51 protein-coding genes and 2 tRNA genes (2 of these 53 running past the window's edge) are annotated in these 57,671 nt (G+C 55.5%); 40 read left to right on the top strand and 13 right to left on the bottom strand.

The window, feature by feature from the left end; translation table 11 throughout:
- The 4 genes from METMA_RS0105060 to METMA_RS0105045 all read left to right on the top strand — a co-directional run.
- Positions 1 to 825: the 3' portion of an AEC family transporter gene (locus METMA_RS0105060; protein ID WP_040590381.1), read on the top strand. 99 nt of this gene lie to the left of the window's left edge; the window shows 825 of its 924 coding nt (coding positions 100-924); the start codon falls outside the window, past its left edge; the stop codon is at positions 823 to 825.
- A 43-nt stretch (positions 826 to 868) separates the two neighbouring features.
- Complete coding sequence (locus METMA_RS0105055) at positions 869 to 2,095, top strand: competence/damage-inducible protein A (RefSeq protein ID WP_020157983.1); 1,227 nt, start codon at positions 869 to 871, stop codon at positions 2,093 to 2,095.
- 1 nt (position 2,096) lies between these two features.
- The gene (locus METMA_RS0105050; protein ID WP_020157982.1) at positions 2,097 to 4,001 is read left to right on the top strand and encodes an ATP-binding cassette domain-containing protein; all 1,905 of its coding nucleotides are present in this window, start codon (positions 2,097 to 2,099) and stop codon (positions 3,999 to 4,001) included.
- Between the two features lie 71 nt (positions 4,002 to 4,072).
- Positions 4,073 to 4,160 (top strand) — tRNA-Ser (locus METMA_RS0105045).
- 328 nt (positions 4,161 to 4,488) lie between these two features.
- Here METMA_RS0105045 and METMA_RS0105040 read toward each other — a convergent pair.
- A complete protein-coding gene (locus METMA_RS0105040; RefSeq protein ID WP_027147053.1) occupies positions 4,489 to 5,064 on the bottom strand; it encodes a DUF2452 domain-containing protein in 576 nt (191 codons plus the stop codon).
- A gap of 112 nt (positions 5,065 to 5,176) precedes the next feature.
- Positions 5,177 to 7,141 carry a Clp1/GlmU family protein gene (locus METMA_RS25695; RefSeq protein WP_020157980.1) on the bottom strand — a complete coding sequence of 655 codons (1,965 nt, stop codon included), beginning with the start codon at positions 7,139 to 7,141 and terminating at the stop codon, positions 5,177 to 5,179.
- Between the two features lie 593 nt (positions 7,142 to 7,734).
- Here METMA_RS25695 and dnaB point away from each other — a divergent pair.
- The 13 genes from dnaB to METMA_RS23970 all read left to right on the top strand — a co-directional run bounded on the left by dnaB (position 7,735) and on the right by METMA_RS23970 (position 27,171).
- Entirely contained in the window at positions 7,735 to 9,129 is a 1,395-nt protein-coding gene (dnaB, locus tag METMA_RS0105030) for a replicative DNA helicase (protein ID WP_020157979.1), read from the top strand.
- 33 nt (positions 9,130 to 9,162) lie between these two features.
- Complete coding sequence (gene alr / locus METMA_RS0105025) at positions 9,163 to 10,269, top strand: alanine racemase (protein WP_020157978.1); 1,107 nt, start codon at positions 9,163 to 9,165, stop codon at positions 10,267 to 10,269.
- A 153-nt stretch (positions 10,270 to 10,422) separates the two neighbouring features.
- The gene (locus METMA_RS0105020) at positions 10,423 to 10,842 is read left to right on the top strand and encodes a response regulator (RefSeq protein WP_020157977.1); all 420 of its coding nucleotides are present in this window, start codon (positions 10,423 to 10,425) and stop codon (positions 10,840 to 10,842) included.
- Positions 10,823 to 11,146, top strand: a complete 324-nt coding sequence (locus METMA_RS0105015; RefSeq protein ID WP_020157976.1) for a hypothetical protein — start codon at positions 10,823 to 10,825, stop codon at positions 11,144 to 11,146. Before METMA_RS0105020 ends, METMA_RS0105015 begins: the two co-directional genes overlap by 20 nt.
- 193 nt (positions 11,147 to 11,339) lie before the next feature.
- Positions 11,340 to 17,276 (top strand): retention module-containing protein, encoded by a 5,937-nt coding sequence (locus METMA_RS25690; protein ID WP_020157975.1) that lies wholly within the window; start codon positions 11,340 to 11,342, stop codon positions 17,274 to 17,276.
- A gap of 88 nt (positions 17,277 to 17,364) precedes the next feature.
- Positions 17,365 to 18,783, top strand: a complete 1,419-nt coding sequence (locus METMA_RS0105005; RefSeq protein ID WP_027147052.1) for an MBL fold metallo-hydrolase RNA specificity domain-containing protein — start codon at positions 17,365 to 17,367, stop codon at positions 18,781 to 18,783.
- A 9-nt stretch (positions 18,784 to 18,792) separates the two neighbouring features.
- Entirely contained in the window at positions 18,793 to 20,466 is a 1,674-nt protein-coding gene (gene soxB / locus METMA_RS0105000) for a thiosulfohydrolase SoxB (protein WP_020157973.1), read from the top strand.
- A 282-nt stretch (positions 20,467 to 20,748) separates the two neighbouring features.
- Complete coding sequence (locus METMA_RS27990) at positions 20,749 to 22,263, top strand: flagellin N-terminal helical domain-containing protein (RefSeq protein WP_027147051.1); 1,515 nt, start codon at positions 20,749 to 20,751, stop codon at positions 22,261 to 22,263.
- Between the two features lie 179 nt (positions 22,264 to 22,442).
- The gene (locus tag METMA_RS27985) at positions 22,443 to 23,954 is read left to right on the top strand and encodes a flagellin (RefSeq protein WP_027147050.1); all 1,512 of its coding nucleotides are present in this window, start codon (positions 22,443 to 22,445) and stop codon (positions 23,952 to 23,954) included.
- A 69-nt stretch (positions 23,955 to 24,023) separates the two neighbouring features.
- Positions 24,024 to 24,422, top strand: coding sequence for a flagellar protein FlaG (locus METMA_RS25685; protein WP_152565182.1), 399 nt, complete (start codon positions 24,024 to 24,026; stop codon positions 24,420 to 24,422).
- A gap of 22 nt (positions 24,423 to 24,444) precedes the next feature.
- Positions 24,445 to 26,433, top strand: coding sequence for a flagellar filament capping protein FliD (gene fliD / locus METMA_RS0104975; protein WP_027147049.1), 1,989 nt, complete (start codon positions 24,445 to 24,447; stop codon positions 26,431 to 26,433).
- Positions 26,434 to 26,448: 15 nt separating this feature from the next.
- Positions 26,449 to 26,856, top strand: a complete 408-nt coding sequence (gene fliS / locus METMA_RS0104970) for a flagellar export chaperone FliS (protein WP_036297164.1) — start codon at positions 26,449 to 26,451, stop codon at positions 26,854 to 26,856.
- A 3-nt stretch (positions 26,857 to 26,859) separates the two neighbouring features.
- Positions 26,860 to 27,171, top strand: coding sequence for a flagellar protein FliT (locus tag METMA_RS23970; RefSeq protein WP_020157966.1), 312 nt, complete (start codon positions 26,860 to 26,862; stop codon positions 27,169 to 27,171).
- A 6-nt stretch (positions 27,172 to 27,177) separates the two neighbouring features.
- Here METMA_RS23970 and METMA_RS0104960 read toward each other — a convergent pair whose 3' ends face one another.
- On the bottom strand, positions 27,178 to 27,975 hold the full coding sequence (locus METMA_RS0104960; protein WP_020157965.1) for a cytochrome C assembly family protein: 798 nt from the start codon (positions 27,973 to 27,975) through the stop codon (positions 27,178 to 27,180).
- Positions 27,976 to 28,582: 607 nt separating this feature from the next.
- On the opposite strand from METMA_RS0104960, the gene ffh reads away from it, so the two are divergent.
- From ffh to dbpA, 9 genes are all read left to right on the top strand, one after another.
- Entirely contained in the window at positions 28,583 to 29,938 is a 1,356-nt protein-coding gene (gene ffh / locus METMA_RS0104955) for a signal recognition particle protein (RefSeq protein WP_020157964.1), read from the top strand.
- Between the two features lie 185 nt (positions 29,939 to 30,123).
- On the top strand, positions 30,124 to 30,375 hold the full coding sequence (gene rpsP, locus METMA_RS0104950; protein ID WP_020157963.1) for a 30S ribosomal protein S16: 252 nt from the start codon (positions 30,124 to 30,126) through the stop codon (positions 30,373 to 30,375).
- A gap of 7 nt (positions 30,376 to 30,382) precedes the next feature.
- Positions 30,383 to 30,889, top strand: a complete 507-nt coding sequence (gene rimM, locus METMA_RS0104945; protein ID WP_020157962.1) for a ribosome maturation factor RimM — start codon at positions 30,383 to 30,385, stop codon at positions 30,887 to 30,889.
- Between the two features lie 9 nt (positions 30,890 to 30,898).
- On the top strand, positions 30,899 to 31,642 hold the full coding sequence (trmD, locus tag METMA_RS0104940) for a tRNA (guanosine(37)-N1)-methyltransferase TrmD (RefSeq protein WP_020157961.1): 744 nt from the start codon (positions 30,899 to 30,901) through the stop codon (positions 31,640 to 31,642).
- A gap of 9 nt (positions 31,643 to 31,651) precedes the next feature.
- Positions 31,652 to 31,993: a 50S ribosomal protein L19 gene (gene rplS / locus METMA_RS0104935; RefSeq protein ID WP_020157960.1), complete on the top strand. Its 342-nt coding sequence runs from the start codon at positions 31,652 to 31,654 to the stop codon at positions 31,991 to 31,993.
- Between the two features lie 330 nt (positions 31,994 to 32,323).
- Positions 32,324 to 32,635, top strand: coding sequence for a methylated-DNA--[protein]-cysteine S-methyltransferase (locus tag METMA_RS27725; protein ID WP_020157958.1), 312 nt, complete (start codon positions 32,324 to 32,326; stop codon positions 32,633 to 32,635).
- Complete coding sequence (gene xerD / locus METMA_RS0104920) at positions 32,632 to 33,519, top strand: site-specific tyrosine recombinase XerD (RefSeq protein WP_020157957.1); 888 nt, start codon at positions 32,632 to 32,634, stop codon at positions 33,517 to 33,519. The genes METMA_RS27725 and xerD overlap by 4 nt, the downstream gene beginning before the upstream one ends.
- Positions 33,520 to 33,524: 5 nt before the next feature.
- Positions 33,525 to 34,298 (top strand): acyl-ACP--UDP-N-acetylglucosamine O-acyltransferase, encoded by a 774-nt coding sequence (lpxA, locus tag METMA_RS0104915; protein WP_020157956.1) that lies wholly within the window; start codon positions 33,525 to 33,527, stop codon positions 34,296 to 34,298.
- 421 nt (positions 34,299 to 34,719) lie between these two features.
- Entirely contained in the window at positions 34,720 to 36,102 is a 1,383-nt protein-coding gene (dbpA, locus tag METMA_RS0104910) for an ATP-dependent RNA helicase DbpA (protein WP_020157955.1), read from the top strand.
- Between the two features lie 152 nt (positions 36,103 to 36,254).
- Here dbpA and METMA_RS23960 read toward each other — a convergent pair whose 3' ends face one another.
- The 5 genes from METMA_RS23960 to flgA form a co-directional block, all read right to left on the bottom strand.
- Positions 36,255 to 37,517 (bottom strand): DEAD/DEAH box helicase, encoded by a 1,263-nt coding sequence (locus tag METMA_RS23960; RefSeq protein WP_020157954.1) that lies wholly within the window; start codon positions 37,515 to 37,517, stop codon positions 36,255 to 36,257.
- Positions 37,518 to 37,688: 171 nt separating this feature from the next.
- Positions 37,689 to 37,765, bottom strand: a tRNA-Arg gene (locus tag METMA_RS0104900).
- A gap of 137 nt (positions 37,766 to 37,902) precedes the next feature.
- Positions 37,903 to 38,403: a flagella synthesis protein FlgN gene (locus tag METMA_RS0104895; protein WP_020157953.1), complete on the bottom strand. Its 501-nt coding sequence runs from the start codon at positions 38,401 to 38,403 to the stop codon at positions 37,903 to 37,905.
- Positions 38,400 to 38,708 carry a flagellar biosynthesis anti-sigma factor FlgM gene (flgM, locus tag METMA_RS0104890; protein WP_020157952.1) on the bottom strand — a complete coding sequence of 103 codons (309 nt, stop codon included), beginning with the start codon at positions 38,706 to 38,708 and terminating at the stop codon, positions 38,400 to 38,402. Before flgM ends, METMA_RS0104895 begins: the two co-directional genes overlap by 4 nt.
- A 78-nt stretch (positions 38,709 to 38,786) precedes the next feature.
- Positions 38,787 to 39,485 (bottom strand): flagellar basal body P-ring formation chaperone FlgA, encoded by a 699-nt coding sequence (flgA, locus tag METMA_RS0104885; protein ID WP_020157951.1) that lies wholly within the window; start codon positions 39,483 to 39,485, stop codon positions 38,787 to 38,789.
- Between the two features lie 315 nt (positions 39,486 to 39,800).
- On the opposite strand from flgA, the gene flgB reads away from it, so the two are divergent.
- From flgB to flgL, 11 genes are read left to right on the top strand one after another with little or no spacing between them, the layout of a single operon-like run.
- The gene (gene flgB / locus METMA_RS0104875; protein ID WP_020157949.1) at positions 39,801 to 40,193 is read left to right on the top strand and encodes a flagellar basal body rod protein FlgB; all 393 of its coding nucleotides are present in this window, start codon (positions 39,801 to 39,803) and stop codon (positions 40,191 to 40,193) included.
- A gap of 2 nt (positions 40,194 to 40,195) precedes the next feature.
- Entirely contained in the window at positions 40,196 to 40,612 is a 417-nt protein-coding gene (gene flgC / locus METMA_RS0104870) for a flagellar basal body rod protein FlgC (protein WP_020157948.1), read from the top strand.
- Positions 40,613 to 40,625: 13 nt separating this feature from the next.
- Positions 40,626 to 41,297 (top strand): flagellar hook assembly protein FlgD, encoded by a 672-nt coding sequence (locus tag METMA_RS0104865; protein WP_020157947.1) that lies wholly within the window; start codon positions 40,626 to 40,628, stop codon positions 41,295 to 41,297.
- Between the two features lie 15 nt (positions 41,298 to 41,312).
- Complete coding sequence (flgE, locus tag METMA_RS0104860) at positions 41,313 to 42,611, top strand: flagellar hook protein FlgE (RefSeq protein WP_020157946.1); 1,299 nt, start codon at positions 41,313 to 41,315, stop codon at positions 42,609 to 42,611.
- A gap of 22 nt (positions 42,612 to 42,633) precedes the next feature.
- Positions 42,634 to 43,374 carry a flagellar basal-body rod protein FlgF gene (gene flgF / locus METMA_RS0104855; protein WP_020157945.1) on the top strand — a complete coding sequence of 247 codons (741 nt, stop codon included), beginning with the start codon at positions 42,634 to 42,636 and terminating at the stop codon, positions 43,372 to 43,374.
- 50 nt (positions 43,375 to 43,424) lie between these two features.
- A complete protein-coding gene (gene flgG, locus METMA_RS0104850) occupies positions 43,425 to 44,213 on the top strand; it encodes a flagellar basal-body rod protein FlgG (protein ID WP_020157944.1) in 789 nt (262 codons plus the stop codon).
- A 13-nt stretch (positions 44,214 to 44,226) separates the two neighbouring features.
- Complete coding sequence (gene flgH, locus METMA_RS0104845; RefSeq protein WP_020157943.1) at positions 44,227 to 44,898, top strand: flagellar basal body L-ring protein FlgH; 672 nt, start codon at positions 44,227 to 44,229, stop codon at positions 44,896 to 44,898.
- A gap of 14 nt (positions 44,899 to 44,912) precedes the next feature.
- Entirely contained in the window at positions 44,913 to 46,010 is a 1,098-nt protein-coding gene (locus METMA_RS0104840; protein ID WP_020157942.1) for a flagellar basal body P-ring protein FlgI, read from the top strand.
- Between the two features lie 10 nt (positions 46,011 to 46,020).
- Positions 46,021 to 47,010 (top strand): flagellar assembly peptidoglycan hydrolase FlgJ, encoded by a 990-nt coding sequence (flgJ, locus tag METMA_RS0104835; RefSeq protein WP_020157941.1) that lies wholly within the window; start codon positions 46,021 to 46,023, stop codon positions 47,008 to 47,010.
- Between the two features lie 42 nt (positions 47,011 to 47,052).
- Entirely contained in the window at positions 47,053 to 48,726 is a 1,674-nt protein-coding gene (flgK, locus tag METMA_RS0104830; RefSeq protein WP_020157940.1) for a flagellar hook-associated protein FlgK, read from the top strand.
- A gap of 9 nt (positions 48,727 to 48,735) precedes the next feature.
- Positions 48,736 to 50,010 (top strand): flagellar hook-associated protein FlgL, encoded by a 1,275-nt coding sequence (gene flgL / locus METMA_RS0104825; RefSeq protein WP_020157939.1) that lies wholly within the window; start codon positions 48,736 to 48,738, stop codon positions 50,008 to 50,010.
- A gap of 55 nt (positions 50,011 to 50,065) precedes the next feature.
- Here the strand turns inward: flgL and METMA_RS0104820 are convergent, their stop codons facing one another.
- The 4 genes from METMA_RS0104820 to METMA_RS0104805 form a co-directional block, all read right to left on the bottom strand.
- Positions 50,066 to 50,329, bottom strand: coding sequence for a hypothetical protein (locus METMA_RS0104820; RefSeq protein ID WP_020157938.1), 264 nt, complete (start codon positions 50,327 to 50,329; stop codon positions 50,066 to 50,068).
- 98 nt (positions 50,330 to 50,427) lie between these two features.
- Positions 50,428 to 51,168: an ABC transporter ATP-binding protein gene (locus METMA_RS0104815; RefSeq protein WP_020157937.1), complete on the bottom strand. Its 741-nt coding sequence runs from the start codon at positions 51,166 to 51,168 to the stop codon at positions 50,428 to 50,430.
- Positions 51,165 to 51,911, bottom strand: coding sequence for an ABC transporter permease (locus METMA_RS0104810; RefSeq protein ID WP_020157936.1), 747 nt, complete (start codon positions 51,909 to 51,911; stop codon positions 51,165 to 51,167). Before METMA_RS0104810 ends, METMA_RS0104815 begins: the two co-directional genes overlap by 4 nt.
- Before the next feature lie 13 nt (positions 51,912 to 51,924).
- Positions 51,925 to 52,893, bottom strand: a complete 969-nt coding sequence (locus METMA_RS0104805; protein ID WP_020157935.1) for an ABC transporter substrate-binding protein — start codon at positions 52,891 to 52,893, stop codon at positions 51,925 to 51,927.
- A gap of 179 nt (positions 52,894 to 53,072) precedes the next feature.
- On the opposite strand from METMA_RS0104805, the gene METMA_RS0104800 reads away from it, so the two are divergent.
- From METMA_RS0104800 to METMA_RS0104790, 3 genes are all read left to right on the top strand, one after another.
- Positions 53,073 to 54,407 (top strand): PepSY-associated TM helix domain-containing protein, encoded by a 1,335-nt coding sequence (locus METMA_RS0104800; RefSeq protein WP_232216325.1) that lies wholly within the window; start codon positions 53,073 to 53,075, stop codon positions 54,405 to 54,407.
- Between the two features lie 140 nt (positions 54,408 to 54,547).
- A complete protein-coding gene (gene moaA / locus METMA_RS0104795) occupies positions 54,548 to 55,555 on the top strand; it encodes a GTP 3',8-cyclase MoaA (RefSeq protein ID WP_027147046.1) in 1,008 nt (335 codons plus the stop codon).
- A gap of 62 nt (positions 55,556 to 55,617) precedes the next feature.
- A complete protein-coding gene (locus tag METMA_RS0104790; protein ID WP_020157932.1) occupies positions 55,618 to 56,901 on the top strand; it encodes a DEAD/DEAH box helicase in 1,284 nt (427 codons plus the stop codon).
- 102 nt (positions 56,902 to 57,003) lie between these two features.
- Here METMA_RS0104790 and METMA_RS0104785 read toward each other — a convergent pair whose 3' ends face one another.
- Positions 57,004 to 57,671 carry the 3' portion of a complement resistance protein TraT gene (locus METMA_RS0104785; protein WP_020157931.1) on the bottom strand. The gene runs 97 nt beyond the window's last position, so the window shows 668 of its 765 coding nt (coding positions 98-765); the start codon falls outside the window, past its right edge; the stop codon is at positions 57,004 to 57,006.

The raw sequence follows: 57,671 nt of genomic DNA, 5'->3' as shown, positions 1-57,671 counted from the left end.
CCGTTGACCACGGTTGTCTATTACTTATTGCTGCCGGCCATGGTTGTGGAAGTGTTGTGGTCGGCCGATATCGGCACGCATTCGTTGCAATATACGCTGCTCGGGACAGGCTGCATTGCTTTTGCCATGATCTGCATCTGGCTGGTCGGACGCCTGCTTAAATTCGAGGACAAGCGGTTGGGGGCGATGATATTGGCGGCTGCTTTTCCCAATGTAACTTATCTGGGCTTACCGGTGCTGGAGCAGACATTCGGCAGTTGGGCGCGGTCGGTCGCGATACAGGTCGATCTGTTCGCAACGGCGCCGCTGCTGTTTACCGTGGGGATCATGATCGTGCGCCATTATGGAGAAGATCATTCGGAAGGCCGAAGGCCGGTCTTGTCTTTCTTGAACGCGCCGCCGTTTTGGGCGGCCGCCGTCGCCGTCGGCTTGAATCTTAACGGCATGGTTGCACCGGTCTGGCTGGCCGGCGTGCTGCAAAAGCTGTCCGCCGCGGTCGTGCCGCTGATGCTGTTTTCATTGGGTCTGGCATTGAGCTGGAAAGCCGTGACGGTGCGTAATTTTCCTTACGTAGTGCCGGTGGTCCTGATAAAAATGCTGTTGATGCCGCTGTTTGCGGTTGTACTGCTCGGGTATTTGAATATGGAAGAGCATCACAAAGCGCCTGCGGTTCTGGAAATGGCCATGCCGAGCATGGTGCTGGGCATCGTGTTCTGCGACCGCTATCAGCTGGACAGCTCATTGTACGCCATGGCCGTCACGGTGACCACGGCCCTGAGCCTGGTAACGCTGCCATTCTGGCATGGCCTGCTGATGGCGGGCTAAGAGGCAGGCGCGTGAAAACAAATGCAGCAACAGAGTTTCTACTATGAATCCAACACTGGAAATCTTCTCGCAAGGCGAGGAAATCGTGACCGGGCAGACGGTCGATACCAATGCCGCCTGGCTGTCCCAACAGGCCGTGCAAATGGGCTTTACCGTAACGCGGCATACAGCCGTAGGCGATAATCTGGATGACCTGACCGCACTGCTGCGAGAAATCGCGGAGCGCGCGGACTGCTGCATTTGTACCGGCGGCCTCGGTCCCACCAGCGACGACCTGACTGCCGAAGCGGTAGCCCAGGCATTTGGCCTGGCGCTGGTGTTTGATGCGGTCGCCTTCGCTCAGATCAAGCGGTTTTTCGACCGGAGAAACCGGCCCATGCCCGAATCCAACCGAAAACAGGCCCTGCTGCCGGCGGGGTCCGAACGCATCGACAACGAATGGGGCACGGCGCCGGGGTTCTCGTTACGGCACGGACGCTGCTGGTTTGCATTCATACCCGGCGTGCCGTCTGAAATGCGTCATTTGTTTCTGGAAAAAATCAGGCCGGCACTGGCGAACCGGTTCGCTTTTCAGCCCCGCCGGCTCGTGACGATAAGAACGGTAGGCATCGGCGAATCGGATATTCAGCAGCGCATGGCGGCGGTCACCATCCCCGCCCTGGTCCAGCTGGGTTTTCGTGCCGGCATGGACGATGTCCAAACCAAGCTATTGTTTCCTTATGGTTATCCGGAAACTGCAATGGTCGCTTTAGTGTCCAAGATTGTTGAACAAATAGGCGATGCGGTTTTCGGCATTGACGGCCTGAGTGAAGCCGAAGGCGACCTGGTAGCGGTGATTGACCGCCTGATGGCCGGCAGGCATGCCACGTTGGCCGTGATAGAAACAGCCAGCCAAGGCTTGCTGGCGGCCAAGTGCATCGGCATGCCATGGCTGCTTGGCGCGTGCTTCGAGCGGTCGCTAAACACTCTGGGGCAACGCTTTGCCGTACCTGTCCGGCATGATGACCTGATGGCGACGGCAAAGACTCTCGCTGGCGCCGTGCAAAAGTCCGGCGCGGCCGATTTGGCGCTGGTGCAGCTTTATGCCGGTGATGACGGCATATTTCACGATAAGGATCAGCCCATTGTTCTATATAATGTGCTGTTGGCCCCGGACGGATTTCATCAATCAACACAGACGGTGGCCGGTCCCATCAAACGCAAGCAAAACCAGGCGGCGTTGCTGGCGCTGGATTTATTACGACGCTATTTACAACACAAAGAAATTTAACATGCCTTTATTACGATTAACCAATATCTCCATCGCCTACGGCACCCATGCTTTATTAGAAAATGCCGACTTCCAGCTGGATGCCGGAGAAAGAGTGGGTTTGTTAGGCCGGAACGGAGAAGGCAAATCCACGTTGATGAAAATCATCGCCGGCAATGTCCATGCCGATCACGGCGACATCTGGCGACAGCCGGAATTGAAACTGGCCTGGCTGGAACAGTCGCCGGACCTGCCCGACGGCGCGACGATCTATGATGCCGTGGCCGGCGGCCTGGGTGAACTGGGGGCGTGGATTACCCGCTATCATGCGCTGTCTCTGACGATGGATTATGAAGATGCCAAGGCATTGCAGGAACTGGGCGATCTGCAGCACAAGCTGGAAGCCCATAACGGCTGGCATTTTCAGCAGCGTGTCGAGACCACACTGAGTAAACTGGACCTGCCCGGCGAGCTGAAAATCAGCGGCCTGTCCGGCGGCTGGAAGCGGCGCGTCGCCTTGGCCCGGGCCCTGGTCATAGAGCCCGAAGTGTTGTTGCTGGATGAGCCGACCAACCATCTGGACTTCGAAAGCATCACTTGGCTGGAAGAGCAAATCCTGAATTTCCAGGGTGCCGTGCTGTTCGTCACGCACGACCGCTCGTTCCTGCAGAAGCTTGCGACCCGCATCATCGATCTGGACCGCGGCAAGCTGGTCTCCTGGCAGGGCAACTATGACGATTACCTGCGCCGCAAGGCGGCCGCTCTGGAAGATGAGGCCAACCAGAATGCCGAGTTCGATAAAAAACTGGCCGAGGAGGAAACCTGGATTCGGCAGGGCATCAAAGCCCGGCGCACGCGCAACGAAGGTCGGGTCAGAGCGCTGGAACGTCTGCGTCAAGAGCGCGCCCAGCGCCGTAATGTCCAGGGTACCAGCAAACTGGCATTGGGGCGGGGCGATGCGTCCGGCAAGAAAGTCATCGAGGTCAACGACATCAGCTTTGCTTACCAGGACAGACAAGTCATCTCGCATTTTTCCACGCTGATCCAGCGCGGCGACAAGATCGGCCTGATCGGCCCCAATGGCGCCGGTAAATCCACGTTGCTGAAATTGTTGTTGAAACAACTGGAGCCGGATAACGGCACTGTCGAGCAGGGCACCCGGCTTGAAATCGCCTATTTTGACCAGTTGCGCGATCAGCTCGACCCCGAGATGACCGTCGCCGATACTGTCGCCGACGGCAACGACTTCGTCGAAATTGCCGGCAACAAACGGCACGTCATGTCCTATCTGGCCGATTTTCTGTTTGCCCCGGCCAGAGCCCGATCGCCGGTCAAGAGCCTGTCGGGCGGAGAAAAAAACCGCCTGCTGCTGGCGCGCCTATTCACGAAACCGGCCAACCTGATCGTCATGGACGAGCCGACTAATGACCTGGATCTGGAAACGCTGGAATTGCTGGAAGAAAAGCTGGTCAATTACGACGGTACCCTGCTGCTGGTCAGCCATGACCGCGCCTTTCTCGATAACGTCGTAACCAACGTGCTGGTGCTCGACGGCACCGGCCGCGTCGATGAATTCGTCGGCGGCTATACCGACTGGATGAATCACTGCCAGCAGGCAAAACAGGCGGAGGCGGCCAAAAAGCCGCCGGCCGTCAAACAGGAAAAACCGGCCGCGAACACCGCCGAGCGTCCCGCGGCAAAGAAAAAGCTCAGCTTCAAAGAGCAGCAGGAACTGGACCGATTGCCGGATATGATCGATGAGCTGGAAGCAAGACAGGCGGAACTGACTCAGCAAATCAACGACGCCGATTTTTATAAAAACGATAAGGAGATCATTGCTAAGGTATTGGCTGAACTGGAAAAAACAACGCTAGAGCTGGAACAGGTTTACCAAAGATGGGATGAACTGGAAGCACTGGCCGGGTAAAAGTCATTGCAACAAAACGCAATCTCGATTATCCTTGCCGGCTTCCCGCGGTTCGTGGGTGAAAGATAGCAGGAGAGATGGCCGAGTGGTCGAAGGCGCACGCCTGGAAAGTGTGTATACGGCAACGTATCAAGGGTTCGAATCCCTTTCTCTCCGCCAACTATCGATTCAGACAGATTCAAAGAACCCGCCAAGTCAAATGATTTGGCGGGTTTTTTATTGTCCAGCGAAAAGTACCCAAAAGCATCAAATGAAATTCCCCAAGAACATTGGGCGAGAGGTTCAGAGCCAGTAGCGGAATTTATGACAGCGGAGCACTGTCGGATTCTTGACGTTTGGAATGACGAAAGCGATAGCGCGGGCGGCAATAGTGCAAGGAGGGGCAGCTCAATTGCATCGTTTGCGAAGCGTGATACGCTAGCGGTCACAGGCTATTACGCCTGAATAGTTACAAATTCCTGGCGTATTCAAAAACAGCCGGTCATCGTCAGGCCGATTGTGTTCCGGTCGGCAACATCTTGCTTCGCGCTTGATCAAAACTCAGCCCGCTGATCCCGCCTTTCTGCATGGACTGCCCCAGGGAATGGGCCAGTGCCGAAGCCAGTACGCGCGAATAAAAAGGCAGTGTCGCTATGTAAACCGGCAATAGGTCATCGATGTGTTCGGCCGTGTTCAGTTTTTCATCGAAGCGTTCCCATTGCTGCGTGATTTCTGCCATGAGTGCCAGGTCGCCCCGGCATTGCCCGGACAATTCCAGGGTCCAGGTCAGGTCCGGCTGCAATTCACAGGCGCCGATAAACTGCCCGTAGTGTGAGGGAGACCATTGTTCAGGCGCGATCAGGGAAAGCCCATAAATGCCGTCTTTCCGGTAAAGCCAGTAAGTCCGGCCGACAACCGGTTTGAATTTGATCTGGCTGTTCAGCACGAAAAGCGACGTGAACAGTTCATTGGCTATTTGCAGGATATCCTTAGCGGGCACGGCCAGGTTTTTTCTGGTCTGCATCAAGCTTTCCAGAACGGGGACGAGACCTTTGCCCTGGGGATTCGGGGATTTGGAAGTCATGGGTTTCGAATCAGTCTTACGCAATAAATTAAGACATTTTTTACCACGAAGATCACGAAGAGCACGAAGAAAAATGTGCTTCGTGGTTTTTTAATGATTCCCATCATGCCATTTAGGCTGGCTTTCGTCTGTTCTGCAGACTATCTTTCGGCGGCACGACGACGCGCGAACAGACGGCGTTTATTTCCAGGTAGACTGCTTCGGGATTGGTCTCGTAACGCCGGGAGAAATGGAACGGCACCAGTTGCCGGACATCGGCGGCGGTTGCGATCTCGCCGCAGGCCCGCGCCGTCAGATGGCCGGTTCGGCGCGACTGTTCGCTGTCGGCTTCGAGAAAAGCAGCTTCGCAGAACAGGAAATCGGCCTTCTGGGCCAGGGCGGTCAAGGCGCTCCGGTTGGCCGCCGTATTGGCCAGATCGGTCGCGTAGACGAGTTTTTCGCCGGGTGTGACGGTCACGAGTTGGGTGCCGAGCTCTGCCGCCCGGCGACGGGTCTTGTCGGGCAATTCGATTAACGCTTCCTGATCGCCTTCGGCCAGACATTGCTTGAGCCGGTTAAGCCAGGGGCCGGCGCTCAGGCCGAGCGCCCTGAGTTCTGTCTGATCCACATTAAGCCTGGCCTTGCTCTCAAAGGTATAGGCCTGCACCGGCGTGCCATGGTCGAGCGTGATCGTGCGGACGCTGAATAGCGGTTCATCCAAGAGCAGGCCGTCGGCTATACGGATTTCCGGCAAGTCTTCGCGGCCGCCGCCGGCCTGGATGCGTATCCGCCGCAGCCGGTCGCCATGCACTTCGGCGATTTCGAAACGCGGTCCAGTGTCGCCGATGCGGTCCCAGAGAAAACCGTTGATCAAGCCCTGAACATGACCGGTCAAGCCCGGCGGGCCGAACAGCCGGCAGGCGGCAAAGTCGCCGACCCGGGAACGCAACAACCAGAGGAAGCCGCCGATATGGTCGATATGAGCGTGACTGATGAAGACATCGCTGACTTGATGGGCAATGCGGGCGGGCAGCCTGCCGAAGTCGCCGAGGTCGAACAGCAGGCTCCGTTGCTGCTGGCGCAAGCGCAGATGCAGCAGCGGGTCGTCGAAAACGCCATTGACCAACACGGCGTACGCCCCGATCAGCTTGGCCACCGGACGCGGGCCGCCGCTGTAAGTAGTGGTCGGATAGGGCAGGGCATCGGTCGGCGGCAGGTATTGCAGGGCGTTGGAGGCAAATGGCTCGGCACTGCCGAGCAGGCCGTTTTGTTCGGTACGGGCGTCACGCAGCAGTAAAGCGTCGGTTGTCACTGATTCTTCCGGCAGCCGGACGCTAAGCCACCTGTCCCGCAGGCTGATAATTTCCCCGATGGCCATGGTACGGCCGGCGTCGATAACAGCGCATTGGCGGCCCGGCCAGGCATCGGGCACGTCGACTGGGGGTGGCGCGCCGGTCAGCCGGAGGCCGGACAGGTCCAGCGTTGCTTCATGGGTGGCCTCAAGGTAGGTTCGCCAGCGCTCGGTTCTTTTCCTGGCTCGGGCCTTTTTGCCGGGGCGGCGGGCTTCGGGATGGGCATGAACCGCCAGGACGCGGGCCGGCAGCGCCAATAGTTCGTTCTGCAACGGCACGGGTTTCGACTGGCGGGTCAGCATCAGCACGGTATCGATGTCCAGCAATGTCGCCATGCCGGTCAGCAGCTCCGAGCCGGCGATACCCCGGACCACGCCCGGCGTGTCAATCAGCAGCAAGCCGGTCGACGCTTGCCGGATCAACCTTGAGACTGCTGTTATCAGCGGCAGGCGGAATCGGCCCGCATCGAGCGTGCAGAGGGCCTCGAATGCCAGGATCTGCCAACCTGGCTCCCGCCACTGTCCCAGCGACACGGTGCCGGGCAGGCCGAAACCGGGGGAGCCGGGATCGGCGGCAATGCCGAAGCAGGCCAAGTCTTGCGCGGCCATGATCCGCGCCAGTGCGGCGGTCAGCGTAGATTTGCCAATGCCGGTCTCGCCGCACAGCAAAATTCGCGGCCCGCCGGACAATAGCCGGTCGGCGAGGTCGGAAGGACAATAGGGCAACAACGGCAATGAATGAGTCATGGCGATTACCTGTGCAGGATCGGTTCGAAGCTATTGACAATTGGCAATGCCACCCGTTCGGTCAGTAAGCGGTGCTGGCTGGTTTTGCTCCAGCCTTTCAATGGGTTAACCCGGATATTTCATGAAAACTACAGAGAACACAGAGAACACGAAGAAAATCATGGTATTACCAACTCTCACCGATAACTTCATGAACTCATTATGAAATATTTGCAAGTAATTGAATTGCTAAGCCTTCGTGTGCTTCGTGTCCTTCGTGGTGAAATATTCGGGTTAACACTATTTTAAGCAACAGTCTTTAGACTCGGCGGGTTTTCTGACGAACCGCCTGGAGGATAAGTTTCAGGGCAGGAAGCCGGGCGTCATCGGCAAAGAATTTGGTAAGTGCATGAGATTGAATTAGTCTATAATGCCCCCTCTTCTAAGAAAGGCAGGTCGGAGTTTAGCGATATGGAACAGGCTGTTGCAAGCAGTCAGCGTCTATCTCTTTATTTTTGCCATCCTTTATGTTTTTTCCGCAGTTTGTCTTGAGTTATGAGACTTGCCCGTCCTTGAGTAAGCCCATTTGATTAACATTTTTAGTGCCGTGTACTATGTCTGAAAACTATTCCTATGACCGTGATTATGCTCTCGATGCCCTGAAGGTCCCGCCTAACTCCATCCAGGCCGAACAATCGGTTCTGGGTGGCTTGATGCTGGACAATCAAACCTGGGATTCAGTCGCGGATAAAATAGTGGAGACGGATTTTTACCGGAAGGATCACCGGCTGATTTTTAGAGCGATTGCGCAGCTGGCCGAAAAACAGATTCCGTTTGATGTCGTCACCCTGTCGGAAGCGCTGGAAGCCACAGGCGAACTGGAAAATGCCGGCGGGCTCGCCTATCTGGGCATGCTGGCCAAGGACACGCCCAGCGCCGCCAATATTGTCGCTTATGCCAACATCGTCAGGGACCGCTCGGTCCTGCGGCAGTTGATTCATGTCGGCACCACCATTTCCGATTCGGCGTTTAATCCCGAGGGCCGGGATACCGCCGAACTGCTGGAAACAGCCGAGCGCCAGGTGTTTGAAATCGCCGAACAGAAGCAACGCGGGCAGGGCGGTTTTCAGTCGATTAAATCATTGCTGGCGACCGCGGTCGACAAGATCGAAACATTGTTCGAGCAGGAAGGCAACATCACCGGCGCCAGCACCGGATTTAACGATTTCGATGAGATGACCTCGGGTCTGCAGCCGTCCGACCTGATTATCGTGGCCGGCCGGCCGTCGATGGGCAAGACCACGATCGCCATGAACATGGCCGAAAATATTGCGATCAAGAACGACAAGCCGGTCGCCGTGTTCAGTATGGAGATGCCCGGCGACGCGCTGGCCATGCGTATGATGTCGTCCCTGGGACGCATCGACCAGCACAAGGTCCGGACCGGCAAGCTCGATGACGACGAATGGCCGCGCCTGACGTCCGCGATCAATCTGCTGGCCGAAACCAAATTATTCATTGACGATACGCCGGCCCTGACGCCGACCGAAGTGCGGTCCCGGGCCAGACGGCTCGTGCGCGAGCATGGGCCGTTGGGCTTGATCGTGCTCGATTACCTGCAGCTGATGCAATCGCCCGCCAGCGGCGATAACCGCGTTCAGCAGATTTCCGATATTTCCCGGGGGCTCAAGGCCCTGGCCAAGGAACTGAACGTGCCGGTCATCGCCTTGTCCCAGCTCAACCGGAACCTGGAGCAGCGCCCTAACAAGCGGCCGGTCATGTCGGACTTGCGCGAATCGGGCGGTATCGAGCAGGACGCCGACTTGATCGTGTTCGTTTACCGCGACGAGGTCTACAACCCGGACAGTCCCGAAAAAGGCATTGCCGAAATCATCATCGGCAAGCAGCGTAACGGGCCTATCGGCACGGTCAGGCTGACTTTCCTCGGCCAATACACGCGCTTTGAGAATTACGCCGGCAATCCGTATGGCGATGATGATTATGAATAACTACCAAGATGACTTGTGCCCGGGAGGGTGTGAATGATAGCGGCTGCCTACGCGGTACTCGATTTGGATGCGTTTCAACATAATCTGGCGAAAGTGCGGGGCTGCGCGCCCGGCGCCAAGGTCATGGCCGTGGTCAAGGCGAATGGCTATGGCCATGGCGTGCTGCGTATCGCCGAAGCCCTGCAAGACGCCGATGCCTTTGCCGTGGCGCGCGTGGATGAGGGCATCCGTTTGCGCCGGGCCGGATTAAAAAACCGGATTGCGGTCATGGAAGGCTTTACCTGTGCCGATGAAGTGGACGATTTGCTGGCGTTTCAGCTGGAACCGTTGCTGCATTCCTTCTCCCAGCTCGATATCCTCAAAACCAGAAAAGAGCAGCAGGCGCTGAGCGCGTGGCTGAAAATCGACACCGGCATGAACCGTTTGGGGTTTAAGGCCAAGGACTTCAGCGCCGTTTACGCACGCTTGAGCGATTGCAGCATCATCAGGCAGCCGGTCAACCTGATGACGCATCTGGCCAATGCCGACGATAAAAATGATGATAAGACGCTGAAACAGATCCGCCTGTTCAACGAAACAGTGGGTGCCTTCCCCGGCCAGCGCAGCATTGCCAACTCGGCCGGCATCCTGGGCTGGCGGGAATCCCTGGCCGACTGGGTGCGGCCGGGCGTCATGCTGTACGGTATTTCCCCGTTCCCGGACAGCACGGGCCAGGCGTTGGGGCTTAAACCGGTCATGAGCCTGCATTCGCGCCTGATCGCGGTCAAGCCTATCCTGGAAGGCGAGACTGTCGGTTATGGCGGCAATTGGCTGTGCAAGAAAAACACGACACTGGGCGTGGTGGCTATCGGTTATGGCGACGGCTATCCGCGCTATGCCAAAGCCGGAACGCCGGTGCTGGTGAACGGCAAGCGCGTGCCGCTGGTCGGCCGGGTGTCCATGGACATGATTACTGTCGATTTGACCACGCAACCCGACGCCAAACCCGGCGACGCGGCGACCTTGTGGGGCGATGGCCTGGCGGTCGAGGAAATCGCCCGCTACGCGGATACCATCGCTTATACGCTGGTATGCGGCATCACGCCGCGCGTACAGATTATCGAAGGCGTATCGACCCATAAAATTAATTCCGCGCGCTGAAACAGGCTTTCCGTGGAGGCGGACAAGCCGCCTCCAACCGGAAGCAATGGCAGCGATAAAGAGCATTTTTTCACCGGCTAGTACCTTTGTACGATTCCAAAGTTTTAAAGATTCATTAAACTAACGTCAATTTCCCATCCAGCCAACTGCCTAATGATAGACGTCCTGATAATCGATAAAGAAAACACGATAGCTCCCGCCATCGACGCGGGAGAGGCAAGCTTTCTCGTTTATGATGATGAAATCCGGGCATTACATGCGGCAGAGGCGATGCGGCCTGATATTGTCGTACTCAACTATACGGTCCGGGAACAGGATACGGCAGCGTTTATTGCCTTGCTGACACGCGCAAGCAAGCGCAGCAAGATTGTATTAATCGCGGAAAACTTGACTGATGAAGCGGTTATTGAATGCCTTATGGCCGGTGCCAAAGGCTATCTTCAGCTAAGCGAAGTGGACAAATTCATCAATAAACTCCTTCAGGCCGTTCAGGCCGGCGAAGCCTGGATCACCCGGCGCATGGTCGCAATGCTGCTGGATAAATTACGCAGCCATGCTGTTTGCTCAGGATGAGCAAGTCAGCGTGATGATGCGGTACGGCAGCATGATTGAAAATCCAATACCACAAGATGCAAACGATGATCAGGCGGGCATGCCGTTAAGTCTTGAAGACTTGCTGGCTGATGAACAAGCCAATATGCTCAGCGACTATCTTTCTCTTTCCATCATGCCTCTGGGTGAAGATACCCGGATAAGCGTCACGACGACAGATGCAGAGCCGACAACCTACTCATCGATACTCTACGGTGTGGCATCTCTCGACCTGCAAATGCTCGAGCTTGATGCGCAGACGATAATTAGCGATTCCGACTCGTAAACGGCCCTCCTTCCCTGTAACCTTGGTGTCCTTTGCGCTGATAAGGCGCGGAAAATCGGCATGTAGCACTTAAGTACAATAGGAATATGCATGGGCTTGTGGAAGAATTTCCATAAAAGTCGGCGAGAGCCTAAAAAATATCCCGCCAGACGGGACAATAAAAAAACAATAAATCCTTTAGTGGGGGTACATCATGGCAATCACGGGTATTGTAAAATCCGTATCGGGCGTCGTAACGGCGACAGACGTTAATGGGCGCGTCAGAACACTGCAGTTGGGCGACCGGGTTTCGGCGGACGACACGATTACGACCGGGGACGCTGCCGGGACCACCCTACTGATTGAATTTTCCAACGGCGCCAAAATGGATTTGGCTGGCGGCTCAGTCGTGGCTTTGAATGAAGACATGTTGACTCCTGAAGCCGGTGCGGCGCAACCGCTCCAAAGCCTGCAGGAAGCACAGGATGAAGTCGCCAGGATACAGGACGCGCTGGCCAAGGACGAGGATTTCGACCCGTCCAAACTGCCGGCGGCCGCGGCTGGCGCTCCGGGAGCGGGAGGCGAAAACGAAGGCCACACCTTCGTTCAGGTTGATTACCTCAAGCCCGCCATGACGCCGGACAGCGGCTTTGAGACCAGAGGCATCGGTGTCGAGTTTCCGCCCCCGCCCGAGGTCTTGATACTAAGCCCGACGTATGGAACGCCGGCAGCGCCGGAGCCTGCCGTAATTCTGCCGGTAGTGACGGTCAGCATTCAGCCCCTGCCGCCGACCGAGCCGGGCGGCAATGACGGCATTCTCGTTTCCGGCAACGACGCAACGCTGATTGAAGGCACCGCGGAAGATCAGGGCAACACCCGCGTCGTCAATTTCATCATCCAGCTCGATAAGGTTTTCGACAGCGACGTACAGGTATCCTATACCATCCAGCCCGGAACCGCGGCGGCCGGCGAGGATTATTTCGCCAGTCCTCTGCAAGGTACGATCACTATCCCGGCCGGTCAAACCAGCATCAACCTGTCGGTTAATGTCGTGCAGGATGCCTTTATCGAGGCGAATGAAACTTTCTCTATCCTGTTGACCGATCCCGTCAATGCCACGACTCAGCCTGACACCAGCACAGCGACCGTCACGGTGCTGAATGACGACCAGGCCGGGCATGATTTCAATGCCGTCCTGGAAGGCGGCAATACCATTACCGGCACCGTCCTCGCCAACGATGCGATCAGTTCCGGTGACACCGCCTCGGTAACGAATCCCGGCACTTATACCGGCAGCCTCGTCGGCGTACTGGTACTCAACGCTGACGGCAGCTACGCCTATACGGCGCCGGCTTCCGTCGATAACAGCGGCGGCGATCCGGTCGAGACTTTTACCTATACCATGGCGACCAGTGGCGGCGGTACTTCCAGCGCTACGCTCAATGTCACCATTCAGGACGATGTGCCCAGCATCAGCGTAACGGCGACGCCGGCAGCGGCCGGCGCCTTGACGGTAGACGAAAGCAACCTGGCCATGAATGCCAGCGCCGGTTTTGCAGGCAACTTTAATGTCACCAGCAATTATGGTGCGGACGGCGCAGGCGCGATCACTACGGTCTATGCGCTCAGCATCAGCGCCGACGGGGTAAATTCCGGACTGGTCGACGGCGCGACCGGCCAGAATGTGCGGCTGTATCTGGAAAATGGCCAGGCCGTCGGCCGCGTGGGAGGGGCGGAGGGCGCCGTGGCGTTCACGGTTAGCGTTAATAACACCGGCACCGTGACGCTGGATCAGGCGCGCGTGCTCACGCATCCGGATGGCGGCAACCCCGACGATGCAGTGACCTTGTCGAATGCCAACCTGATCAGCCTGACGCGGACCGATACCATTACCGATGGCGACGGCGACAGCGACGCCAGCAGTGCCGCTATCAATGTGGGTACGGTGCTGAGTTTCAGGGACGACGGCCCGGGCATCAGCGTAAGCGCAGCCGCCGATGCGCTGGTGGTTGACGAAACCGTGCTGGCGACCGACGCCAGCGCCAGTTTCGCCGACAACTTCAGCGCGGCCTTTGGCGCGGACGGCACCGGTACCGTGACCTACACGCTGGGCATCAATGCCGGCGGCACCGGGCTGGTCGATACGGCCACTCAGCAAGCGGTCGTGTTATCGGTCAACGGCGGCGTCATCGAAGGTCGCACCGAGAGCGGCAATGCCCTGGTATTCACGGTCAGCGTCGACAGCGCCGGCACCGTCACCCTGGATCAGCAGCGGGCCGTCATGCACAGTCCGGACAGCGGGCCGGATCAGGCCACCAGCCTGCCGGCGGCCAATCTGATCACCCTGACCGGCACCGTAACCGACAAGGACGGCGACAGCGCCAGCGCCACGCTTAACCTGGGCAATGCCATCAGTTTCAGGGACGACGGTCCGAGCGTAAGTCTTGCCGTCAATGCCGCCGGCGCTTTAATGACCGACGAAACCGACCAGTTGGGCGTCACTGTCACCGGCACGGCTTCCGTTTTCAATGCCATGGTCAACACCGGCGCCGACGGTGGCACAGTCGACGTCTCGCTGCGTATTGACCAGGCAGAAACCGGCCTGACCACGACGACGGGAGGTCATGCGGTCACGCTGGTGGCCGGCAGCGAGAATAATACCGTGCATGGCCAATACACCGATGCCCAGGGCACTCATAACGCCTTCACGATCACCATCAGCGATGGCGGCGTGTTGTCGGTGACCCAGCATGTCGCTCTGGCGCATCCGATTGCGCCGGACAGCTATGACGAAGCCGTGAACCTGGCGGGCGGCTTGTCTGCCGTGGTCACCGTCACCGATAATGACGGCGATATGGCCAGCGATGCGGTAGCGATCGGCAATCTAATCAGCTTTGAAGACGACGGCCCCGCGTTAGCCATCAGCGCCGGCCCCGGCGTCGGCGCGCTGGAGGTCACCGAAGCCAGCCTCGCGGCCGGGCAGGACAGCATCACGATTGCGGCGCCGACCTATACTGTCGATGCCGTTGACGGCTACACCGCCAACACGACCTATGCCCTGGATCTGGCTGGCCCGACCGGAACCGGTCTGCAAACGACGCTCGGCAACCATGCCATCACGCTGGAACAGGTGGACGCCAATACCATCAACGGCGCCTACGACGGCGGTCAGGTCGCGTTCACGATCGCGTTGAACGGCAACCAGGTCAGCCTGACGTCCTACGTGGCGCTGGAGCATGACAACAACCAGGGCGCGGGCGAAGACAATACCCTGGACCTGAACGGCCTGGTCAATATCGTCGCCACCGTGACCGTGACCGACGGCGATGGCGACATCGTCTCTGAGCAAGCCAGCACCGCATCGCCGCTGGCATTGACTTTCACGGATACCGACCCGACCTTGACCATTACTTCCGGCCCGAGCATCGGCCGGCTGGACGTCAAGGAAGCCAGTCAGGTAATTGGCCAGGACCGCGCTACAATAGCGGCACCGACTTATACGGTCAGTGCCGCCGATGGCGAGACAACACATATCACTTACGCCTTGGACCTGGCCGGTACGACCGGAACCGGTCTGCAAACGACGCTCGGCAACCATGCCATCACGCTGGAACAGGTGGACGCCAATACCATCAACGGCGTCTACGACGGCGGTCAGGTCGCGTTCACGATCGCGTTGAACGGCAACCAGGTCAGTCTGACCTCCTACGTGGCGCTGGAGCATGACAGCAACCAGGGCGCGGGCGAGGACAATACCCTGGACCTGAACGGCCTGGTCAAGGTCGTCGCCACCGTGACCGTGACCGACGGCGATGGCGATGTCATCTCCGAGCAAACCGGCACCGCATCGCCGCTGTCGCTGATCTTCTATGACACTAACCCGACGCTGGCCATTACCTCGGCGCCGACGGTCGGCGCGCTGGAGGTCACCGAAGCCAGCCTCGTGGCTGGCCAGGACAGCGTCACGATCGGCGCGCCTGGCTACACGGCCGGAGCGCTGGACGGCCAAACCGCCAACACGACCTATGCCTTGGCCCTGGCCGGCGCCACCGGAACGGGTCTGCAAACGACGCTCGGCAACCATGCCATCACGCTGGAGCAGGTGGACGCCAATACCATCAACGGCGTCTACGACGGCGGTCAGGTCGCGTTCACGATCGCGCTGAGCGGCAACCAGGTCAGCCTGACGTCCTACGTGGCGCTGGAGCATGACAACAACCAGGGCGCGGACGAGGACAATACCCTGGACCTGAACGGCCTGGTCAAGGTCGTGGCCACCGTGACCGTGACCGACGGCGATGGCGATGTCATCAGCCGGCAAGCCAGCACGGCTTCATCACTGTCGCTGACGTTCACGGACACCGATCCGTCCATAGACGCCCAAGACCTGTCCGTGTATCGCTCCGAGGGCGTTACCCAAGGCACGTATACTTTCGATGGCGGTGCCGACGCTATTGATTTTGCCGGCTCTTTTGCTTCCAACGCACTCCAGTGGACCAATGCCGGCGACTACGGCAGTTACGCGTTCGGTCTCAAGAACGGCACCACTTATGCCGCCACCTATGACGAAGATGGGATTACCAAGACCTTTTTTGAAATCACCATCAAGCCCGACGGCACCTATGACTTTAATTTGCTGAATCCGATGCCTTCGTCTGTGGTTAAGACGAACGACCTGTTCAGTGCGCTGACCCCCGTTGATCTTGACGGCAACGGTTCGACCGAAGCGGCAGTAATTGATTACGCGAGTTTTGGCGGCGCCTTTAAGCTGGTTCTGACCGGTTCGGCGGATGATGGCGTTACCTATGGCGGCGATACCTTACTGCAAAAATCCAGCACCGATATCGGTGTGAACGGAAACTCTATTCAGGAAAATCAGGATGAAAGAATCAAGCTGGAAGTGGTCCGCAATGCCGGCCATGCCAATGTCACGCTGGATTCCCTGACCATTCTGGTCTCAGCTTCCGGCAACATTAGCGACGGCGATCGTGTCGATCTTAAAGTGGTCTACGAAGACGGCGGCACAAGCACTGTCCCTGTCCTATACGATAATAGCGGCAAGCTGGAATTTGCTATCGATGCCTCGAAAACAGTGGATTATGTGGAACTGATCCCCGTCTCGAAAAATGTAAACCTGAAAATCACAGGGATCGAGGTGGGCTACACTAACGTCATCGATCCTGCCGATAATCCTTTAAACTTTAACTTGAACGGTGTTGACGGCGATGGAGATGTGGCAACGGCCCATTTTACCGTTAACCTTATGTCCGGCACGGCCGGCGACGACATCATCACGACGGGAGCTGGCGATGACGCAGTATCCGGCGGGGCCGGCGATGACGTGATCACGACCGGGAGCGGGAACGATACGGTATGGGGCGGCGCCGGCGATGACACCATCAATACCGGCGACGGCGACGATATCCTGGTCGGCGGCGAGGGCAATGACCTGCTGGACGGCGGTGCCGGTATCGACTTGATCAGTTTCGAGGATGCCTCGGCGGGTATCAACTTTACGCTGTATCAGGATGAAAACACCGATCCGGATTCCGGCGGCTTCTGGAGCGCCGGCGCTCAACCCGGCGTCGGCACCGATGCCTATAAAAACATGGAAGGGGTGATCGGTTCCGACTACGACGATACGCTGACAGGTTCTGGCGGAAACGACCTGTTAATCGGCGGCGCCGGCAATGACACGCTGGATGGCGGAGCCGGGCAGGACACATTGATCGGTGGCGAGGGCAATGACGTGCTGGTTTATGACGCCAATGATCTGTTGGGCGGCGGCGTCGTTTACCAGGGAAGCGCCGGCGATGATACTTTGCGATTCGATGGCGCCGGCCAATCGCTCGATTTAACCTCAGTGGATAATGCCAAAATTCAGGGCATTGAAAATATAGACCTGACCGGTGCCGGCGATAATGCGCTCACACTCAATGTGCAGGATGTGCTTGATCTGTCAGACAGCAGCAATACCTTGATGATCCAGGGCAACGCGGGCGATACGGTTACCGCGGTCGGGGACTGGACGGCGGGCGGCGCCCAGGACATCGGCGGACAAACCTATGAGACTTATACGCATGTCAACGGCGTGGATACCGCAACATTGCTGATCAATGCGGATGTCGACACGACCATCGTCACCGGTTGATCGGCGGGGCCTGATGCGGATGGTTGTCCAGCGGCCCTCCGCATCTTCATAATGGGACTTTTTTAACATCAAGGGCGTGAAGGCCGGCATGAACCGTTTATCTTACCCGGGCATCCTGCATCATGGCGGCGTCTCCGGCGTGACGGGGTCGTGCCACGAACTGCGGATCGATCAAACCAATTCCGTCCTGATCGACTGCGGTTTGTTTCAGGGACTGGACGCTTCACCGGGCGGCTCCGGCTTCAACCGACTGGCCATCGATTTTCCAATAGCGTCCGTGCAGGCGTTGCTGGTCACGCATTGCCATGTCGATCATGTCGGGCGCATACCTTATTTAATGGCGGCGGGATTCAAAGGCCCGATTTATTGCACCGAACCGACGGCGCAATTATTGCCGCTGGTGCTGGAAGATGCCGTGGCGATCGGATTAGCGCTTGATAAAGCGCTGGTGCGCCGGTTTATGGCCTTGTTGAAGTCCAGAATCGTTACGGTCCCGTATGCCAGCTGGCAGAAGGTGCCGTTATCGGGAAAGGGCGATGCCAGACTCTCGGTCAAATTCAGGCAGGCCGGGCATATTCTGGGGTCGGCTTTTATTGAATGCAAGGTGGCGGCGGCTTCAGCCACGCAACGTATTGTCTTTTCCGGCGATCTGGGCAGCCCCTACACGCCTCTATTGCCGGCGCCGAAGTCGCCTTATCAGGCTGATGTGCTGGTGCTGGAAAGCACTTATGGCGATAGAAAACACGTGAACCGGCGCCAGCGGAAAAGCCAGCTGAAACAGTTGGTCAAACGCTGCCTGAAAAATTGCGGCGTGATCCTGATTCCGGCCTTTAGCATCGGGCGCACCCAGGAACTGCTCTATGAGATTGAGGAGATTATTCATCAAAGTCGGACTGAGCCGGTGGCGGACGGCCTGGTCTGGGACGAGCTGGAAATCATTGTCGATTCACCGCTGGCCAACCGGTTCACCCAGGCCTATAAAAAACTGAAGCCCTACTGGGATGCCGAAGCCCGTGCCAGGATCCAGGCCGGTCGCCGGCCCCTGTCGTTTGAACAGTTAACCCTGGTCAATAGTCATCGGGACCATCTGAATGCGCTGGGTTATCTAACGCGCACGGCCAAGCCTTGCGTGGTGCTGGCGGCCAGCGGCATGTGCAGCGGCGGGCGCATCGTCAATTATCTGAAGGCCCTGATTGAAGACCCGCGAACCGACATTCTGTTCGTCGGTTATCAGGCCGAGGGCACGCCCGGCAGCGTGATTCAGCAGAACGGCGCGGTGCATGGACAGGTTGAGCTGGATGGCCGGCTTTATGTCATCCATGCCGGCGTTTATACTCTGGATGGCTATTCCGCGCATGCGGATCAGGATTCGTTGGTCCGCTTTGTCACGCGCATGCGCAAAAAGCCTCGGGAAATCAGGCTCGTCCATGGCGAGCAGGAAGCCAAGCGGACGTTGAGACGCCTGTTGCAGCAGAAAATACCTGACTGCCATGTGTTAATTCCTTAACATGAAGACATGAACCGTCGCCATTTTCTTCAATGCCTGGCCCTGCTCGGGCTGTCAGCCAGAACGCTGTCGGGCTGTGCTTCGCGAGCGCCTACGGATTTATATGAGCTGCCTGAATTCGGCAATGCCACGCTGCTGCACTTTACCGATTGCCATGCCCAGTTGCTGCCGGTGTATTTTCGGGAACCTTCGGTCAATATCGGCGTCGGCGAAAACAAGGGCAAGCCGCCGCACCTGACCGGCCGGCAATTTCTCGACTTTTACGGCATCAAGCCCGGCACTGCCGAGGCTCATGCCTTTACGCATCTGGATTTCGTCGAGGCGGCCGCCGTGTACGGCAAAATGGGCGGCTTTGCGCATCTGGCGACGCTAATCAAACAGATCCGGCAGGCGCGCGGCCACGAAAATACATTATTGCTGGATGGCGGCGACAGCTGGCAGGGATCGGCGACGGCGCTCTGGACCCAGGGGCAGGATATGGTTGATGCCGCCAATCTGCTCGGCGTCGATATTATGACGGGGCATTGGGAATTCACGTACGGCAGCCGGCAGGTGCTGGATAATATTGCCCGCTTCCGGGGCGAGTTTATCGCGCAGAATATCGCCTTGACCGAGGAGGCGCAGTTTGCCGGCGATGCCGAAACGGATGCCGTATTCAAGCCGTATGTCGTCAAGGCTTTCAAGCAGGGCCGGGTGGCCGTCATCGGCCAGGCATTTCCCTATACGCCGATTGCCAATCCGAAGCGGTTTATGCCGGACTGGCAGTTCGGCATTCAGGAACAAAAACTGCAACAGACCATTGAGCGCATCAAGACCGGCCATGAGGCCGATGTGATCGTGCTATTGTCCCATAACGGCACGCCCGTTGATCTGAAACTGGCCGAGCGCGTATCGGGCCTGGACGTGATTCTCGGCGGCCATACTCATGACCCATTGCCAAAGCCCATGCCGGTCAACAATGCCGGCGGCACAACCTGGGTCACCAATGCCGGCAGCCACGGCAAATTCCTGGCGGTGCTGGATCTGGACATTCAGCCGGGCCGGCTCAAGGAGCTGCGTTATCGCCTGCTGCCGGTGTTCTCGAACCTGCTGGCGCCGGACAAGGACATGCAGGCGCTGATCGACGGTGTCAGGGGGCCTTATCAGGAGCGATTACGGCAGCCGCTGGCGGTCACCGATGAGCTGCTGTATCGGCGCGACACATTTCAAGGCACCTTTGACCAATTGATTCTAAATGCCCTGCTGGCCGTCAATGATGCGCAAATCGCCTTGTCGCCGGGTTTTCGCTGGGGCGCATCGCTGCTGCCGGGGCAAACCGTCACTTTCGAGGATGTCATGAGGCAGACTGCGATCACCTATCCCGAAACCTACGTCAGAACCCTGACGGGACGAGAGTTGAAAGCGATTTTGGAGGATGTCGCCGACAATCTGTTCAACAAGGATCCTTATTATCAGCAAGGCGGCGATATGGTCAGGGTGGGAGGCATGACGTTCGCCTGCGATCCCGAGGCGGCATTCGGCCGTCGGATCAGCCATATGCGATTGGCTAATGGGGAGACGTGCGCGGCGGACCGACCTTACAAAGTTGCCGGCTGGGCCGGCGTAGGGGAAGTGGATCAAGGACGGCCGGTCTGGGATGTGGTTGTCGACTATTTGCTTGATAGAAAAACCGTCAGTTTTTGATGGGGCAGGCAAGCCCTGTCGACCATGTCCCGGATAAATGGCCGCCTTGAGGCTGCAAGAAATTGCCTGTCAAAATCTTGCCGCTTTTTAAAAATTTTGCCGCTCAAGTCAAAAACCTTGGTGTCGATAGTCTGCGTCCCAATGCCGTCGTTATGGCTGAAAGCGTTGTTATAGCTGACTTGGCTCTCTTTATCTCTACTTCGTGCTCTTGGTTGGCACAAAATTAGCTTATGTCCCTGTGATTGTAAATTTTTAGCCTAAACTACGCTAAGGGGAAAGACCATGCCACAAGTTATTAATACAAACGTCAGTTCGCTAAATTCACAGCGGCAATTAAACCGTACTCAAACAGTCCAGACTACAGCGATGGAACGGCTATCATCGGGATTGCGGATCAACAGCGCCAAGGATGACGCGGCCGGCTTAGGCATCACAGACCGCATGACTTCGCAAATCAGAGGCTTGGATCAGGCCGTTCGAAACGCTAACGACGGCATCTCATTGTCACAAGTGGCGGAAGGCGCGCTGCAGGAATCGACTAATATTTTGCAAAGGATGCGTGAGCTGGCCGTGCAGTCGGCAAATGATTCCAACAGCGCCTCAGACCGCTCGAATCTGCAAAAAGAGGTGGCGCAGCTGCAAAGCGAATTGGACAGGATTGCCAACTCAACCACTTTTAATGGTAAAAAATTATTGGACGGCAGCTTTTCGGGGCAGCAATTTCATGTCGGTTCCCAGGCCAATCAAACTATTGATGTGACGATTGGTGGCGCTACGACCGAGATTTTAGGCAATCACCGCCTGACTAACGAAGATGCGGCGACCACGGCTATGAACGATGCGGTCGGTGCAAGTTTGATCAATAATGTGAAAGCTCAAACATTGACGGTCTCGGGCAATTTGGGCTCGAAAGATATCAGTGTTGGCGCTAATGATTCAGCCAAAAGCATCGCCGATGCCGTAAATGCCAATTCAGAAAGCACCGGCGTTACCGCGACGGCGATTACCTATGCAAAACTGGATGCCGTTGGCGCGACCGGCACGCTTAGCTTTACGCTGAACGGCAAAAATGAGGCGGCCGGCGATGCGGTGACTGTGTCAGCCAATGTCACCGACGTGAATGATTTAACCACGCTGGCGAATGCGGTCAACGATCAGGCCGGTAAAACCGGCATTACTGCCACGCTGACCGATGATAAAAAAGGCGTGATCCTGAAGAACACCGAAGGCTATGATATCGTCATCGATAAACTGACGCATTCGACAGCAGCGACAACGGTCGATATCACCGGTTTGCAAGAAGATGGCAGCACGGTGGCGGGCGTCAAGGCGACTGTCGCTGGCGGCGGCGTATCAGGCACCGATGCCGCGACCATCGGCGGCAGTCTGATTATGGATTCAGATAAAGCCTTTACCGCGACAAGTTCAGATGCCACAGGCGGCATATTCGCAGCCACAACGCCGCAATCGTCTACTTTGCAGAAAGTCTCCAGTATCGATATCGGCACACAAGCCGGCTCTAACAATGCCTTATCGGTTATCGATGGCGCCTTGGCGGCCATTTCCAATTCACGGGCGGATCTGGGTGCTGTACAGAACCGGTTCAGTTCAACGATTGCCAACCTGGAGAACGTCTCGCAGAACGTGTCGGCGGCACGTTCACGGGTTCAGGATGCCGATTTCGCCAAGGAATCAGCCAACCTGGCCAGAGGGCAGATATTGCAGCAGGCGGGTACCGCCATGCTGGCGCAGGCCAATGCCTCAACCCAAAATGTGATGCAGCTTTTACAAGGCTAAATGCAATGAAATTCAACAGGGGCGATCGACAAGTCGCTCCTGCGATTGAACAGAATTTCGTAGCTGATCTGTTTTTTAGATTAATGAAAATATTGTTGAAAAAATTTTAAAGTTTCTTGAGGCGATGACGATAACACTTATGAAATAAAAATTTCATTATCTAGTTTAGGAGATGGGTCATGGCTCAAGTTATTAATACAAATGTATCTTCATTAAATGCCCAACGCCAGTTAAACAGGTCCTCAGCGGCTCAATCAACGGCGATGGAAAGGTTGTCTTCCGGTTTAAGAATCAACAGCGCCAAGGATGACGCGGCCGGCCTAGGCATTGCGGATCGGATGACTTCGCAAATCAGAGGTTTGGATCAATCAGTCAGAAATGCCAATGACGGCATCTCATTGTCGCAGGTGGCGGAAGGCGCGCTGCAAGAATCGACTAATATTTTGCAAAGGATGCGTGAGCTGGCCGTGCAGTCGGCGAATGATTCCAACAGCGCCTCAGACCGCGCGAATCTGCAAAAAGAGGTGGGGCAGCTGCAAAGCGAGTTGGATCGTATTGCTAACACCACGACTTTTAACGGTAAAAAATTATTGGATGGCAGCTTTTCGGGGCAGCAATTTCATGTCGGCTCCCAGGCCAATCAAACTATTGATGTGACTATCAGCGGGGCTACTACAGAAATACTGGGTAACCACCGCCTGACTAACGAAGATGCGGCGACCACGGCTATGAATGATGCGGTCGGTGCAAGCTTAGTTAATAACGTGTTGGCTCAAACATTGACAGTTTCAGGAAGCCTGGGCTCGAAAGATATCAGTGTTGGCGCTAATGATTCAGCCAAAAGCATCGCCGATGCCGTAAATGCCAATTCAGAAAGCACCGGCGTTACCGCGACGGCGATTACCTATGCAAAACTGGATGCCGTTGGCGCGACCGGCACGCTTAGCTTTACGCTGAACGGCAAAAATGAGGCGGCCGGCGATGCGGTGACTGTGTCAGCCAATGTCACCGACGTGAATGATTTAACCACGCTGGCGAATGCGGTCAACGATCAGGCCGGTAAAACCGGCATTACTGCCACGCTGACCGATGATAAAAAAGGCGTGATCCTGAAGAATTCCGAAGGCTATGATATCGTCATCGATAAACTGACGCATTCGACAGCAGCGACAACGGTCGATATCACCGGTTTGCAAGAAGATGGCAGCACGGTGGCGGGCGTCAAGGCGACTGTCGCTGGCGGCGGCGTATCAGGCACCGATGCCGCGACCATCGGCGGCAGTCTGATTATGGATTCAGATAAAGCTTTTACGGCAACATCTGATAGTGCTACGGGCGGCATATTCGCAGCCACAACGGCACAATCGTCTACTTTGCAGAAAGTCTCCAATGTTGATATCGGCACACAAGCCGGTTCAAACGATGCGTTATCGGTTATCGATGGCGCCTTGGCAGCCATTTCCAATTCACGGGCGGATCTGGGCGCGATTCAAAACCGGTTCAATTCAACGATTGCCAACCTGGAAAACGTCTCGCAGAACGTCTCGGCGGCACGTTCACGGGTTCAGGACGCCGATTTCGCCAAGGAATCAGCCAACCTGGCCAGAGGGCAGGTATTGCAGCAGGCGGGCACGGCCATGCTGGCGCAGGCCAATGCCTCTTCGCAAAACGTGCTGTCTTTGTTGCGGTAACGATAGGTAGAAAAAAGCGGCAGATTATTGCCGCTTTTTTTATTGGGTTTAATAAAACACGAGGACGTGATGATGGATATCAGTAATGTTTCATCCCCGGTTGCAAATGTTGCCAAGCTCGTAGCTGTCCAAAATACCGAAAATCAGGATCAGGCATTATCGACTGAAGCGCAAAAAGATAATTTGAAAGCCGATAGCGAAAATAAGGGTTCAATACCAGGAATCGATGAGGAAAAAATAGATAGAGCGGTTGCCGATGTTAATGAGTTTTTCCAAAGCGAGCAGCGGAAGTTGTCGTTCTCTGTCAACAAGGATATAGGCAGTGTCGTGGTTGAGGTAAGGGATGTCGAGACCGATGAGGTTATCCGGCAAATACCGTCGGAGTCCGTTATAAAGCTGGCGGCACAGTTGAATGAATTAATCTCTGATACGGGCTCTGTTGGCGTACTGTTAAAAGAGAAGGTATGATTTTTTGCGGGGGAATTAAGAAATGGCTGTATCTTCACTGGGGTTAGGTTCTGGACTTGATATACGGAGTATAGTCAATGGCTTGGTGGAGGCTGAACGCCAGCCGAAGACATTCCAGCTGGCTCGACAGGAAGCCAGCCTTCAAGCCAAAATTTCTTCCTTCGGCAGTTTTAAAAGCGCGCTGTCCGAATTCAGATCCTCGCTGGCGGGATTAAGGCAAAGCAGCCAGTTCAATTCGTTAAAGGCATCTTCCAGTGACAGCTCGGTCGTAACGGCTTCCGTCGCCAGCAATGCCGATGTCGGTAAGTTCAGCATTGAGTCTAAACAGCTGGCGCAAGCCAACAGCCTGGCTTCGGCCGGATTTGCCGATGTCAATACAGCCATAGGCACCGGCACTATCACTATCAAATTCGGCACTACCGATTACGATGCGGAAACCGATACTTATAACGGCTTCACGCAAAACGCGGCCAAGGGCACGTTAACGCTGGTGATAGATTCAAGCAATAACACCTTAACCGGTATCAGGGATGCCATCAATAAGGCCAATTCGGATGTCAGCGCCTCCATTGTGTTCGATGGCAGTGCCAATCATTTGGTACTGACATCCAAGGAGACGGGGGCTGCCAATAGCCTTCAGATCAGTGTTGATGATCCGAGCCTGTCGGCCTTCGAGTTTAATGACGCGGCCACGAATTTAACCCAGACGCAAGCGGCCAAGGATGCCATCATGAGCGTCAATGGACTGGATGTTCACAGTGCCACGAATACATTTTCAGATACGATCAAAGGCGTGACTTTTGATCTCCAGCAGGCAAGCCCGGGCAAGACAATAACGATTGATGTGGCCCGCTCCCAGGCTGATATTGTCGGCGCGCTGCAAGGTTTTGTGGACGGTTATAATGCGCTGGCCCAAAACGTTAAGGATTTGACGCGATACAATGCCGACACCAAATCAGCCAGCGTCTTGCTGGGCGATGCCACGGTGCGTTCGGGCATGGCGCAGATACGTTCCGTCTTGGGTGATGTTGTGGGAGGGCTGGAAGGCAGTTCAATCAGAACCTTGAACGATCTGGGATTGTCGACGGCCGCTGACGGTACGCTGTCTTTCGACAAAAACAAGTTTACAGCCGCTCTGAATAAGGACCCTGAGGGCGTTGAAGCGGTTTTTTTGGCGATAGGCCGGTCGGATAACGCGGGCATGAAGTATGTCGCCAGTTCCGATACGACAACTGCCGGCAAATATGTGGTTAATGTGACTCAACCGGCTACGCAAGGGAGTTTAAGCAACGCCGCGATTTCCGATCTGACCGTGACGGCAGGCGTCAATGACAGCTTCAGCATCCGGGTTGATGGCGTATTATCGGGACAAATCAGTTTAACGGCCGGCGTTTATGCGACCGGTGCGGATCTGGCGGCTGAAATTCAATCCCGAATCAATGGCGATGCGGCTTTAAAAACCGGCGGCGTCAAGGCGCAGGTAACTTATGATACCGTTAATAATCGCTTCGATATCACGTCCAATGCCTATGGCTCGACATCCAGTGTCGATATCGTGACTTCAACGGCCGGAAGCTTGGGGTTGAATCCCGCTACCGGCATAGCCGGCACTGATGTCGCCGGTACGATTGGCGGACAGGTCGCCACGGGCAAAGGTCAGACGCTGACGGGAGCTAATGGTCTGACGTTGTTTATTGACAGTGAAGCGAACGGCGATTTGGGCACGATTAATTTTTCTAGGGGCTTAATGGAGCGGCTCGATTCCATTTTAGGCGGATTGTTAAACAGTGACGGCGCATTAAACGCAAAAACGGCGGGCCTGCAAAAAAGCCTCGACTTGATCGGCAAGGAAAGGGACAGCCTGAATGCTAAAATGGCTAATCTCGAGGCTCGCTTGTTAAAACAGTTTAATGCCATGGATAGCTTGCTGGGGCGCTTTCAAAGCATAGGTTCGGCTTTAGGGCAGCAGTTGGCCGCGCTCCCGACCTATAATTCTTCAGATAAAAAATAATAGACAGGTAATAAAATGAACGCAGTGACTCATCGCGCAATGAATCAATACAAGCAGGTTGGAACTCAGATCAATGCCGACTCCGCCGATCCGCATCAACTGATCGTCATGTTGTTTGACGGCGCTCTGGAGCGGATTGCAATCGCTAAAGGCGCTATTTTTAGACAGGATATTGCCGAAAAAGGCCAAAAAATTGGTAGAGCCATTGCCATCATCGATGGACTAAGGGCGTCCCTGGATAAGGATAATGGCGGGGAAATTGCTGAAAACCTGGATGATTTATACGATTACATGCAGCGTCGATTGTTGGATGCCAATATCAACAGCGATGTTGAAATCCTGGATGAAGTCACCGGCCTGATCAAGGACGTCCGGGAAGCCTGGGTGGCCATTCCCCTTCAGGACAGATACGTGGGAAATTGATCAATGTCTCTGTCAATTCAGCAGAATAAACTGGCTGAAATCATTGATTTTACAGATAAAATGCTCGGTTATGCCAATGCGGGAGACTGGGAGTCGGTGGATGCCTTGCAACGCATCAGGGACGGCGTGATCACGGACTTTTTCTCCGATAGCGTAATAGTCGAGGCGGATTTTCTTGCCGAACAGATTCGCCATATTTTGAAGGTCGATAAGGAGATTATGGCCTTAGGTTGGTTGTATAGAAACGATCTGCAGGAGCAGCTAAGGAAAATCCAGCAAGGAAAAAGCGCCGTTAAAGCCTATTCGGCGCTGTAAACAATCTCAGGTCCTGTTCAGGATCAGTTCCAAAACCAGCTTACTGCCGAAATAAGCCAGAAGCAGCGATACAAAGCCGAGCAATGTCCACTTTATCGCTGTCTGGCCTCGCCAGCCGTGACGGCTGCGACCGATAAGCAGACCCGAAAAAATAAACCACGCCAGTATCGACAGCACGGTTTTATGAACCAAATGCTGGGCAAATAAATCCTCTATGAATATAAAGCCGCTGATCAACGAAATGGTCAGGAAGCTAACGCCGGCGCCGAGCATTTGAAACAGCAATGATTCCATTGTTTGCAACGGCGGCAATGACAGGATAAAACGTTTGGGCGGATGGCTTTTGAGCTGCTGGTCTTGAATGGCCAGCAATATCGCTTGCAAGGCGGCGATATTCAGCAGGCTGAAGGCGATGATGGACGTCAACACGTGGATGCCCATTTGCCAGCTGTGGGTTTGAAGAGGCCGCAGTTGCTCCTGAAAGCCCAGGTTCAGTCCGAGCATGATGGCGGCGAGTGGGAATATCGCGATGCCCAGTTTTTCGACCGGCTTGCTGAGCGTTGCTGTTAATAACAGCAGGGTAACAATCAGTGACACCATTGCGGCGGTGCTGATAAAACTGAAATTAAAGCCATGCTCATTGCGGAAGTCGATAAGGGTGTAAGCCAGATGGGCGAATGCGGCCCCCCAGGCCAGATAAAGCGGAGTCCGACTGATATCACCCCGGTGAAATTTTTGGACAATAAGCAGTGTGCTGCCCAAATAGGCACAGATAGAAAGGACGGCGAGGACAGTAGCGTTCATTTGGCTGTGTTTTCTTGTGTTTAATGGGCCTTGCTGTCATTATCGCGACTAAAGCGCCCCGCCCAATCAAAATTCACTGAGCTTGATCGGGAGCGGCCGGTTAAATTTGCGCTTAGGAATGGGAATGAAACAAGACCCGCGATTGGGGCAGGATTTCTGTTCCTGTTCAACGACTGCATGGATGCAGGAGGTAGAGCAACGCATGGAGCAGTTGCCGAGGCGCGCAAACAGCCGCATGGCCAGCTATGTAGCTGTTTGCGCAACGCCGGTGATGAACGGAATGCCAAGCCAGTAGCGGGAGTTATAAAATTCACGTTCCTTAAGGGCTAATGTTTAATTTAATCAATATATTAAAAGCCGATACTTGTAGGGGTAATGTCATTACCCAGGACATAACAGCGAGTGGTGCAAAGGTCTCAATGGGTATGTTAATATAACCCGCTAAATAGTCCTAGCCCATTTGTGCTAGGCGGCGGTTTCCATGTAAATATTCAGCCCCGGCATATTTTGATCTGACTGGATGGGCTTCGGTGAGGATTGAAGCGCCTTCCGCCCATAGAGAATCTGAATAATTACGTTCCCTTGATTACAGAATAAAGACACAGATATGTTTGATAATTTAACCGATCGATTAAGTAATACTCTTAAGAAAGTTAAGGGCCAAGGGCGGCTGACGGAAAGCAATATCAAGGAAACATTGCGCGAAGTGCGCATGGCGTTGCTTGAGGCTGATGTGGCCCTCCCGGTAGTGACGGATTTTATTGAACGTGTCAAGCAGGGCGCACTGGGCCAGGAAGTTCAGACCAGCCTTTCGCCGGGACAATCGCTGGTCAAGCTGGTTCAGGCTGAACTGGTCAAGGTGATGGGTGAGGCGAATGAGGGGCTTGACCTGAAAGCGGTTCCGCCGGCCGTCATTTTAATGGCGGGTCTGCAGGGTGCCGGTAAAACCACGACAGTTGCCAAACTGGGCCGTTGGCTGAAAGAAAATCAAAAGAAAAAAGTCGGCGTCGTCAGTGCCGACGTTTATCGACCTGCCGCTATCAAACAGCTACAGACGCTGGCCGATGACCTTTCCCTGGATTTCTTTGAAAGCGATATTTCCCAAAAACCGGTGGATATCGCAAAAAATGCAATCGAGGCGGCGAAGAAAAAATTCCTCGATGTCATTATTATCGATACCGCCGGCCGTCTGCATATCGATGACGAGATGATGGGCGAGATCAAGGAATTGCACGCGGCAATCGATCCGGTCGAAACCTTGTTTGTCGTCGACAGCATGACCGGCCAGGACGCGGCCAATACAGCCAAGGCCTTTAACGATGCGTTAACATTGACCGGCGTGATTCTGACTAAAGCCGACGGCGATGCGCGCGGCGGTGCGGCATTGTCCATCCGCCAAATTACCGGCAAGCCTATCAAGTTCATCGGTGTGGGCGAGAAAACCAGCGCTTTGGAGCCGTTTTATCCTGATCGTCTGGCTTCCCGTATTTTGGGTATGGGCGATATGCTGGGTCTGATTGAAGAGATCGAGCAGAAAGTTGATAAGCAAAAAGCCGAAAAGCTGGTCAAGAAGATACAGAAAGGCAAGAGCTTTGATCTTGAGGATTTTCGTGAGCAGCTGCAACAGATGCATAGCATGGGCGGAGTCGGCTCCATGCTGGACAAATTGCCCGGTATGAGCAGTATTCCGCAGGAAATGAAGGACAAGGTTAACGATAAGGAACTGGGGCGCCAGATCGCCGTGATAAATTCCATGACCATGCAAGAACGTCGTTTTCCTGATTTGATTAAAGGCAATCGTAAGAAACGTATTGCGGACGGCTGCGGGCAGCAATTGCATGACGTTAATCGAATTCTGAAACAATTCAAAATGATGGAAAAAATGATGAAGCGTTTCAAAAAAGGCAATATAACCAATATGATGCGCGGTATGAAAAGCAATCTTCGCGGTATGAGAATGTAGTTTTTATCGGCCATCGGCGCTTCAGTTGACAGCTTTTTTTGCATAGATGCGGATGGCCGCTTAACGTTTTTTACAGCCTCTTAAGCGATGTCATGAACTCATGAATGAATTTATTCTTCACTTATGTCGAAAATCGCGTAAAATAGGCGGATTAAATTTTGACTAAATGTTTTTGAGGAACTTAAATGGTAACCATTCGTCTTGCTAGAAGCGGCGCAAAAAACCGTCCTTTTTATCATGTGATTGTGACTGACAGCAGAAACAGCCGTGATGGCCGTTATATTGAACGGCTTGGTTTTTTTAATCCTGTGGCTCGCGGCAATGAAGAAAGATTGCGTCTGGATTGCGCCCGTGTCGAATATTGGAAAGCTCATGGCGCGCAACCTTCTGACCGTGTTGCAAAGTTGATTAAAGACGCACAGAAAGCGGCTGCATAATCTGAATTTGTCAGCGCGGGAAGATATAAACGTTGGCAAGGTTTCCGGCGTTTTCGGGATAAAAGGATGGGTTAAGGTCTTTTCTTTTACCGATCCGAGAGAAAATATTTTAAATTATTCTCCGTGGTTGCTGAAAAAAGGTAGCGAGACAAGGCAGCTTGCCGTTACTGACGGTAGTTTGCACGGCAAGGCGGTAGTCGCTCAACTTGACGGTGTCAATGATAGGGATCAGGCTGCTGGTCTTATCGGATGGGATATTTTTATAACCCATGAGCAATTGCCGGCGGCGACGGAAGGCGAATATTACTGGTCCGATTTGATCGGATTGAAGGTTGAAACCGTCGAGGGCGTCCAGTTGGGCGAGGTCGGCAGTCTGCTGGAAACCGGTGCGAATGACGTAATGATCGTTCAGGGTGAGCGCGAGCGGGCAATTCCCTTTTTACAGGGGCAGACCATAATTAATATTGACTTGGATGCCGGCATGATAATTGTCGATTGGGATCCGGAATTTTAATTATGCAGTATGCGCTTTGATGTCGTAACACTATTCCCGGACATGGTGACCGCAGCGGCCGGTTACGGTGTCACAGGACGGGCTATTGAGCGTGGCATCGTGCACCTGTCAGTCTGGAACCCGCGTGATTATACGCACGACCGGCATAGAACGGTCGATGACCGGCCTTACGGGGGCGGTCCTGGTATGGTCATGAAATACCAGCCGTTGCATGATGCGGTTTGTGATGCTAAACAGGCTGGCACCGGAGCCGCCAAAGTCGTTTATTTGAGCCCGCAGGGCAAACCGATAACGCAGGCTTTGCTGTCGGAAGCTTGTGATGTTTCTCAATTGATTTTAGTGGCAGGGCGTTACGAGGGAATCGATGAGCGCTTTGTTGAGTTGGTTTGTGATGATGAATGGTCGATCGGCGACTATGTCATCAGCGGCGGTGAGCTGGCGGCACTGATAGTGGTCGATGCGGTAACCCGTTTATTGCCCGGAGTGCTCGGGGACGAGGATTCCGCGCAGCAGGACTCTCATATGAATGGCCTGCTGGATTATCCGCATTATACGCGGCCGGAACAGCTGGAAGGACATGCGGTGCCGGCGGTTCTACTGGGCGGCAACCATGCGGATATAGACCGCTGGCGTATGAAGCAGGCCTTGGGAAGAACGTGGCGGAGACGGCCGGATTTATTGAAAAAAAAGAATTTAAACGCAGAGCAGGAAAAACTGCTTAACGAATTTAAAATTGAAGTTGATGTTAAATAGGGTGTGGCAATGAGCAATATTATTGATGTATTGGAAGCAGAACAGCTGAAACAGATTCCGGACTTTGGTCCAGGCGACACAGTTGTTGTACAGGTTAGGGTAAAAGAAGGCGAGCGTGAAAGAATTCAGGCTTTTGAAGGCGTCGTGATTGCGAAACGCAATCGCGGATTAAACTCCGCTTTCACAGTAAGAAAAATTTCTCACGGTACAGGCGTCGAACGTGTTTTTCAAACTCATAGCCCTATGATCAGCGAGATCACTGTTAAACGTCGCGGTGATGTGCGGCGCGCTAAATTGTACTACTTGCGTGATCTGACCGGTAAAGCGGCTCGTATCAAAGAAAAACTTTGATCGGTTTTTTGATGCACATGTAAAAAAGGCAGCTATGAGCTGCCTTTTTTATGTCTGGGATATCGCGCTTATGGCTATTGTAGGGCCGAATTCATTCGGCCTGGGCAGAGGATCATTTAACCAATCCGGAATTATTACCATGCCATTCGTCATTCATTGGGTTGAAAATTGTTCGGGGCCTGAGTCGGTGTTCAAGATTCAAACACCCGCCGGCAATCTGGTCTTATTCGCTCGAGGCGATGTTTTGTTCAAGACGGACTGGGAGTTTGCCGGAGATCCGTTCCAAATTGTTACTGGTGAGCATGATATACAGCGGAAATTAAACCAGTATTGGCTGACTCCGGAAAACCCATCCACCTGAAGCTGTTAAAGCAGGGCAGCGATTTTAGAAACAAGGTCTGGGCGGAGCTCTGCCGCATACCATTCGGCGCAACGATCACTTATTCGGCGCTGGCCCGCAGAATAGGATCGGCTGCGCGAGCTGTCGGCAATGCCTGTCGGGATAATCCTTTTCCGTTGATTATTCCCTGTCACAGGGTGGTGTCCGTATCCGGGATGGGCGGTTATGCCGGGAAAACAGACGGGGATTTCATGACCATAAAAGCCAGGTTACTGGATTTTGAAGCGGCCTACAAAAAATGAACGCGGCAGCAGGCTTTATCGATCAGTTTCTGGATGCGGTCTGGGTAGAGCAAGGCCTGAGCGAAAATACGTTGTCGGCCTATGGCAGTGATTTGAAAATTTTTGCTCAATGGCTGGCGGGGAAGTCCATACTGGATGTCGACGGCAGCGATATATCAAGGTTTTTGGCAAGCCGCTATAAAGATGGCATAGGCAACCGGTCGTCGGCGCGTATTCTGTCCAGTCTGAGGCGGTTTTATGGTTATTATCTCAGGGAAAACCGTATCACAGTCGATCCGACCGCGCTGATAGAATCGCCGCATATCGGCCAGCCATTGCCGACATCGCTGTCCGAAAACGACGTCGAATTGTTGCTGAATGCACCTGAAGTAACAAATGCGCTCGGGTTCAGGGATAAAGCCATGCTGGAAATGCTTTATGCCACGGGACTTAGGGTATCGGAGCTGGTCAATTTGAAGTTTGAGCAGGTCAGCTTCAGGCAGGGCGTGGTCAGAATTACCGGCAAAGGCAATAAGGAGCGGCTGGTGCCGGTCGGCGAAGAGGCAATGAGCTGGCTGGAAGACTATATGAGCCAGGCGCGGAAAACCCTGCTGGGAGAGCGTCAGTGCGATTATCTGTTCGTGACCAATCGCGCCGCCGGCATGACGCGGCAGGCCTTCTGGCACATCATCAAGCGCCATGCCAAAAAAGCCGGCATTAATAAAGAGCTGTCACCGCATACGCTCAGGCATGCCTTCGCGACGCATCTATTGAACCATGGCGCGGATTTACGTGTCGTGCAACTCTTGCTGGGGCATTCCGATTTATCCACTACACAGATCTACACGCATATCGCCCGCGAAAGATTAAAAGATTTACATTCAAAATTTCATCCAAGAGGATAGTTAACATGGCACAAAATATTCACCCGACTGCCTATATTGCACCGGATGTATCATTACCGGAAGATATAACGGTAGGCCCGTTCGCCGTTATTGAATCGGGTGTGGAGTTGGGGCGGGCTTGTCAGATCGGCGCGCATGCCGTTGTGCACCAATATGTGAAAATGGGCGAGGGCAATATCCTGCACCCGCATGCCGTTCTGGGCGGGCTGCCGCAGGATGTCAGCTTTAAACCCGAAACGGTTTCCTGGCTGATAATCGGCGACAACAATCATTTTAGAGAAGGGTTTACAGCGCACCGCGCTTCCAAGGAAAACGGCGAGACGCGCATAGGCTCGGGCTGTTTCTTTATGAATAACAGCCATGTTGCGCACGATTGCAAAATCGGCGATTATACTATCTTCGCCAATAATGTCGCCATCGGTGGCCATGTTGAAGTCGGCGACAGGGTTTTCATGGGCGGGGGCGTTGTCGTGCACCAGTTCTGCCGGGTCGGTTCGTATGCGATTGTGCAGGGCACGACAGGTCTTAATATGGATGTTATCCCTTTTATGCTGGTCGGCGGACGTCCTGCCCGGCATTATAAGCTGAATTCGGTCGGCTTAAGGCGGGCCGGCATTACCGGCGACCGCTATAACGTGCTTTCAGCGGCATTCCGCTTGTTGAAAAACAAACAAAGTCTGGACTCGCTGGAAGAAACCGAAGAGTTGAAGCAATTGAAGGACTGGCTGGCTGTTAAATCCAAACGCGGCTTGCATGGGTTTATCGATATTTCCGCTTAGGATTCGGCTAAAAATGACCTCCGATATCCCTTCAGGTTAAGGCCATTTCCGGCCAATGGCCGTCCCCGTGGAAGCGATGCCCGCATCGCTTCCACCATTGTTACCCACATTTAAAACCAGGCCATTATTCAATGCCTAATCCTAAGGAACGTGAATTTTATAATTCCCGCAAATGACTTGTCTTTCTGTCCCTCTTCGGCGTTGCGCAAACAGTTACATAGCTGGCTATGCGCCTGTTTGCGCGCCTTGAACAGGAACAGAAATCCTGCCTCATTTGCGGGTCATATTTCATTCCCGTTCCTTAGTTTCATTATGCCAGCGCGCATAACCAACCTTGTCGGGTCTGGCGCATTCGGATCTGTTATCATAACCGGTTCAATGGCGGCATTCCCGCGGCCATTCGCGTTAATAAAGAGCCTTTGTGAACACTGTTGAATTCTCAGCTTTACCGTTAAACCCCGCCCTGCTTGATAATATTGAATCCCTCGGTTACAGCCAATTAACCCCGATCCAGGCAGCAAGCCTGCCGCTTATTCTTGAAGGCAAGGATGTCATCGCGCAGGCCAAGACGGGTAGCGGCAAGACGGCTGCTTTCGGTATTGGCCTGCTGTCGCGATTGGATCCGAGCAGTTTCAGAGTGCAGGCGTTGGTGATTTGCCCAACCCGGGAACTGGCCGACCAGGTATGCAAGGAAATCCGCAGGCTGGCCCGCTTTACTCAGAATATCAAGGTACAGGCCTTGTGCGGCGGCGTGCCGTTTGGGCCGCAGGTCGGTTCGCTGGAGCATGGCGTGCATATTGTTGTCGGTACGCCCGGGCGATTGCAGGAGCATCTGCGCAAAGGCAGTCTGCGCTTAAGCAATCTCAAGATGCTGGTGCTGGATGAGGCGGACCGGATGCTGGATATGGGCTTTGCAGAGGCCATTGCCGATGTCATTTCCTATACGCCGAATCACAAACAAACCATGCTGTTTTCCGCCACTTATTCCGACCCGATACGGGAAATGAGCCGGCATTATCAGTATAAGCCTGTGACGGTCAGTGTCGAGGCTCATCATCTTGACAGCGATATTGAGCAGCGCTTTTACCAGACAGCGAAAGCGCGCAGAGCCCATGCGCTGGGCTATCTTCTGGCCTACCATCGGCCTGAATCGACAGTGGTTTTCTGCAATACCAAAAAAGACTGCCAGAACCTGGCTAGTGAGCTTCAGGCAAGCGGCTTTTCCGTTCAGTGTCTGCATGGCGACCTGGAGCAAAAGGACCGGGACAAGGTCTTAGTGCGCTTTGCCAATAAAAGCTGTTCCATCCTGGTGGCCACCGACGTGGCCGCCCGCGGCCTGGATATCAAGGATCTGCAAGCGGTAATCAATTATGAACTGCCTTGGGACCCTGAAGTGTATGTGCACCGGATCGGACGTACCGGGCGTGCCGGGAAAAAAGGTCTGGCGCTCAGTTTATGCACGGAACAGGAAGCCATGCGGGTAAAAGCCATTGAGGATTACCAGAATGCGCCGGCGATTTGGGATGAAGTGGCGCCTTTTCAGATGCGGCACGAACATCGGTTCGAGCCGCCCATGGTGACATTGCATATAGACGGAGGGCGCAAGAATAAAGTGCGTCCGGGCGATATTCTGGGGGCATTAACCGGCGAGGCAGGCCTGGCGGGCAGCGAGGTCGGCAAGATTGACATTTTTGATCTGCAATCGTTTGTCGCTGTCAAACGAGGCAGCGTTGACAAGGCGCTGGCGCGATTAAAGGCAGGAAAGATAAAAGGGCGCGGTTTTAAGGTGCGTAAAGCCAGTTGAGAGGCCCGCGGATTGGGACGGCAGGCCGGGGTTTCGCTAAAGCGTCAGCCCGGCCGGCATAAATCCTGATTTCACCCGAAAGTCAGGCGGCTGTTTAACCCAATCCCAAGCGTATGGACGCGACTGCCAAAAGTCACGCCGCCCGTTGAAAGTCAGGCGCGGCTTCTGGCTTGGAATTGTCCTTTACTCTGTGTGCTTGACGGTCGGCGCGGCGGATTTGAATTTCTGCCGGGGCGCGCTCCGCGCGGTTTTGCAGGCGGTTCGGGGGGCGCGACTTCGGACGCTTCAAAGCCGGCAATCTGTTCGCGTTTGATAGGCTTGCCGATCAGTTTCTCAATAAGCCGCAGGGCGCTGTACTCGTCATGCGAGACTAATGAGACCGCTTGGCCTTCCTCGCCGGCCCGCCCGGTACGTCCGATTCTGTGCACATAATCGGCCGGCGCGCGGGGCAGTTCAAAATTGACTACGTGCGGCAGCAGCGCAATATCGATGCCGCGTGCCGCCACATCGGTCGCTACCAGCACGCGCAGTTCACCGGCTTTAAAGCCCGCCAGTGCGCTGGTTCTGGCGCCCTGACTCTTGTTGCCATGAATGGCGGCGGCTTTGATATCGGTTTTGTTGAGCTTTTCGGTCAATCTATTGGCGCCATGTTTGGTGCTGGTAAACACGAGCACTTGCCGCCAGTCGTTTTCTTTTATCAAACGGCAGAGCAGTTCCGCTTTCTGGGGTTTGTTGACGGTGTAGACGATTTGTTCAACCAGTTCGGCGGCAGTATTGCGCGGCGCCACTTCGATTTTTACGGGATTGACCAGAAGTCCGGTCGTGAGCTTGCGGATATCGTCGGAAAAAGTTGCCGAAAACAGCAGGTTTTGCCGTTTTTTCGGCAGCAGTGCAATGATCTTGCGGATATCGCGAATAAAGCCCATGTCCAGCATGCGGTCGGCTTCATCGAGCACCAGCGTTTCGACTTTATCCAGTTTGACCGCATTCTGGTTGACCAGGTCCAGCAGTCGGCCCGGCGTCGCCACCAGCACATCCACGCCGCCCCTTAAGCGCATCATTTGCGGATTAATTTTAACGCCGCCGAAAACGACTTCCGACTTCAGGCGCGGATGCAAGTGCGCGCCGTACTTGGCGACAGACTCGCCGACCTGGGCGGCAAGTTCCCGGGTCGGGGTCAATATCAACACTCTTATCGGCCGGTTGGCGCCATAAGACTTTTCTGATAAGCGGTGCAGGATGGGTAACGTAAATCCTGCGGTTTTTCCGGTGCCGGTTTGCGCGGCGGCCAGAAGATCGTGGCCTTTCAGTACCGCAGGAATGGCCTGTGACTGAATCGGCGAGGGTCGGGTATAGCCGGCCTCGGCAATGGCGCGCAATAGTGGATCGGATAAGCCGAGAGTGGAAAATGACATAGTAAAAAGTCTCAATAAAGGGCTGATAGTGACAAGAGTCTTGCAGCCTGGGTAAAGGGGATAATTCTAATAAAAACGCGTCAAGATAATGATGATTGCAGTCAACTTGTTCTCGACGTTTCGAGTGATGGGGTTAATGACGTATCGTTACGGTGATACTCGTGGTGTTAATGGCGCCCCGAGGCGGATTTGAACCACCGGCCTGTCCCTTAGGAGGGGACCGCTCTATCCAACTGAGCTATCGGGGCAAAATAAAAACGATTTTACCATAAGCGGAGGATTTAATGCTTTTTTGTTCTCGTTCCAGGATAAAAAGGTAATGCTCGAAGCCTTCCTGTGACGGATTAGCAGATTTCCACACCCGTTTATTGTCAAGGGTGAAGGATTATACCGAAATCAAAGGGCGGGTAAAATTATCACTTCGGGTTGAGCCGTCCGGGCCATAGGTCATGGTGGTCTGGGACTTGCCTTTGAGAATATGCAGCGAGCGGTTGGTATGGCGGGCCAGGAGTTCGATGCTGGCGCCGTTCTGTTCGTTCAGAGCCCGGCATTCGGCGCAAAGGGACATCAGTTTCGCCCAATTGCCGGTTAATTCGACGTTTGAGAGTCCCGCTGCCTCGGTGCGTTGAAAATAAGCCTGGACGCCGTCCTGATGATTGGGCAGTTGTTCGGTAGCCAGTACCTGGCCCAGTTGTTGGCTGAATTGCTCCAGTTGGGCGACCAGTTGTCTCTTGTTGGCGGCTATCGTGTCGATCAGTTCAGCGTCCTGGATATGCTTTAACGCTTCGGTTTCCTGGGTCAGTTGCTGATGCAGTTGTTCGGCCAACTGCAGGGCATTTAGGATCAGTTTTTCCATGATGGGAAAAGTTTGTTCTATCAGGCTCATGTGCTGTTCTCGGGCGGCAGTAATTTTTCAAACTGAATTAGTTTTTCGGCAATTTTCTCGGCATCGATCGAGTAGCTGCCGTCGGCAAGCGCTTTCTTTACCGCCGCGACGCGCTCCATGTCCACGGCTGAAGTTGATGATGCAAAGGCCTTTTTTATTTCCTGCGTGGCGGCCGTGATCGCAATACTATCAACTTTTCCGGGCGCCTGGGCGCTTGCTTGCTTGGGCGCCCCGGCTTCGGTTTTAGATGCTGTTTTGGGCGAGGACGGGGGATGCGCTCTGCCCGTGATTGATTCGATAGCCATGTCAAGTTTCTCCGGATTCTGTATCTGCAACTGTTATCGGCGCAATAGTATAAAACTTTAATATTTAATGGGCCGGATTTAATGATTGACGGAGACCCGTCCCGGCTCGATAACGGTAGCACGGATAATGCGTCCGGAATTCTGGTTCTTGACCCGGATCAGCTGGCCCTTGATGCCGTCCATCATGGCCTGGCCGTTCATGCGTATGTCAAAAGACGGCTGTGTGGCGCTGATGATGACTTTGTCGCCTCTCTTGATGAGTTTGGGTTCAGCAAAATTTTTCGCGTTGAGCACGGCACCGGCCGGCATATGACGTAATGCCTGTTTGTTTTCAATCTGTTCCGGTTGCGTGACAAAATTCTCGTTGAGCCGGGAAACGTCTCTTTTCTCGAACGACAAGTGCCCGCGGGTAATGATCTCATCCCGTTGCACCGGCTGGGTCAAGACCAGGATGCGCTGATAAACCTTGATCACGGCCGCGACGAAAATAGACCATTTTTTATCGGCATTGCAGCGCACGCCGATTGAATTCCGGCCCGGCTTTATGACGTCGGCCGTGGTGAAAGTCTCCAGCGGCTCGGTACAGGCCGGCAATTGCAACAGGTTGTCGAGCGGTAACAATTCGACCTCGTATTCGGCCTCGGTGTTTATATGCCGGGCAATATGATCGTTGACGAGCCCATAAATGGATTCGTGCGACTGAAACGACTCGGCCGCATGGCCGGATGTCACTAGTGCAAGGGCCAGGGTCAACGTGGTCGGTATATTTTTAAACATAATTAAGCGTCGGATTCATGACTTAAACAGGTATTAAGCAGGATTGATGCCAAGTAATAACCTGTATTTTCCCAGCTTCGCTGGCCGGGCGCGGCAATTTATTGACGCCGTCTCTTTTCGGTTCGATTCCTTATATATATGGCTGCTGCAGGGCGGCCATTTTTTGCCGGGTAGCCTGTTTTTTTAATGCCCAGACCGTCCGGAGATGAATATAGTCGCCGAAAGCCAATTGTTATCTTTATGATTTGATTGAATTAATTGTGTCTTGGTATGCGCTGTGCTTTGGTATTAAGGCAAGCAATTGGAGGTAACGATATGGCTATAAATTTTGATAAGGCGCTCGGCATTCATCCTCAGGCATTGGCTTTGCGGGAAAGGCGTGCCGAAATACTGGCCGCCAATCTGGTTAATGCCGATACACCGGGATACAAAGCCCGCGATCTGGACTTTCAGTCGATTTTGAACCAAAGCATGCCGTCACATCCGGTGATGGAGCGTACCCAGCCGGGACATTTCGCCCCCGGGCAGCAATTGTTGGGCGCGCAGTTGCTGTATCGCAATCCCAATCAGGTTGCCCTGGACGGCAATACCGTCGAGGCTCATGTCGAGCAGGCCAAATACGCCGAAAATGCGGTGCAGTATCAGGCCAGCCTGGAGTTCATCAACAAGAAATTCTCGGGCTTGATGTTGGCCCTGAAAGGAGAATAAACATGTCGTCTTTTCGCATATTCGATATCGCCGGCAGCGGCATGAACGCGCAGTCGTTAAGGCTGAATCTGGTCGCCAGCAATATATCGAACGCCAATAGCGTCAGCAGCAGTACCGATCAGGTTTACAAATCCAGGCAGCCGGTGTTCGCGGCCGAGCTGAAAAATGCCCTGGACCAGAACGATGGCGCCAGCAAGGTCAACGTGCTGGGCGTGGTCGAGAGCCAGGCGCCGGCGGTCATGGAATACGCGCCGCATCATCCCATGGCGGATCAAAATGGTTACATCTACAAGCCCAACGTCAATACGGTCGAGGAAATGGCCAATATGATGTCGGCTTCGCGTTCCTACCAGAACAACGTGGAAGTCTTGAATACGGCCAAGCAGTTGATGTTGCAGACATTGAGAATGGGACAGTAAAGGAGAATAGCACATGGGTATCGGAATAGACACGATCAAGGCCTTGGGCCTGTCCGGTGCGGAACCGGCGCCGGCAAAAAAACAGGCGCTGGGCCAGGAGGAGTTTCTGAAGCTGATGACCACCCAGTTGACGCATCAGGACCCGTCAAAACCGATGGAAAATGGCGACTTTCTGGCGCAAATGGCACAGTTCGGGACGGTCTCGGGGATTCAGGATCTCCAGAGCTCGTTTAAAAGCTTCGCCGAATCGATCAGCTCGGACCAGGCATTGCAGGCCTCCAGCCTGGTCGGCCGATGGGTTTCGGCGCCGTCCAGCCAGGGCTTGCTGTCCGCGGGCGGCGACATCAAAGGCCAGCTGGAACTGACCGGCAGTTCAGCGAATGTGGCGGTAAAGATCGTCGATGCCAGCACCGGCGAAACCATCAGAAACCTGTCGCTGGGCAGCCATTCGCAAGGTACGGTGCCATTTGTCTGGGATGGCATGGCCGAGGACGGCCTGCCGGCGAATCCGGGCGTTTATAAAATCGAGGCGACCGGGACGATTGACGGCAAGAATACGGCTTTGGCCACGCAGGTTTATTCGAAAGTAGACAGTGTCGTGCTGGGCAATGCCCAGCAGGCCATGCGCGTCAACCTGCAGGGGTTGGGCGCGGTCGATTTTAATCAGATTAAGCAGATTTTGTAGGATTGGAGAGCAAAAATGACTTTTTTTACGGCAATCAGTGGCTTGAATGCGGCCTCTAAAAATTTAGCGGTAACGGGAAACAACATCGCCAATGCCAACACGACCGGATTCAAGCAATCGCGGGCGGAATTCGCCGATGTCTATGCGTCCAGTGTCGGCGGCGTCAGTAAAACCCAGCCCGGAACAGGGGTGCGTGTCACCAACGTTGCCCAGCAATTTTCGCAAGGCAACATCAATGCCACGGGCAATAACCTGGACCTGGCGATTAGCGGCGAAGGCTTTTTCTCGCTCGGCACCGATGCGACATCCGATCAGCCCTCCATTTACACGCGCTCCGGCGAATTCAAGCTGGATAAGGATGGCTATGTCGTGAACAATCAGGGCAATTTTTTGATGGCATTCAAGCCGAACGGCACGACCGTCGCCGATGGCTTCAGCTCGGGCGTTTTTCAACCGCTACGAGTCAATGCCGAGCAGGGCTCGCCCGTTGCCTCCTCGGCGCTGGCTGTCAGTGCCAACTTACAATCGACGCAGACGACGCCGGTCAGCTCGCCGGTCGATCCCACTAATCCCGATTCCTATAATCATGAGTCATCGATGACGATCTATGACTCACAAGGCAATTCCCATATCGCCAGCACTTATTATGTCAGCCAGAGCCCCGGCACGCCCAACACCTGGGAAGCGTATCTGTTTATCGACGGCAAGCCATTTAATGTGGACGGCTCACTTGCCACCCTGCCTCTGGACGGCAGCCAGACATCGATAACGATGACTTTCGATACGGCCGGAAAACTGACTGCGCCGCTCGGGCAGACCTCTTATGGCGCCATAGCGTCCACCGACATAGATCCCAACCTAAATGTCGATGATTTGGCGTTTTCCGTGGATTTTACCGGCACGACCCAGTTCAGCAGCGTGTTCTCGGTCAATAATCTGGCGCAGGACGGCTTGCCTGCCGGCAATCTGACCGGCATCAGCGTCAGCGATGAAGGCATCGTATTCGCACGATTCAGCAATGGCGGCTCGACGCCTCTAGGCAAGGTCGCGCTGTCGCGCTTCGCCAATCCGCAAGGCTTGACCAAACTGGGCGACTCGACCTGGGCGCAAAGCGCCGATTCCGGCGAGCGGGTTCCGGGCGAGCCGGGAAAAGGCAGCTTCGGCACCATTCAGTCAGGTTCGGTAGAGGCTTCCAACGTCGACCTGTCCGAGCAGCTGGTCAACCTCATCATTGGCCAACAGGCTTATCAGGCCAATGCCCAATCCATTTCGACCGAAAATACCATTACCCAGGCGATCTTGAATATCCGTTAAACACTAGGGTAGGGGAGCCGTTATGGACAAAAGCCTGTATATCGCCATGAGCGGCGCCAAGCAGACGCTGCTGGCGCAAACGACCAACGCCAATAATTTGGCGAATACCCAGACCACGGGATTCAAGTCCGACCTGGAGCAGTTCCGAAGCCAGCCGGTGTTCGGCGCGGGGTTCCCGACACGCGTCTATGCCATGACCGAGCGTCCGGGAACCGATCTGTCGGCCGGCGCCATGCAGACCACGGGACGCGAACTGGATGTGGCGATAGAAGGCGAGGGCTGGCTGGCCGTCCAGAGCGCCAGCGGCAAGGAAGCCTATACCCGGGCCGGGGACCTGCGCGTGACACCCGAAGGCATGCTGCAGACCGGCGCCGGTCTGCCGGTTCTGGGCCAGGACGGGCCGATCGCCATTCCGCCGTCGCAAAAACTGACCATAGGCAAGGACGGCACGCTCAGCATAATCCCCCTGGGCGCCAATGCCAGCGCCATGGTCGAGCTTGATCGCATCAAGCTGGTCAAGCCGGCGCCTGACAATCTCGAGAAGCAGGCCGACGGCCTGTTGTATATCAAGGACGGCACGGCACCCGAGGCCAGCGCCGAGGTCAGCCTGGTGCAGGGCGTCCTGGAAGGCAGCAATGTCAATGCGATTGCTGCCATGGTGGACATGATCGAGCTGGCCAAGAATTTTGAATTGCAAACCAAGGTGATGAAAAACGCCGACGACAACGCCGCCGTCAGCGCCAAACTGATGCAGATGGCATGAACAATGCATTAACTCGGATAGAACAAAATATTGTCACTTAGGAGACTATCATGACTGAACGCGCATTATGGGTCGCCAAATCCGGTCTGGACGCCCAGCAGACCCGCATGGCGGTCATCGCCAACAACCTGGCCAACGTCAATACCACGGGCTTCAAGAAATCCCGGCCCATCTTCGAAGACTTGATTTATCAAAACGTCAGACAGGTCGGCGCGCAGTCCACCCAGAACACGCAACTGCCGACCGGCTTGCAGCTGGGCACCGGCGTCAGGACCGTCGCCACCGAGAAACTGCATACGCAGGGCAATATTCAGCAGACCGAAAATTCGCTCGATGTTGCCGTCAATGGCCGGGGCTTTCTGCAGATCCTGATGCCGAACGGCGATATCAATTATACGCGCGACGGCTCGTTAAAGCTGGACTCCCTGGGCCAGCTCGTGACCTCGGGCGGTTTGATGCTGGAGCCGGCCATTACCGTGCCCGAGGACGCGATCAGCATCACCATCGGCCGGGACGGGACCGTATCGGCCCTGCAGCCCGGCAATGCCACGCCGGTCGAGCTGGGGCAAATCCAGCTGGCCGATTTCATCAATCCGACCGGCCTTGAACCGGTCGGCGAAAACCTGTACCGCGAATCGGTCGCCAGCGGCACGCCCATCATCGGCACGCCCGGCGAGGATGAATTCGGCACGTTATTGCAGGGTTCGCTGGAGACCTCTAATGTCAACGTGGTTGAGGAACTGGTCAGCATGATCGAGACGCAGCGGGCCTACGAAATGAATTCCAAGGCGATTTCGACCACCGATCAGATGCTGTCCTTTGTGACGCAACAACTGTAGACAGGTGCGTGAGATGAGACAAAAAATCCAGCTGATCGCAGCCGTTCTGACGCTGCTGCCGGCCTGTACGCCGCTGCCGCCCAGGGACCCGGCCTTTGCCCCGGTGCAGCCGGCCGATTTAAGGCCGCCGGTGCAGAATACCGGCGGCATTTATCAGGCCGGATACGACATGCGCCTGTTCGAGGACTATAAGGCCATGCGGGTCGGCGATATTCTGACGATCAGGCTAACGGAACGGACGCAGGCGAAAAAGAAAGCCGATCTCGATACCAAGAAGGATACGCGCATGAGCGGTTCGGTGCCGTACCTGTTCGGCATGGCGGCCGAGTCGCTGCTGGGCAGCGACATGAAAACCGAAGTGGATTTTGCCACCGAATTCGAAGGCGAGGGCGGCGCGAATCAGAGCAACAGCCTGAGCGGCGATATTTCGGTGACGGTCGTGGAAGTGCTGCCGAACGGCAATTTAAAGGTGCGCGGCGAGAAACGCGTGACCTTGAACCAGGGCGATGAGTATGTCAGGTTGTCGGGCATCGTCAGGCCGGTCGATATCGATACCGCCAATACCATCTCGTCGGACAAGGTCGCCGATGCGACTATTATGTATACCGGCAGCGGCGCCATGGCGGACGCCAGCAGGATCGGCTGGTTTTCACGCATACTGCAGAGCCCCTGGTTCCCATTCTAAGCGGACGGGCGATTATGAAGCTAATAAAAACCATTTCTCTGACGCTGCTGGCCCTGTCCTGCACGGCGCCGGCCTGGGCCGAGCGCATCAAGGATATCGCCGCTATCGAGGGCGTTCGGGTTAACCAGCTGATCGGTTACGGCCTGGTCGTCGGCCTCGATAAATCCGGCGATAAAACCCGGTTTACCGGCCAAAGCGTGCGCAGTATGCTGGCGCGTCTGGGGCTGACCCTGCCGCCCGGCATCGATCCCAAAGCCAAGAATATCGCCGCCGTGGCTGTTTCGGCGGAGCTGCCGCCATTCGCCAAGCCCGGCCAGCAGATCGATGTGACCGTGTCCTCGATCGGCGATGCCAAGAGCCTGCGCGGCGGCACGTTATTGCTGAGTCCGTTGAAAGGCGCGGATGGCCAGGTTTACGCGATGGCGCAGGGTAATCTGGTCGTGGGCGGCCTGAGCGCGTCGGGCCGGGACGGCTCCAACATCACCGTCAACAACCCCGGCGTCGGCCGCATCCCTAACGGCGCCACGGTTGAGCGTACGGTCAACACGCCGTTCGCCGACAGCGACAGCCTGGTGTTCAACCTGCATACGCCGGATTTCACCACCGCCAACCGCATGGCCGAATCCATCAACAACATGCTCGGCGGCAACACGGCCAAGCCCATCGATGCGACATCGGTCCGGGTCAGGGCGCCGCGCGATCCGGGCCAGAAGGTCACGTTCGCGTCCATGGTCGAGAACATCAACGTCGCGCCCGACGATGCGCCGGCGCGCATCATCGTGAATTCGCGCACCGGCACCGTGGTCATCAACAGCAAGGTCAGGGTACAGCCGGCGGCCGTGTCGCACGGCAGCCTGACCGTGACGATCAGCGAGAATCCGCAAGTCAGCCAGCCGAACGCCTTCTCGTCCGGGCAGACAGCCGTGACGCCGCAGTCCAGCATCCGGGTGGAGGAAGAAAAAAATCACATGTTTGTATTTAATCCCGGCGTTTCGCTCGATGAAATCGTGCAGGCCGTCAATAATGTGGGCGCCGCGCCCAGCGATCTTGTGGCTATCCTGGAAGCGCTGAAAACGGCCGGCGCCTTGCGCGCCGAACTGATCGTGATCTAGAGAGGTTGTCATGCAGAACGTCAATCATGCTGATGTTTATACCGATTTTAACGGACTGGCGAAGCTGAAAAACGAAGCCCGGAAAGAATCGCCGGAAGCGTTGAAGGAAACGGCCCGGCAGTTTGAGGCGATTTTCCTGAATAATGTGCTGAAAAGCATGCGCGACGCCAAGCTGGCCGACGGCATCATGGACAATGATCAGAGCCAATTTTACAACGACATGTATGACCAGCAGCTGGCTGTGCAATTGTCGGGCTCGGTCGGCCTGGCCGATTTGATCGTCAAGCAGCTCAGCGACGAGAAACCCGCTAATGAAAAACTCGAGCTTGAGGATTACCTGAACCGCTCGTCCTCGACACCGAAGTCCATCTCCAGACATGCCAATGCCGCCGACAAACCGCGGGTCCACAAGCACGAAAGCGAGGCGCATCAAGCACTGGAGCGCTTGTTCGACAGTTCCGTCGAAGAAACATCCGAAGCCGCATTAAAGAATGAGCAGGCCCTGCCGATACAGTCGGCACAGGACTTTGTCCGGCAGTTGTGGCCCATGGCCGAGCGGGCGGGGCGGGAATTGGGCGTCGAGCCCCGGGTCATTCTGGCGCAGGCAGCGCTGGAGACGGGATGGGGGCGGTCGCTGGTAAAACACGGCGATGGCGGCAGCAGCTTCAACCTGTTTAACATCAAGGCCGATAAAGCCTGGCAGGGCAAGCAGGCGCAAGTGCCGACACTGGAATTCGAGGACGGCATCGCCAAAAAGGTCAATGCCGGCTTCAGATCCTACGACTCGTTCCAGGACAGTTTTCAGGATTATGTGCGCTTTATAAAAAATAACCCGCGTTATCAGAATGCCCTGGAACAGGCCGGTAATGCCGAACATTATGTGCAATCGTTGCAACGGGCCGGCTATGCGACCGATCCGCACTATGCCGACAAAGTCATGCGCATTTACAACAGCAGTACCCTGAACGAACCCGGATTATCCGTGGCAATGAATGATTGACGGCATCCGGGCAGCAGTTAACCCTCAGCACAGGACACGACTATGACAGGTATTTTAGGCACGGCATTGTCAGGGCTCATGGCCTTCCAGCGCTCGCTGGAAACGACCAGTCATAACATCGCCAACGTCAATACCGAAGGCTACAGCCGTCAGCGTGCCGAGCTGGCGACCAAGCCCGAGCTGTTTATCGGACCAGGATTTATCGGCCAGGGCGTCAATGTCGCCAACGTGACGCGCAGCTATGACCAGTTCATCACGGCGCAAGTGCGTACCAGCGCCTCGGCATTCGGTGAGGCCGATAAATACCAGAAACTCGCCTCGCAGGTTGACAATCTGATGGCCGATCCCAGTACCGGCCTGAGTCCCGCGATCAAACGTTTCTTCAATGCGGTGCATGAACTGGCCGATGATCCGACCTCGATTCCGGCCCGGCAGGTCATGCTCTCGGAAGCCGAAATATTGACGCAGCGCTTTCATACGATGGACGCGCGCTTTAATGAACTGCGCGCGCAGGTCAATCAGGACATCAACAGCAAGGTCGACAGTATCAATATGTATGCGACGGCGGTAGCCGATCTTAACCAGCGCATCGTGATCGAAACGGGCAAGACCCCGAACGGACAGATGCCCAATGACCTGCTGGATCAACGGGACAACCTGTTGCTGAAGATGTCCGAACTGATCGATATTTCCGTCGTTGCCGACTCAAACGGCGGGCTGAGCGTGTTCACGGGGCAAGGCCAGTCCCTGGTCCTGGGCGGGCAGAGCAATCAACTGGAAGTCAGGCAATCCGAATTGGACCCCGCCAGGCTGAACATCGCGATACAGGGCGGCGGTGACATCACCAGGAACATCAGCGGCGGAGAGCTGGCCGGCGCCTTGCGGTTTCGCGATGAGGTGCTGGACCCTGCCCAGCAAAAACTGGGGCGCGTTGCAATCAGCATGGCCACGGAATTCAATGCCATGCATACGGCCGGTTATGATTTGGCCGGCAATGCCGGAGCTGACTTTTTTTCCGGCATCGATCCTGCCGCCGTGCCGGTCGTAAATGGTGCGGCGAACAGCGCCGGCGCTTCCATCGCGGTCGGCTATTCTGACGTGAGCGCCATGGATTTCAGCGATTATCAGCTGGATTTTGACGGCGCCAGCTATAAACTGACACGTATCAATGATAAGTCATTCCAGACGCTGACACCGGCCCAGCTGACCAATGCCGTGCCCGGCTTGACCATTACGCCGGGCACCGTGGCGGCCGGCGACAGTTTCTTGATCAAGCCCGCATCCCAGGGTGCGCAGTCGATCGGCGTCAACGTTACCGATCCGCTGAAAATCGCGGCGGCAACCAATGCCGCCGTCGACAGCGACGGCAACGCCTATGTCGTGAACGGACCCATGCCCGGCGACAACAGGAACGCGCTGGCCTTGGCCGCACTGGAAAACAAAGGCAGCATGCTGGGCGGCGCCAGTACCTTCGCCGGCGGTTACGGACAGATCGTCTCGGAAGTCGGCACCTTGACGCATGCCGCCACGGTCAGCGTCTCGGCGCAGGAAACGTTGCTGAATCAGGCGAAAGGTTCATTCGAAAGTCTGGCCGGGGTCAATCTCGATGAAGAGGCCGCCAATTTGATCAAGTTTCAGCAGTCCTATCAGGCCGCCGCCCAGGTCATTTCCATGAGCGGTTCTTTGTTCGACTCGCTGCTCGGGGCGATAAGGTAAGGAGAGGGTATGAGAATTTCAACATCCTGGGCCCAGCAGTTGGGCGTGAACAGCATGCTGGCCCGGCAAGCCAGCCTGTCCAAGACCCAGATGCAGCTGTCAACCGGGCTTAAAGTGCTGACCCCCGCCGATGATCCGGCCGCGGCGGTCAGGGCGTTGGACCTGCAGGAAACGATCGATAAGACTCATCAATACCAGGACAATATTTTTACCGCGCGGGCACGCTTGAATATCGAAGAGTCGGTATTGGCCGGTTCGGAAGATGTATTGTTCCGCGCCAAGGAATTGACGATACAGGCCGCGAATGCGACGCTGTCGGGCAATGACCGGCTGGCCATCAAGCAGGAAGTGGATCAGTTGCTGGATGAGTTGGCAGGCCTGGCCAATACCAAGAACGCCAATGGCGAATTCATCTTTTCCGGCGACTTGTCCAGCGTGCCGCCCTTCGCTTACGATTCCGGCAGCCAGAGCTATGTTTATCAGGGCGGCATCAATCAGCGCGTCCTGCAAATCGGCCCGGAGCGGCAGGTGGCCGATGGCGATTTGGGGTTTAACGTATTCGAGAATATCGATTCGGCCGCCAGCCCGGATGGCAAACGCAGTATCTTCAATACCCTGAAAGCCTTGTCCAACAGTTTGGGCGGCGATTTTCAGGCCGCCTCCGGCGCCATCACCGGCGACCGGTTTTTACGCTATGGCCTGGATTATTCCGCGGCACCTACATCGTTTGATCTGAGCAGCGATGCCGGCGGACCTGTCACCGTGAGCCTGAGCGGCAACTATGCCAGCCTGGACGAGGTGGTGGGCGCGATCAATGCGACGGCGGGATTGGCCGCGGCCGGCATAACGGCGCGCTCCAACGGTAATAACATCGAATTTGTATCGAGCACGCAGGGCGCGGCGTCGTCGATAACGATCAATGCCGGTACGGGCGGTTTTTTGACGGATGCGGGCTTTGCCGAGGGGCAAACGGGAACGGGAGCCGATCTGCCGGCAACGAATGTTCTGAATGAACAGCTCAACAACGTCTTGACGGACCTTGATTCGGCCCTGGACAGTTTTTTAAGGGCCAGAACCAGTGTCGGGGCGCGGTTGAATGCCCTGGACGACCAGGAACTGCACAACGAAAAGTTCATCCTGGACACGCAAACGACGCTTTCCGAGACGCAAGACCTCGACTACGCCGAGGCCATCAGCCGGTTTAATTTACAGACGGTATCGTTGCAGGCGGCGCAGCAGGCCTACGCCAAGGTTCAACAGTTATCACTGTTTAATTATCTGTGAAGGCGGGGAGACGGATAGAAGCAAAATCCTGTCTCCCCGATTTTTCAGTTAGCGCTTATCCGTTTTCAGGAACGGGGAAAATGACTTTAGGCTCGAAATTTGCCGCCGGGTAGTTCGGGTCGAACTCGGCTTTCTTTCTTTCAGGTTTGGCCGATGATTCCTCGGCAGAGGCCTTGGCGGCAGCTTCTTCATCGATGTAGATAACCTTAGGCTGGAAATTGGCGGCGGGGTATTGCTCGTCATCGCTGGTTGCCGATGCGGTTAATGGACTTAACGCAATCGCTGCAATTGCCGATCCCAAGATAAATTTTTTGTTCATGCTTTGTTAGCCTCCATTGGTGGTATGGCAAGCCCGGCTAAGGCTTAAAAAAGCCCTAAGTATCGGACATTTAACCCTTTATTTCAAGGGGGTATGGGTTATAACAACTGTCTTATCTCCGGGTAATCGTTCATCAACTGCTGCCTGTAGGATTCGATCAGCGCCTCGTTATGGCGTTCATTCCTGACGATGGGGACAGTCAGTTCCCGCAGGACCCGCATGGGCGAGGCAGACAGGAAGACCAGCCGGTCCGCCAGCGCGATGGCTTCGCGCAGGTCGTGGGTGACGAACAAAACCGTATGCGGGCGCTGCCGCCACAGTTTCAGCAGCAGATCCCGCACCTGCCTCGCTGTCGGCGCATCGAGCGAGACAAAGGGCTCGTCCATCAACAGCAGGTCGGGATCGACGGCAAACGCGCGGATGATGGCGACCCGGCGGCTCATGCCCAAGGATAGGCGTTCGGGGTAAACATGCTGCGCCCGGGTCAGCTGCATGGTCTCCAGCAAGGGATCGATCTGATCCGGCGATTGAGCGCTGTCCAGCGCCAGTTCAATGTTTTCCCTGACCGTTCGCCAGGGCAGCAGACGCGGATTCTGGAACACATAGCCGATTCTGGGGTGCGTGTGCTGCGAACCCAGCAGAATCTCGCCGTCATAATCATGATCCAGACCGGCGATAATATTCAGCAGCGTTGTCTTGCCGCAGCCGGAAGGGCCGACCAGGCAGACGAATTCGCCGGCCTTCATCGACAGGTCGAGATTGGCGATGGCTTGATGCTTCCCCGCCTGGCCTATGGCCGGATAAGTTTTGCTGTTGATGCGGATGCGGATGTCGGTCATCGGCGCCACCGCAGCGATTTTCTATCCAAAGGCTTCAGAATCACCAGTTCTATCAGTTGAATGACGGCCACGAAGGCGATCGTATAAGCCAGAATGCCGGCCACGTCGAACAGCTGGAAAAACAAATGCAGCTGATAACCCATGCCGTTGCCGCGACCCAATAATTCGACCACCAGAATGATCTTCCAGATCAACGCCAATCCTGAGCGCGTCGCGCTCATGACAAACGGGTGCAGTTGCGGCCAGATCACATGCGTAAAGGTTTTACGCCGGCCGAAGCGGTAGCAGCGGGCCATTTCCAGCAAGTCCTGGTCCAGCGCCCGGGTGCCTTCGCGTATGGTCACGGTGACGTTGGGCAGCTTGTTGATGACGACGGCCAGAATGGCGGCCGATTCGATCAGGCCGAACCAGACATAGCACAGGATGATCGTGACCAGGGCCGGAATGTTCAGGAAAATGACCAGCCAGTTGTCGAAGAAGGCATCGAGCTTTTTATGCCGGCCCAAAACGATGCCGAGCGCGCAACCGAGCAGCATGGCGATGGCGAAACTGACCACGAGGCGGAGCAGGGTGACGCCCAGGTGATAGGGCAGTTGCCCCGAGACGGTCTCTCGCCAGAAAACATGGGCTACGGCTTTCGGTGCCGGCAGCACGCTGCTGCTTAAATAAACGGCCAGCCCCTGCCAGAGCGCCAGAAAGGCCAGCAGGGACAGGGCCGGCAGCAGTTTTTGACGACTATTCAAATGCCCGGGCCTTTTATTGTTCAATCGACCAGAAGATGCCCGGCTGCAGGTTTTCCGAATCGCCTGTCAGCTTATTATTGCTTAACGTGCGCAGCATTGCATAAAGGCGGCCGGCCGCTTGCTGCTGAGGTTCGCCCCATTGCTCGATGCGGCCTTCGCAGTAACGCTGCCGGAGCGTATTTTGGGTTGGCGTGTCTTTCGCCTGGGTCAGCGGAATGACTTTCTGCCAGGCGGCATCGGATGTACAGAGCCGGTTTTGAGCCTGCTGGCTGGCGGCCAGGAAATCGTTGACCGCCTTCTTATGATTCATGGCCCAGCTTTGCTTGAACACATAACCGAGACTGGGCACTTCTTCATCGATGCCCAGCGCTTTGATCATGCCTTTGCCGTCGATGATTTGACGGTAGCCTTGCGCTTCCAGCCGGGCGGCAAAATGCCAGTAATTGAGCACGGCGTCGATGCGGTTTTGCTTGATCTGCTGGTTCAGTAAGGGGGGCGCGCCGAAGACTTTGTCTACTTGCGCATCCAAATCCAACTGCTGTTTTTGCGCCAGCGCCTGCAACAGCAACCAGTTTTTATCCAGTTCGCCGCCGGCAATGCCCAGGCGCTTGCCTTTCAGATCCTTCAGCGTCCGGATGGGGCTGTTATCGGCCACGACCAGGGCGCCCGATGTCGAGGAATAGGGATAAAACGTGTAATCGGAGCCGGTCGCGCGCAGTTTCGACACCCAGATCCAGTCCGAGACGATCATGTCGACGGCGCCCGATTGCAGCGCGATTTTACCGGCCTCGGGATTGGCCAGTCGCTGTATGTCCAGTTTAAAATCAGCCGATGCCGTTTCAGGGGCGTTTTGCAGCGCCGATAATTCCCAGTCGACAGTCCCGAAGGCAAGCACGCCGATCCGGATCGTGGTCTTTTCCGTAGCGAAGCTGTGACCGGATACCAGCATGCAGAGGCCGATAAACAAGGCATTGAGTTTCATGGCGTCTCTCCCGATATGAATTAAAAATCCTGATATTCTATCTGCATGCGGGATTTCATGCGAGGTTTTAGCTTGATCGCCTGGAAGCCGTGTGTCGAGCGATACGCCTACGCTATCAGGACAATCCCGTGCGCCTGTGGGATAATGCCCCCATTTTTTTCATGGCAATCCAATCTCCCATGCAACGCAGACTGACTCGGCAAACCTGGCTCAAGGTTCATCTTTATCTGGCGCTGATCGCCGGGTTCTTCTTCGCCCTGATGGGTCTGACCGGCAGCGTCAGCGTGTACCGTGAGGAGTTGGACGAACTGCTGAATCCGCAGTTGGTCATCGAACAGCCGCAGGGCAAGTACCAGTCGCTGGACCGGATCATGGCCGCGGTGCGGCAGGCGCATCCGGACCGTCACGGCGCCTGGACGCTGGAAATGCCGAGGTCGCCGCACAGCATGGCAACCGTCTGGTACGACAAACCGCAGGAGACGTTTTTCGAGCTGTATGCGCCGCTCATGGTGTCTGTCAATCCCTATACGGCGGAGGTTGTCAGCAGCCGTCTCTGGGGCCGGACCGTGACGACCTGGCTGCTGGATCTGCACACCCGGCTTCGGTCCGACCGCTTCGGCGGGAATGCGGTGGGGATTCTGGGGGCGTTGCTGATGGTTTCCATCGTCACGGGACTGTATTTATGGTGGCCGGGCACGCGGCAGCTTCGGCAGGCGTTCACGATTCGGCCTGATGCCGGCATGATCCGGCTGGCTTTCGATCTGCATCGCTCTATCGGCTTGCTCAGTGCGGTTGTGCTGCTGGTGCTGTCAGGCACGGGAGTCCTGCTGAGCTATCCTTCGCTGCTGGAATCCCTGGCCGGTGCCTCGGGCATGGCGCATGGCGAGACGGGCCGCGATATCATCAGCACGGCGGTGCCCAACAATCATCCAACCGGTCTGGCGGCGGCGACATTCATGGCTCAGGGGGGCTTCCCCCGTACTGAACTTCGGCGCATTACCACCCCGGTCGGCGATAGCGGCATTTATCGCATCAACTTGCGCCAGCCCGGCGAAATCAATCGGCGCCACCCTTATACCACGGTCTGGGTGGACCGCTGGAGCGGCCAGGTCAAGGACGTGCGCAATCCGAAAGATTTTTCCGCCGGCGAAACGATTGCGACCTGGATATGGCCGTTACACACCGGCGAGGCTTTGAATGATACCGGCCGGTTTATCTGGTTTTTGGCCGGCCAGAGTCTTTTCTTTCTCTATGTCAGCGGTTTGCTGCACTGGTTGTATCGGCGCGGCAGGATCCGCGACAGAAAGATCGATTTTGCCGCATTGCGGCCGATGTTTTACCGGTTGGCCCGGCACAGCTACCGCGTCGGCCTGGCGCTTTGCCGCCATGGTGTCATGCTGGCGCGAAAGGCCCGGTCGCACATTGCGGCAGGACTTGCCTTACTGCTGCGGCAGCTTGAAAGGTGGCGTATGGCGATGGCGAATCGGCAAAAACGCATAGGCAAAAACAGTTAAAGCCCGTCAAATGTATAAATAACCGGATAGATCGGCTACCTGACAAGGTCTATGCCATAGTGCATTTTACAAAACGGCTGACAACGCATGGCGAGACAATGTGGTAAGATGGCCGTCTTGGATTTTTTTACCTTAGTGATATGAGTCATTCATCTAATCCTGCTCAATTGATCGATCGCTTCGGCCGGACAGTTGATTACTTGAGAATTTCCATTACCGATCGCTGTGATTTCCGCTGTGTATACTGCATGGCCGAAGACATGACGTTTTTGCCGCGCGCGCAGGTTCTGACGCTGGAAGAAATTTATACCCTGGCCAGGGCCTTTGTCGAACTGGGCGTGAAAAAAATCCGCGTGACCGGCGGCGAACCGCTGGTTAGAAAAGGCGCGCTGGAGCTGCTGGAAAATATCGGCAAAATCGAAGGTCTGGGTGAGCTGGTCATAACGACGAACGGTTCGCAATTGGCAACAATGGCGGGCGCGCTGAAAAAGGCCGGGGTAAAACGCATCAATGTCAGCCTCGATACGCTCGACGCCGATAAATTCAAGGCCATAACGCGGACAGGCGACCTGCAGCAGGTCCTGAAAGGCATTCAGGCCGCCAGGGAGGCAGGGTTTGAGCGGTTGAAGATCAATGCGGTCATCCTGAAAGGCAGAAATCATCTGGAAGTTCGCGATCTGGTCCGGTTCGCCGTCGATAACGGCATCGATATCAGCTTCATCGAGGAAATGCCGCTGGGCGTCGTCAATCAGCATGACCGCTCGGAAGCTTATTATTCCAGCGATCTGATCAAGGCCGATCTGGCGCGGGAGTTTTCCCTGATCGCATCGACCGAAAAAACCGGCGGGCCTTCGCGCTACTTCAAGGTGGTCGGCAGCCGGACCCGCGTCGGTTTCATTTCCCCGCACAGCGAGAATTTCTGCAGCACCTGTAACCGTGTGCGCCTGACCGTGGAAGGCCGCTTGTTGTTGTGTCTCGGCAATGAGCATTCGGTCGATTTAAAGAAAGTCCTCCGGGCTCACCCCGGCAATACTGACGTGCTGAAACAGGCCATTATCGATGCGATGTCGATCAAGCCCGAAAAGCACGAATTCAATATCCATGAGCAGCCGATTATCCTGCGGCACATGAACGTAACGGGCGGCTAACGGCCCCCATTACGCAGTTTCCTCTTCTTTTCCAAACCATTTCTCTTACCCGAGGTTTTTTCATGTCTTTTGACCAGCTCGGTTTAACCGAGGGACTCCTTAAAGCGGTCGCGGAGCAAGGCTATACGATGCCTACGCCCGTTCAACAGCAGGCCATTCCGTTGATTCTGGAAGGACGCGATGTACTGGCCGGTGCCCAGACCGGCACCGGCAAAACGGCCGGATTCACCCTGCCTTTGCTGCAGCGGCTGACGGCCGATCCGTCGCAAGCGCGAAAACCGCGTCCCGTGCGCGCGCTGATCCTGGCGCCGACGCGCGAACTCGCCGTTCAGGTCCATGAGAGCGTAAAGACCTACGGCAAATATTTGCCGCTTTATGCGGAGGCGATATATGGAGGCGTCAATATCAACGCGCAGATCCGCAATTTGCGTAGAGGCTGCGATATCATCATCGCCACGCCCGGCCGCCTGATCGATCATGTGCTGCAGAAAAACGTCGACTTGTCCAGGGTGGAAATTCTGGTGCTCGATGAGGCCGATCGCATGCTCGATATGGGCTTCATGCCCGATATCCGCAAGATTCTGTCATGGCTGCCTGAAGCGCGTCAGAATCTCCTGTTTTCGGCCACCTATTCGAATGAGATCAAGACGCTGGCCGCATCGGTGCTGCGTGATCCGGTCGAAGTGGAAGTCGCCAGGCAGAACGCCACGGCGGACACGATATCGGAGCGGGTTTACGGCATCAATCGCGAGTACAAGCGGGAATTGCTGTCTTACCTGGTCGGCAGCGGCAACTGGAAGCAGGTTCTGGTTTTTGTGCGGACCAAGCATGGCGCGGACCGGCTGGAGAAACAATTGCAGCAGGACGGTATTCGGGCCGGCGCCCTGCATGGCGATAAAACGCAGGGCGCGCGCAACAAGGTGCTGGAGTATTTTAAAACAGGCAAAATAGCGGTGCTGGTCGCGACCGACATCGCGGCGCGCGGCCTCGATATCGAGCAGTTGCCGCATGTGGTTAACTTTGATTTGCCCCAAGTGGCCGAGGATTACGTGCACCGCATCGGCCGTACCGGACGCGCCGGTTCAAGCGGCGAGGCGTTGTCGCTGGTATGTCCCGAGGAAGCCTATCTGCTGGCGGAAATTGAAAAACTGCTGAAACGCCAGATTCCGCGCGTAGCCGACACCGGGTATGAACCGGTATCGCTGAAAGTCCTCGATATGCCCAAAAAGAGTGCGCCGAATAAAAATACCGGCAAGAAGGATTACCGGCATAAGAAGACTATCGAAAAACGCAGAGCCCGGCCGGGCAAGGATGGACGCAAAAGCCTGAGAAGCGGACGTCGGTGAGTTTCCGGTCGTGCTGTTTTTTGCTGAAATCGCGCTTGGATCTGTCGATCCCGGTTCAATACCCGGCATCAAGGATGCCGGGTATGCATGGTCTGCTTTTTCCTAGAAAACTCCCGAAATAGAGCGCACCAGGCCGTTCGTTAACTCGGGTGCGGCTTCTTCGTAGTCCAGGTTCACTTTATTGGCGGTGCTGACGATTCGGGTGCGGTATTTTTTTCTATCGCTGAGTTCCGAAGATGTCTGTCGTCTTGAGCCGCCGATGCCCTGTTTGGCATCTTGTTGACTATCCTGACGGATAATGACGCCGTCTTTGGCTTTTTCGGCAATTTCAACGTCCGTCACGACCATATACGTCACATCCTTTACGGCGGCATCCGCGACGGTTTCAACCAGGCCGCCAGCCACGATCCCGGCCAAGCCGCCAATGCCGGCGCCGGTCCAGCCATGAGTCGCGCCGCCGATGGCCGAGCCCAGAGCGGCGCCGGTAAACGCTCCGCCGTAGCCTGAGCCTAATGCTGTCTCTGCCGCTGTCGGACTGGCCTTGTCCACGCTCAATATATTGGCTCGTAACCAATAGTAGGCAGTGTCAGGATTATTGGAAACCGTATAGCCTTTTGCCTCAAGGCTGCGTCTGACCGCATTTAAGATGTCGAAATTGGATTTGTCCGAGGTATTGCGGACATCAAGATAAATCACTTTTTTGCCAGGACCGACCGGATCCAGGAAGACCGTGTCGCTCATCTTGGTCTGAACGTCCAGATCCTTTTTGG

This window comes from Methylobacter marinus A45, from assembly GCF_000383855.1.
GTDB classification, from domain to species: domain Bacteria; phylum Pseudomonadota; class Gammaproteobacteria; order Methylococcales; family Methylomonadaceae; genus Methylobacter; species Methylobacter marinus.
This window is presented reverse-complemented; position numbering and strand designations above follow the sequence as displayed.

Excerpts from the sequence above, each read along its gene's own strand:
- METMA_RS0105055 (WP_020157983.1), top strand. The coding sequence starts at position 869 with ATGAATCCAACACTGGAAATCTTCTCGCAAGGCGAGGAAATCGTGACC.
- METMA_RS0105050 (WP_020157982.1), top strand. The coding sequence starts at position 2,097 with ATGCCTTTATTACGATTAACCAATATCTCCATCGCCTACGGCACCCAT.
- METMA_RS0105040 (WP_027147053.1), bottom strand. The coding sequence starts at position 5,064 with ATGACTTCCAAATCCCCGAATCCCCAGGGCAAAGGTCTCGTCCCCGTT.
- METMA_RS25695 (WP_020157980.1), bottom strand. The coding sequence starts at position 7,141 with ATGACTCATTCATTGCCGTTGTTGCCCTATTGTCCTTCCGACCTCGCC.
- dnaB (WP_020157979.1), top strand. The coding sequence starts at position 7,735 with ATGTCTGAAAACTATTCCTATGACCGTGATTATGCTCTCGATGCCCTG.
- alr (WP_020157978.1), top strand. The coding sequence starts at position 9,163 with ATGATAGCGGCTGCCTACGCGGTACTCGATTTGGATGCGTTTCAACAT.
- METMA_RS0105020 (WP_020157977.1), top strand. The coding sequence starts at position 10,423 with ATGATAGACGTCCTGATAATCGATAAAGAAAACACGATAGCTCCCGCC.
- METMA_RS0105015 (WP_020157976.1), top strand. The coding sequence starts at position 10,823 with ATGCTGTTTGCTCAGGATGAGCAAGTCAGCGTGATGATGCGGTACGGC.
- METMA_RS25690 (WP_020157975.1), top strand. The coding sequence starts at position 11,340 with ATGGCAATCACGGGTATTGTAAAATCCGTATCGGGCGTCGTAACGGCG.
- METMA_RS0105005 (WP_027147052.1), top strand. The coding sequence starts at position 17,365 with ATGAACCGTTTATCTTACCCGGGCATCCTGCATCATGGCGGCGTCTCC.
- soxB (WP_020157973.1), top strand. The coding sequence starts at position 18,793 with ATGAACCGTCGCCATTTTCTTCAATGCCTGGCCCTGCTCGGGCTGTCA.
- METMA_RS27990 (WP_027147051.1), top strand. The coding sequence starts at position 20,749 with ATGCCACAAGTTATTAATACAAACGTCAGTTCGCTAAATTCACAGCGG.
- METMA_RS27985 (WP_027147050.1), top strand. The coding sequence starts at position 22,443 with ATGGCTCAAGTTATTAATACAAATGTATCTTCATTAAATGCCCAACGC.
- METMA_RS25685 (WP_152565182.1), top strand. The coding sequence starts at position 24,024 with ATGATGGATATCAGTAATGTTTCATCCCCGGTTGCAAATGTTGCCAAG.
- fliD (WP_027147049.1), top strand. The coding sequence starts at position 24,445 with ATGGCTGTATCTTCACTGGGGTTAGGTTCTGGACTTGATATACGGAGT.
- fliS (WP_036297164.1), top strand. The coding sequence starts at position 26,449 with ATGAACGCAGTGACTCATCGCGCAATGAATCAATACAAGCAGGTTGGA.
- METMA_RS23970 (WP_020157966.1), top strand. The coding sequence starts at position 26,860 with ATGTCTCTGTCAATTCAGCAGAATAAACTGGCTGAAATCATTGATTTT.
- METMA_RS0104960 (WP_020157965.1), bottom strand. The coding sequence starts at position 27,975 with ATGAACGCTACTGTCCTCGCCGTCCTTTCTATCTGTGCCTATTTGGGC.
- ffh (WP_020157964.1), top strand. The coding sequence starts at position 28,583 with ATGTTTGATAATTTAACCGATCGATTAAGTAATACTCTTAAGAAAGTT.
- rpsP (WP_020157963.1), top strand. The coding sequence starts at position 30,124 with ATGGTAACCATTCGTCTTGCTAGAAGCGGCGCAAAAAACCGTCCTTTT.
- trmD (WP_020157961.1), top strand. The coding sequence starts at position 30,899 with ATGCGCTTTGATGTCGTAACACTATTCCCGGACATGGTGACCGCAGCG.
- rplS (WP_020157960.1), top strand. The coding sequence starts at position 31,652 with ATGAGCAATATTATTGATGTATTGGAAGCAGAACAGCTGAAACAGATT.
- xerD (WP_020157957.1), top strand. The coding sequence starts at position 32,632 with ATGAACGCGGCAGCAGGCTTTATCGATCAGTTTCTGGATGCGGTCTGG.
- lpxA (WP_020157956.1), top strand. The coding sequence starts at position 33,525 with ATGGCACAAAATATTCACCCGACTGCCTATATTGCACCGGATGTATCA.
- METMA_RS23960 (WP_020157954.1), bottom strand. The coding sequence starts at position 37,517 with ATGTCATTTTCCACTCTCGGCTTATCCGATCCACTATTGCGCGCCATT.
- METMA_RS0104895 (WP_020157953.1), bottom strand. The coding sequence starts at position 38,403 with ATGAGCCTGATAGAACAAACTTTTCCCATCATGGAAAAACTGATCCTA.
- flgM (WP_020157952.1), bottom strand. The coding sequence starts at position 38,708 with ATGGCTATCGAATCAATCACGGGCAGAGCGCATCCCCCGTCCTCGCCC.
- flgA (WP_020157951.1), bottom strand. The coding sequence starts at position 39,485 with ATGTTTAAAAATATACCGACCACGTTGACCCTGGCCCTTGCACTAGTG.
- flgB (WP_020157949.1), top strand. The coding sequence starts at position 39,801 with ATGGCTATAAATTTTGATAAGGCGCTCGGCATTCATCCTCAGGCATTG.
- flgC (WP_020157948.1), top strand. The coding sequence starts at position 40,196 with ATGTCGTCTTTTCGCATATTCGATATCGCCGGCAGCGGCATGAACGCG.
- METMA_RS0104865 (WP_020157947.1), top strand. The coding sequence starts at position 40,626 with ATGGGTATCGGAATAGACACGATCAAGGCCTTGGGCCTGTCCGGTGCG.
- flgE (WP_020157946.1), top strand. The coding sequence starts at position 41,313 with ATGACTTTTTTTACGGCAATCAGTGGCTTGAATGCGGCCTCTAAAAAT.
- flgF (WP_020157945.1), top strand. The coding sequence starts at position 42,634 with ATGGACAAAAGCCTGTATATCGCCATGAGCGGCGCCAAGCAGACGCTG.
- flgG (WP_020157944.1), top strand. The coding sequence starts at position 43,425 with ATGACTGAACGCGCATTATGGGTCGCCAAATCCGGTCTGGACGCCCAG.
- flgH (WP_020157943.1), top strand. The coding sequence starts at position 44,227 with ATGAGACAAAAAATCCAGCTGATCGCAGCCGTTCTGACGCTGCTGCCG.
- METMA_RS0104840 (WP_020157942.1), top strand. The coding sequence starts at position 44,913 with ATGAAGCTAATAAAAACCATTTCTCTGACGCTGCTGGCCCTGTCCTGC.
- flgJ (WP_020157941.1), top strand. The coding sequence starts at position 46,021 with ATGCAGAACGTCAATCATGCTGATGTTTATACCGATTTTAACGGACTG.
- flgK (WP_020157940.1), top strand. The coding sequence starts at position 47,053 with ATGACAGGTATTTTAGGCACGGCATTGTCAGGGCTCATGGCCTTCCAG.
- flgL (WP_020157939.1), top strand. The coding sequence starts at position 48,736 with ATGAGAATTTCAACATCCTGGGCCCAGCAGTTGGGCGTGAACAGCATG.
- METMA_RS0104820 (WP_020157938.1), bottom strand. The coding sequence starts at position 50,329 with ATGAACAAAAAATTTATCTTGGGATCGGCAATTGCAGCGATTGCGTTA.
- METMA_RS0104815 (WP_020157937.1), bottom strand. The coding sequence starts at position 51,168 with ATGACCGACATCCGCATCCGCATCAACAGCAAAACTTATCCGGCCATA.
- METMA_RS0104805 (WP_020157935.1), bottom strand. The coding sequence starts at position 52,893 with ATGAAACTCAATGCCTTGTTTATCGGCCTCTGCATGCTGGTATCCGGT.
- METMA_RS0104800 (WP_232216325.1), top strand. The coding sequence starts at position 53,073 with ATGCAACGCAGACTGACTCGGCAAACCTGGCTCAAGGTTCATCTTTAT.
- moaA (WP_027147046.1), top strand. The coding sequence starts at position 54,548 with ATGAGTCATTCATCTAATCCTGCTCAATTGATCGATCGCTTCGGCCGG.
- METMA_RS0104790 (WP_020157932.1), top strand. The coding sequence starts at position 55,618 with ATGTCTTTTGACCAGCTCGGTTTAACCGAGGGACTCCTTAAAGCGGTC.